Source organism: Mesorhizobium sp. WSM4847, from assembly GCF_055811335.1.
The window spans coordinates 1-57,671 of record NZ_JBVVPY010000033.1 but is presented as its reverse complement, the minus strand read 5'-3'; the positions used below and the strand labels follow the sequence as shown (position 1 = coordinate 57,671).

Annotated in this window: 35 protein-coding genes, 2 tRNA genes and 1 pseudogene (1 of these 38 running past the window's edge); 16 read left to right on the top strand and 22 right to left on the bottom strand. The window is 59.6% G+C overall.

Annotated elements, in window-relative coordinates; genetic code table 11:
* The 12 genes from AC0L28_RS31380 to AC0L28_RS31325 form a co-directional block, all read right to left on the bottom strand.
* On the bottom strand, positions 1–151 hold the 5' end (the start) of the coding sequence (locus tag AC0L28_RS31380) for a hypothetical protein (RefSeq protein WP_473482256.1). 215 nt of this gene lie to the left of the window's left edge; 151 of the gene's 366 nt are visible here — the first part of the coding sequence; it begins with the start codon at positions 149–151; its stop codon lies off the left edge, out of view.
* A gap of 713 nt (positions 152–864) precedes the next feature.
* Positions 865–2,508, bottom strand: a complete 1,644-nt coding sequence (locus tag AC0L28_RS31375) for an AAA family ATPase (protein ID WP_473482254.1) — start codon at positions 2,506–2,508, stop codon at positions 865–867.
* Entirely contained in the window at positions 2,505–12,437 is a 9,933-nt protein-coding gene (locus AC0L28_RS31370; protein WP_473482253.1) for an RNaseH domain-containing protein, read from the bottom strand. The genes AC0L28_RS31375 and AC0L28_RS31370 overlap by 4 nt, the downstream gene beginning before the upstream one ends.
* 8 nt (positions 12,438–12,445) lie before the next feature.
* A complete protein-coding gene (locus AC0L28_RS31365; RefSeq protein ID WP_473482251.1) occupies positions 12,446–15,859 on the bottom strand; it encodes a pPIWI_RE_Z domain-containing protein in 3,414 nt (1,137 codons plus the stop codon).
* The gene (locus AC0L28_RS31360) at positions 15,856–16,941 is read right to left on the bottom strand and encodes a restriction endonuclease-related protein (RefSeq protein ID WP_473482249.1); all 1,086 of its coding nucleotides are present in this window, start codon (positions 16,939–16,941) and stop codon (positions 15,856–15,858) included. The genes AC0L28_RS31365 and AC0L28_RS31360 overlap by 4 nt, the downstream gene beginning before the upstream one ends.
* 344 nt (positions 16,942–17,285) lie before the next feature.
* Positions 17,286–20,588, bottom strand: a complete 3,303-nt coding sequence (locus AC0L28_RS31355) for a UvrD-helicase domain-containing protein (RefSeq protein ID WP_473482247.1) — start codon at positions 20,586–20,588, stop codon at positions 17,286–17,288.
* On the bottom strand, positions 20,588–22,987 hold the full coding sequence (locus AC0L28_RS31350; RefSeq protein WP_473482245.1) for a PD-(D/E)XK nuclease family protein: 2,400 nt from the start codon (positions 22,985–22,987) through the stop codon (positions 20,588–20,590). Before AC0L28_RS31350 ends, AC0L28_RS31355 begins: the two co-directional genes overlap by 1 nt.
* Positions 22,988–23,893: 906 nt before the next feature.
* Complete coding sequence (locus tag AC0L28_RS31345) at positions 23,894–24,157, bottom strand: hypothetical protein (RefSeq protein WP_473482243.1); 264 nt, start codon at positions 24,155–24,157, stop codon at positions 23,894–23,896.
* Positions 24,154–24,597, bottom strand: coding sequence for a hypothetical protein (locus tag AC0L28_RS31340; RefSeq protein ID WP_473482241.1), 444 nt, complete (start codon positions 24,595–24,597; stop codon positions 24,154–24,156). The genes AC0L28_RS31345 and AC0L28_RS31340 overlap by 4 nt, the downstream gene beginning before the upstream one ends.
* 94 nt (positions 24,598–24,691) lie before the next feature.
* Positions 24,692–25,102 carry a hypothetical protein gene (locus AC0L28_RS31335; protein ID WP_473482239.1) on the bottom strand — a complete coding sequence of 137 codons (411 nt, stop codon included), beginning with the start codon at positions 25,100–25,102 and terminating at the stop codon, positions 24,692–24,694.
* Positions 25,103–25,269: 167 nt separating this feature from the next.
* On the bottom strand, positions 25,270–26,247 hold the full coding sequence (locus AC0L28_RS31330; RefSeq protein ID WP_473482237.1) for a trypsin-like peptidase domain-containing protein: 978 nt from the start codon (positions 26,245–26,247) through the stop codon (positions 25,270–25,272).
* The gene (locus tag AC0L28_RS31325) at positions 26,244–28,514 is read right to left on the bottom strand and encodes a DNA/RNA non-specific endonuclease (RefSeq protein ID WP_473482236.1); all 2,271 of its coding nucleotides are present in this window, start codon (positions 28,512–28,514) and stop codon (positions 26,244–26,246) included. The genes AC0L28_RS31330 and AC0L28_RS31325 overlap by 4 nt, the downstream gene beginning before the upstream one ends.
* A gap of 771 nt (positions 28,515–29,285) precedes the next feature.
* Between AC0L28_RS31325 and AC0L28_RS31320 the strand changes: the two genes are divergently transcribed.
* The 6 genes from AC0L28_RS31320 to AC0L28_RS31295 all read left to right on the top strand — a co-directional run bounded on the left by AC0L28_RS31320 (position 29,286) and on the right by AC0L28_RS31295 (position 37,215).
* Positions 29,286–29,450 carry a hypothetical protein gene (locus AC0L28_RS31320; RefSeq protein WP_473482234.1) on the top strand — a complete coding sequence of 55 codons (165 nt, stop codon included), beginning with the start codon at positions 29,286–29,288 and terminating at the stop codon, positions 29,448–29,450.
* 26 nt (positions 29,451–29,476) lie between these two features.
* Positions 29,477–30,937: a GDSL-type esterase/lipase family protein gene (locus tag AC0L28_RS31315; protein ID WP_473482232.1), complete on the top strand. Its 1,461-nt coding sequence runs from the start codon at positions 29,477–29,479 to the stop codon at positions 30,935–30,937.
* 61 nt (positions 30,938–30,998) lie between these two features.
* The gene (locus AC0L28_RS31310; protein ID WP_473482231.1) at positions 30,999–32,042 is read left to right on the top strand and encodes an effector-associated domain EAD1-containing protein; all 1,044 of its coding nucleotides are present in this window, start codon (positions 30,999–31,001) and stop codon (positions 32,040–32,042) included.
* Entirely contained in the window at positions 32,039–35,830 is a 3,792-nt protein-coding gene (locus tag AC0L28_RS31305; protein ID WP_473482229.1) for an AAA family ATPase, read from the top strand. The genes AC0L28_RS31310 and AC0L28_RS31305 overlap by 4 nt, the downstream gene beginning before the upstream one ends.
* A gap of 106 nt (positions 35,831–35,936) precedes the next feature.
* Entirely contained in the window at positions 35,937–36,527 is a 591-nt protein-coding gene (locus AC0L28_RS31300) for a D-Ala-D-Ala carboxypeptidase family metallohydrolase (protein ID WP_473482227.1), read from the top strand.
* Between the two features lie 49 nt (positions 36,528–36,576).
* The gene (locus tag AC0L28_RS31295; protein ID WP_473482225.1) at positions 36,577–37,215 is read left to right on the top strand and encodes a peptidoglycan recognition protein family protein; all 639 of its coding nucleotides are present in this window, start codon (positions 36,577–36,579) and stop codon (positions 37,213–37,215) included.
* A gap of 139 nt (positions 37,216–37,354) precedes the next feature.
* On the opposite strand, the gene AC0L28_RS31290 is transcribed toward AC0L28_RS31295, so the two are convergent.
* Both AC0L28_RS31290 and AC0L28_RS31285 read right to left on the bottom strand, forming a co-directional pair.
* Positions 37,355–37,642 (bottom strand): hypothetical protein, encoded by a 288-nt coding sequence (locus AC0L28_RS31290; protein WP_473482223.1) that lies wholly within the window; start codon positions 37,640–37,642, stop codon positions 37,355–37,357.
* A 1,109-nt stretch (positions 37,643–38,751) separates the two neighbouring features.
* Complete coding sequence (locus tag AC0L28_RS31285) at positions 38,752–38,931, bottom strand: hypothetical protein (RefSeq protein ID WP_473482221.1); 180 nt, start codon at positions 38,929–38,931, stop codon at positions 38,752–38,754.
* Positions 38,932–39,000: 69 nt separating this feature from the next.
* On the opposite strand from AC0L28_RS31285, the gene AC0L28_RS31280 reads away from it, so the two are divergent.
* From AC0L28_RS31280 to AC0L28_RS31270, 3 genes are all read left to right on the top strand, one after another.
* Positions 39,001–39,987, top strand: a complete 987-nt coding sequence (locus tag AC0L28_RS31280) for a HEPN domain-containing protein (protein WP_473482219.1) — start codon at positions 39,001–39,003, stop codon at positions 39,985–39,987.
* A gap of 151 nt (positions 39,988–40,138) precedes the next feature.
* Entirely contained in the window at positions 40,139–40,366 is a 228-nt protein-coding gene (locus AC0L28_RS31275) for a hypothetical protein (RefSeq protein WP_473482217.1), read from the top strand.
* A complete protein-coding gene (locus tag AC0L28_RS31270; RefSeq protein WP_473482215.1) occupies positions 40,359–40,718 on the top strand; it encodes a hypothetical protein in 360 nt (119 codons plus the stop codon). The genes AC0L28_RS31275 and AC0L28_RS31270 overlap by 8 nt, the downstream gene beginning before the upstream one ends.
* Before the next feature lie 320 nt (positions 40,719–41,038).
* Here the strand turns inward: AC0L28_RS31270 and AC0L28_RS31265 are convergent, their stop codons facing one another.
* The 5 genes from AC0L28_RS31265 to AC0L28_RS31245 all read right to left on the bottom strand — a co-directional run bounded on the left by AC0L28_RS31265 (position 41,039) and on the right by AC0L28_RS31245 (position 45,971).
* The gene (locus tag AC0L28_RS31265) at positions 41,039–41,425 is read right to left on the bottom strand and encodes a DUF3768 domain-containing protein (RefSeq protein WP_473482213.1); all 387 of its coding nucleotides are present in this window, start codon (positions 41,423–41,425) and stop codon (positions 41,039–41,041) included.
* 942 nt (positions 41,426–42,367) lie between these two features.
* Positions 42,368–42,973: a hypothetical protein gene (locus AC0L28_RS31260; RefSeq protein ID WP_473482211.1), complete on the bottom strand. Its 606-nt coding sequence runs from the start codon at positions 42,971–42,973 to the stop codon at positions 42,368–42,370.
* Between the two features lie 118 nt (positions 42,974–43,091).
* Positions 43,092–43,640: a hypothetical protein gene (locus AC0L28_RS31255; protein WP_473482209.1), complete on the bottom strand. Its 549-nt coding sequence runs from the start codon at positions 43,638–43,640 to the stop codon at positions 43,092–43,094.
* A gap of 67 nt (positions 43,641–43,707) precedes the next feature.
* A complete protein-coding gene (locus tag AC0L28_RS31250; protein WP_473482207.1) occupies positions 43,708–44,283 on the bottom strand; it encodes a tyrosine-type recombinase/integrase in 576 nt (191 codons plus the stop codon).
* Positions 44,284–45,122: 839 nt separating this feature from the next.
* Positions 45,123–45,971 carry a hypothetical protein gene (locus AC0L28_RS31245; RefSeq protein WP_473482205.1) on the bottom strand — a complete coding sequence of 283 codons (849 nt, stop codon included), beginning with the start codon at positions 45,969–45,971 and terminating at the stop codon, positions 45,123–45,125.
* 302 nt (positions 45,972–46,273) lie between these two features.
* Here AC0L28_RS31245 and AC0L28_RS31240 point away from each other — a divergent pair, with 302 nt between their 5' ends.
* The 5 genes from AC0L28_RS31240 (at position 46,274) to grrM (ending at position 54,643) form a co-directional block, all read left to right on the top strand.
* Positions 46,274–46,600 carry a recombinase family protein gene (locus tag AC0L28_RS31240; RefSeq protein ID WP_473482203.1) on the top strand — a complete coding sequence of 109 codons (327 nt, stop codon included), beginning with the start codon at positions 46,274–46,276 and terminating at the stop codon, positions 46,598–46,600.
* A gap of 1,326 nt (positions 46,601–47,926) precedes the next feature.
* Positions 47,927–49,705 carry a hypothetical protein gene (locus tag AC0L28_RS31235; protein ID WP_473482201.1) on the top strand — a complete coding sequence of 593 codons (1,779 nt, stop codon included), beginning with the start codon at positions 47,927–47,929 and terminating at the stop codon, positions 49,703–49,705.
* Positions 49,705–53,190 carry an nSTAND1 domain-containing NTPase gene (locus AC0L28_RS31230; RefSeq protein WP_473482199.1) on the top strand — a complete coding sequence of 1,162 codons (3,486 nt, stop codon included), beginning with the start codon at positions 49,705–49,707 and terminating at the stop codon, positions 53,188–53,190. Before AC0L28_RS31235 ends, AC0L28_RS31230 begins: the two co-directional genes overlap by 1 nt.
* Complete coding sequence (locus tag AC0L28_RS31225; RefSeq protein ID WP_473482197.1) at positions 53,187–53,465, top strand: hypothetical protein; 279 nt, start codon at positions 53,187–53,189, stop codon at positions 53,463–53,465. The genes AC0L28_RS31230 and AC0L28_RS31225 overlap by 4 nt, the downstream gene beginning before the upstream one ends.
* A 38-nt stretch (positions 53,466–53,503) precedes the next feature.
* Positions 53,504–54,643: a cyclophane-forming radical SAM/SPASM peptide maturase GrrM/OscB gene (gene grrM / locus AC0L28_RS31220; protein WP_473482195.1), complete on the top strand. Its 1,140-nt coding sequence runs from the start codon at positions 53,504–53,506 to the stop codon at positions 54,641–54,643.
* 21 nt (positions 54,644–54,664) lie between these two features.
* Here the strand turns inward: grrM and AC0L28_RS31215 are convergent, their stop codons facing one another.
* Positions 54,665–55,693 carry a trypsin-like peptidase domain-containing protein gene (locus AC0L28_RS31215; protein WP_473482193.1) on the bottom strand — a complete coding sequence of 343 codons (1,029 nt, stop codon included), beginning with the start codon at positions 55,691–55,693 and terminating at the stop codon, positions 54,665–54,667.
* A gap of 588 nt (positions 55,694–56,281) precedes the next feature.
* Here AC0L28_RS31215 and AC0L28_RS31210 point away from each other — a divergent pair.
* On the top strand, positions 56,282–56,554 hold the full coding sequence (locus AC0L28_RS31210) for a hypothetical protein (protein ID WP_473482261.1): 273 nt from the start codon (positions 56,282–56,284) through the stop codon (positions 56,552–56,554).
* Positions 56,555–56,666: 112 nt separating this feature from the next.
* On the opposite strand, the pseudogene AC0L28_RS31205 reads toward AC0L28_RS31210, so the two are convergent.
* Positions 56,667–56,783, bottom strand: a pseudogene (locus AC0L28_RS31205) (type VI toxin-antitoxin system SocA family antitoxin); the annotation flags it as partial.
* 281 nt (positions 56,784–57,064) lie between these two features.
* Positions 57,065–57,140: transfer RNA gene (locus tag AC0L28_RS31200), tRNA-Val, on the bottom strand.
* 215 nt (positions 57,141–57,355) lie between these two features.
* Between AC0L28_RS31200 and AC0L28_RS31195 the strand changes: the two genes are divergently transcribed.
* Positions 57,356–57,432, top strand: a tRNA-Asp gene (locus AC0L28_RS31195).
* The last annotated feature ends 239 nt before the right edge of the window (positions 57,433–57,671 follow it).

The window sequence follows — 57,671 nt, the reverse complement described above, 5'->3', positions numbered from 1 at the left end:
AGCCTCCTACCGTCGCCCGGCGCGGTGCCGACAAGGCGTCGAGGCGCTCCTGAAGGTGGCCGTTGAGAACGATCATTTCCTTGCGCGCCTTCACCGCATCACCCTTGGAGAGCAATGAACTTATCGGCGATTGCCTGAAGGGCGGCTTCATGGCGGGTGTCCAGCGTCACAATGTGGTTCATGGCGATTACTCCCAACGCTCCATGCTGACAGTGAACAAAAGAGGAACAACAATGTCAAGGCAAATTGTCTCCGCGCGGAATGAGTTCATATTTCTAGGCCGCCCCAGCCGGACCTTGCCAAGGTTGGGGTCGAGCGTTCGAATCGCTTCACCCGCTCCAAATCTTCTTTAGATTTGAAAAGCTTAAACGGCCCGGGTATCCGGGCCTTTTTGCTGTTGGAGCTGGGGAGCGGGCGGGGGAGCACACTGCACGGTTCTTGAACCGCATCTACCCATGCATCAGCCATAATTTCACTCTCGAGGCAAAGGCTTGTTTCGGGGAGGTCATTCATGACCCGAACTGGCCTTCAACGATCGATCAGCGCCTGTAAGCTGAAACATCGGCTGAGCGGGCATGCTTGCCCCAAATCGACTTCTGTAGGCCGATCTCTGGACGACCGCTTCGCGCCGCATATCAGACACTCAGACCAACTGCGCCCGTTCCTAGAAGCCGACATTAGACGATTAGAGACAGAACCCAATCAGAGCATTGAATGCGTGTAGTGGCGATTTGGTCCTGAGCGTTTCGACGGCCGCTACAGGTTATCCGGTAAGCCATCACGGCCAAAAGCTAGTTGTTTCTGGAACCTCTGCTTACGCCTGTCCCATTTCTGCAGCGGACGCGCATACGCGACCCGGAAATATCATGCGGAATCTACTTCGAAGTAATCGATTAACCGCTTATCAGTCACCAGAATGTTGGGGCGTTGATCTCCGGCAAGAATGTCATTGATTTCGGCAGCGAAGATGTCAGCATGGCCCTCCAAAAGACCATTCCTTCCGTTGCGCCAGCCTCCGTCCCGCCTCTTGTCGTCCATGTCCCGGTCGAGGACGACATATTCGACTTTCATGTCTTCCGGTATCAGGTCCACGATTTTCAGGCGGTCGCGCTTTTTGATATTGGTCGCATCCAGGACCGCGCTTTCTCCTCGTGACAGTTTGGCGACCAGTCGCTGCGTGACGACTTCGAATGTCTTCGCTTGAGGTCCGGCGACCACAGAGGTGCCGAAAAGCTCTTCCCTGACCGAGTCGGCCGATACGATCTCATCTGGTGGATAGTTCGTTTTCGCATAAGTGCTTTTGCCAGCACCGCTTGGCCCGACCATCATGATGAGTTTCTGGCCACATCTCGGCCAATCCCAGCCGACCGTCTCCTTCCTGCTGCTGATGGCGTAGGTTTTCCACGTCGCCGAGAGAGTGTTCAGCAACGTGCCTGCCGGGATTTCATTATGGGCGATGTCATTGCGCGCTTTTGCTGTTTGCCTGAGAAACGTGATTTCCCGGTATTCGAGGGTATCGCCGAGACAATCCCGCAAATATTTGTTTTCCATGTCATATCGATTGGTGATCATCTTCTCGCCGAACGGCAACGCGACGCGCCACGGCAGCTTGGCATCGATGGAGCTCGCATAGGTGTCGGCAAAGTGCCTGCACACGGTGGCGTTGAAGTCGAGCACGGGGCCGCTGACCGCGCGCCAGCGCCGGATGTCGAAGGCCTTCCTGTCGTCTGCCGCGATCAGGCTCGCAGTGTGAACGAAGACATCTCCGTCAATCGTATCGACCAGTCCGTTGCCCCAGCACGGCCTGACGTCGGCATTCCCACCATATGCCTTCTTCAGCGTTTCCCATGGATCGATTGCCGAGACGGGGTCGAGGGTGACCAGATATTCTGCTAGTCTCGGATCGTAGCCGGAAAGCCGTATAGCGACCTCGATCGCCACCTTATCCAGAAGCGGCAGGGCCGCGAATCTGCCCGTCCGTCTGGAGATGTAGGTTCTCATGTCAAAAGAAGAAACGCGGCCGTTCCATTGGACAAATGCGCCAGGGAAGAGTCGGTCAAGGTCGGCCTTCGGGACATCGGGAGGAACGAGCGCTGCCAGAACAGGCTTCAGGGCCTCATTGGAGCGCCTGCGCCATTCCGCGGAATATGACCTGAAGAAGATGCTCCAGCTGTCCCATTCGTCGTTATCGATATCTTCGATGAAGAATCCGGCACCTCTGAACTCGGGTTTGTCGATCAAAGACCCGGCGGTGCGCATCGACATGCGCATTTCACCCGCAGCAATGGCCAGCCGATGAATGATCGGCCCGCCAGCTTTGCTCGGGACCGTGAAGACGGGTACGTAGCCGTCGTTTTCCAGCCTCTCGATGACAGCTTCGGAGAGGCCCGGCGCACGGTAGAGAGGTGCCTGGATGGCGACGATACCATGTTTCGTGACGGCTTCGGCGATGTCTTCGATGAAACCGGAGGGGCCCGGAAGGGACCAGAATAAAGCCTTGTCGATCATTCTGCGGCCAGCAGCGTCATGCCGAGAAGTCCTGCCGTCAGGGGCGTCGGCAGGTAGGAGCTTTTCTGGCGTTCGACCCCGGGTTTGGCAGGCGCAACGGCCATCAAGCCCATCAGCGTGCCGTATTGAACGAGCGCCTCTCCGGTCATGCCAGGGGCCCTGAGATCGTCGTTGAGGTCGAGGAACGCCTCGACGTCGTTGATGCTGAAGGCGGTCGGCCCGATCAATTCGAGAACTTTTCCGAGCACCTTTCCGTAATCCCCCGTCAGCCCGGTCGCCGCTGCATCGACGGCGTCTGGCATCTGCTTCGGTTTGACCCTTTGCGCGTAGCCGACATATTGCGACATCGGCTCATTCCAGCCGCCATATTGGGCAAGCAGGTCCTCGTAATGCTGGATCGAGGGACCGGGGTGTTCCTTGTCGACCATCTCGGTGAAGAATGCCGTCGACCATGGTTCAAGGACCATGATCTCGATATGGGATGTCAGCCCGGCCAGTTGGCCATCGGCGGCAACTGAGGCAGCGTGTTGCGGGCCGCCGACGAATATCACCCTGACATCCCCCTTGGTCACGGGTTTCGCGTTAATCGCCGATTTGACCCATTCGGCGGTCCACGGTGCCGATGGCTTGATGACGGCGATGGCCTTTTTGCCCTGAACTACGCGCTGGTCGCGAAGGGTGTTCGCCATTTCGGCCACGGTGTTCACGGATAGGATTCTTACGTCGTAATTGTCGCCGTCCGAGAAGGAGTCAGGAACCGTCTTCAGCACGGCGGGGACGATGTCGTAATCCGCGAGCTTGTTGCCGAGAATGACGCTCGCCCTTGAGCTGGAAAGCAGGATGTCGCGTTCCTGGCTCAATGTGAGCGGCGACACGGACCGCTTCTGCAGGACGTGTTTTGCAGCTTTGATCTCCCTCCTGTGCGATTTCGGATCGAAACCGACAGGGGCTTCCATCTCCGTGAAATCGAGCAGAACAGTGTCGATCTCGTCGCGGGTGCCGAGGAGGCGGACGACTGCGGTCGAGCGGAGTGTCCATCTGTCGGTCCCGATCCGTCGGACAATGCCCAACCCTTCCATTTCGTCGAGCAGGTCGTCGAAGAGGGAGAACCGGTTCTTGTCCTTGAAGCCGGCTTCCCAGAAGCCGATCGAGTGTTCGCGAATTTCACGGGTCGTGAACCCGTCGTCCATCCGGCCTTCTGCCTCCGCCTCGAAGACGAGGCTCGCCACGACGTAGGCGATCAGCTTGTACCGCAGGTCGATGCCGAGCGTCATGTCGAAGATCGTCTTGATCTCCGATTTGGTCGTCTGGTCGTCCAGCACACTTGCGATCTGCTCCGACGGTATCTTGCGGATGGGCTTTTGTGTGGACTGTGTGATGTAGAGCACCTTCTTCAACAGATGCTTCGCATAGGTTTGGATCAGGACAGGATAGTAGTTGGAATGAGACAGTATCCTCCAGATGTCCTGCCTTTCCAGTTCGAGGCCAAGAGCTGCGAAGGGGCGAAGCACGAGGTCCTCGGCCGCCGTGCGTTCTTCGCCAGTGAGGCTGCCGATGCGTCTCGGGTCGGCAGAAATCTGCTTGAGTGGCGGATTGCCCGTCTGAACGAGACGGGTGACGTTCGACAGTCCTGCCAGCACGAATTTGAAGCGCCTGTTGGTGTCGGTCATCAATTGCTGGAGCGCCAGGAACTCGGCATAGCCGTTCGCAGCATCGCTGACGATGAACTGGTCGCACTCGTCCAGCAGCAGGTAAATCCGGCGGCGGTTGTCATCGGCCAGCCACCTCTTGATCACCTGGGTTACCCGTGTTGCGTCGATTGGAGTATTGAGCTGGAAAATCTCAGGCAGCGCCCTCGCGATCTCCTGCCAGATAACCTTGGTCGCCAGATGCCCCTTGCCGATCTGATGGGCATCGACGAAGCCGACAAGTCTGCCCATTTTCGGGTCGTTGTTCTCCAGCTCGATATGTTTCAGGAGAGCGGTCTTGCCCATGCGGCGGCCGCCATAGACGATGTTCGAGCCGCTATCGAGGAGGATCGCCCGAATGTCCTGCGAGCGTCCGACGAACATTTCACGGGGGACAGCACTCCTCCCCCAGTCGGCATAGGGTTCGGCGAAGCTGTAGGGCTGAGCCAGTTCGATCAGCGTCAGCGCCCTGATCTGCGGTTCGCTGACAGCGTAGGAAATTGTTGCTGAATCGATCAGCAATATGCGGCGGTTGGCTGCCAGGTTCCTCATCAGGAACTTCCGGCGCTCTTCGGGTGTGACGATGTCGCTGACCATCAGGATCAGGCCGTTGCCCGTCGTCAGTTTCTGCAACGTGCTTTCCGCAGGGAGGGTTTGGCTGACGGCCACACGGTAATTGCCCTCGGTTCGGGAGCCGAAATCAGGTAACAGCAGGCTTTCTGTGTCGGTCGGGATGTCGAGCTTGAAATCGCCGACATACATTTTTCCCTTGGCGATCGGAGGCACAGGGATGTTGGCTATGTCCTTAAACTCGGCCCTTATGCCGAATTTCTCGAGGAAACTTGCCGCGAAGGGGGCGAAGTCCTTGACATGGAACTTGCGGAACAGCTCCCGCCATTCCGTGACGATCTCGACAGATTCCTTCCGGCGGGTTTCCGAAAGCTGGTCGTAGGCTATCCCTTCAAATGCATCTCCGTTCATGATTGCGTGGGACACGTTGCTGGCGATGTCGCCGCGGTAGTGTTCCAGAGCGGGAAGCACTTCATCCCGGAAGGTCTCGAACCTCCAGTTGCGGCGGCGCGATTCCGGCAGGCGGCCTTCGTTCCTGACTTCCTGGATATGCTCTTCAGCTGTCAGGAGGTCGTCAGTTTCGCAAAGCGCCCGCAGCTTCTGGCAGATTTTGGGGTCGATGCCATTGGATGACAGTTCGTCAATGTCTTTCTGGAGGCGGATGCGCGGTTCCTCCAGAAGTGCTTGGGCCCCTTCTCGGATCGTTTCGATTTCGTCCTGAGCCACGCTGACATCGAATATGCCGTCAATTTCCTCTTCAATGCGAGCGCCCGGCTCAAGGGCAATGGGGACGTCTACGGCTTCGATCTTTTCGAGACGGTCGAGGAGGGAGGCGGCCTGTTCGGCATCGGTGCCTTGCCGCAACGAGCCGAACCGCATGACGCGTTCGACAACCTTCCGAGCTTGGCCGATGTCGTCTTTCATGGATGTCTTCGCGGTGAGGATGTTTGCTCCGACTTCCTTTTCGAGGCTTTCAGCGAGTTCCTGGTTGATTTCGAGAAAATCGTCGGCATCGAGAAGCATGCGTGCGCCGACGAACGAGCCGCGGTCCATGCGTTGGCGGACGATGTTGTCGAACGCCTCGTCCCGCTCCTGCCCCTTTTCAGGGAGCAACGGGAGCTTTGCATTGCAAAGAAGGCCGACCATCTCCGCGGCGGAATACGGACTTGGAAACCAGGAGCGTCCGTAATCAAGTTCGGGAAGGAGGGCGATCTCGGCGTGGCAGGCCTGAAGGTATTCGTTGCTGTTGGCGGAGGGAACTTGCTCCCCCGAAACGATGGCCGACAGTTTCTTCAGGCGCAGAGCGACGTGCCGTGCGGCTGTTCCGATCAGACCTTCGTCCTGAGAGGCTACTTCCACGGCCGCGGTCATATTGTTCAGGGACCGCGAAATCTTTTTCGCCAGGTCGCGGGCTTTCGGACGTTCCGCCGAGCTGGTTTCCCGCATTTCGGATTTGAGGTCGATATAGTTGTTGGCGGCATCCCGGAAATTCTCAAGGAAGGAAACCAGGCGGTTGCGCACGACACCGTCCAGCCCCTTCGAGCGGTCCTGATGCATTGCATGCGTTTCGTCGAGCAGTTCGATGATGGCCGAACGGTCCTTGAGGCTCTCGGCAAAGTTTTTCACGACGGCCAGGGTCGTGTCGTCATCCCTGCCTTTGGTGATCTGGGTCCGCAGTTTTCCGATGAGATTGTCGCTGCGGGACAGCTCGTTCTTGATCTTGTTTCCGGGCTGGTAGTTGAATCGCAGCGCCTGAAAGCCTTCGATTTTTTGGAATAGGTGCGCCCGGCTTTCGCTCAGGGCTTTCGTCAGATCCATTTCATCGGCGACATTGGCGAGCATGGCCCGGGACAGGACGATCGTCGTGTGCTTGAGGGAGTCGAGGTTCTTGAAAACCTCACTCACATTTTTCCCGAGGTCTCCAGGCAACGAGTTTAAGGAACGCAGGATTTCGGCGCTCCCGTAAGATGGCGAGAAGATAGCCAGTTCGATCGCAAGCGGCATCAATGAAAGAAGCCGCGCCGACGCGCGTTCCTCCTTGCTGTCCTGGCCGATTGCTTCGACCGAACTGAATGCCTCGCTGACCCATGACGAAACGAGAACGGGGTTGGACTGAAGGGCGGTGTGGTTGAGGTGGCCCGCGATTGCCGCAAGCTTCGCTTCCTTTGAAGTGATGACAAGCGGCCGTGACGGGTCTTCGGCCTCGGAGGCCCGTGCTAGATGGTAGGCAAGCGAATAGCTTCCCGAAGCCATGAACCTGTCGAGGGACTGGTCTATCCTAAGGGTTTCGAGGTCTTCCGCTGGCGGAGTTTCAACCTCGGCTTCAGGAACCGCCACGACGGAACCGCCATCTTGCGGCAAAGGTTCTGCCATTGGCACGACGTCGTGTTCGGCTGTTTCAGGGTCAAGAATGTCGTCTTCCGGGATGACTTCCGCGAAAACATCGTCCGCGTCATCCGGATTGTCTTCCGCTTCCGTCGCTCCAGCCGCAACAGGTTCGGCGGCTGGAACCGCTTCCCGGTCACTGCCTGCCGCCTCGGGTGTTTCTCTTTCCTGTTCCCGGACTTCGTCCGATTGAAGCGTTCCTTTCCCGGGGCAGTCTCCACCGTCAGGGGACGGCAAAGCGGCCGGTGCCAGATAAGACAGGGCGTTTGCCAGCGCTATGGCGATAGAGCCGATGCCGGACTCGGCTTTTCCGACCTCCTCGTTCATTGAGGGGGCGAGTAGGATTTTTTCAGCTGGCTTGGCCGCCGACATTTTCTCGTCGAGTTCTGTGTAAGCAGCTACGGCGAGCTTCGTGCCGTTAAGTGCCTCCTCCCCTTCACCAAGGCACATTTCAGCCAATTCAGCGGATGACGGCTCGATATTGCCCTCCTCCGGCAAGAGGAGCGCTGTATGTTCAGACCCGAGGAACTCGCAAATTTCAGCGGCTTCCTTGTCCAGAATCTGCACCCGGGCGAGCAATGCGGCATTCGACACCTGACGCGGCAAGGCGGCAACAGCCGCCTTTGCCTTGTCCAGAAGGACGGAAATGACCGACAGAGAGGCTGAAAGGCTATCCCAATCGGGTTTATTCAGCTTTTCAACCCCGTGTTCTGCTTCCACCACAATAGCGCGGAAGATGTCCTCGATGCCCATGTCAGCCCCCCTTGCCTGCCCGGCTCCGGCTTCTTGTCCGGCGTCCTGCGACGCTATGTTCCCGATCTCGATTTCCGCCTGTACTTCCGGCCCGCTCCGTACTTCCGGTGCGTTCCCGGTCGTGCCTGACTGGCCGTCTTCACCGGGGACGGCGACCTCTCCGTTTTCGAAACTATCGAGATAGGCTTCGTACAACGGATTGTCGGAACGGTCGTCATTGGCGAAGAACCAAAGCGACGCCTTGCGTCTCGCTTCGATAAATTCCGCAGCTTCCCTGAATTCCTCTCCGGCAGCTTTCACTGCCCGTTCGAGAGGAAGCGACGGGTTTTCGATCGCGCGGATTCTCGCGAACTCGTCGGCGAACTGCCTGTATCCGCCTTCAGACAAGCGTGCGAAGATTCCAGGTGAGGTGCCATCGTCCTCCCAGTTGGCGGGCGACAGCCGCTTTTCCTCGGGGCGGCTTTCGTCAATCGCCCGGACGGTCGTCTCGATCTTGCGGTAGAACGGCCTGAACAGGCTTTCCTTGTCCCGCCTCGATATCGCCGCCAGGATCGGCTCGGGAACCGAGAAGAGCTTCGCGACACAATCGGCAATCACTTCACTAGATGGCTTGTCTTCAGGCCATGCCTTCACATCGCCAAGCGCTTCCCTGATCTCAGTGCGGTGGTTGTGGAGATGGCTTCTGAAAGCACCGCTGAGCGACATCCTGTCCCGCAACCAGGCTGCGTTCACTTCAGGCGCGGAAGGGCGTACGGGTTCGGCTTCTTCGGCTATTGTCTGGTAGTCATCCATGCCCAGACGGCCGATACGAGGCGACGCCTTCTTCTGCTCCTGCTCCGCCAGGAGCGATTTCAGGTTCCGGTAGTCTATCAAGCGCTCTTGGAATGCCGCCATCCGGTAGCAAAAGGCCTCGGTGTCGGCATATTCGATGTCGAACTCCTGCCTCAACTTTCCGGCTGCCTCGGCATAAATGGCAGCCTTCTCCGGCCTGAACATGGATTCGACGGTCATGAACTGCCTGGCAAGCAACCCGTCTCCGCCCTCATGCAATTTCTTCAATGTGTGGATGGGGGAGTCATAAAGCGTATCTACGATCGAAATCCCCGTTTCTGACTTGGCCCCGTTCTTCCCTTTGCGGGCAATTTGCTCGTAGACCGGATTGAAAATCCATCTCCTCCTGTTCTTGTCGATGGTGCGAGGGATCGCCGTTTTGGCAAAAACTATTGAATCCCCCAATTGGAGCAGGGCCATCAGGAACCGAGCAAAAGACCGGTCGTCCTTGACGTCGGTCTCAGGCAGCACGACTTTCATCGGCACCTCTACCTTCATGGCCAGATCGTACAGTTTCTGCCTCGGCTTGACCGATGAATGGGCGGTGAGAAGCAACACCATCCAGTCTTCCGTGATGCAGGAGGGCAACGGCCCCAGCCACATCATTTCCAGAAGGGCTTCGATTTTCGGGTCACCGTTTGCGTTGGCGCGGGTTTCAGCAGGAAGCGTCGTCGTTCTCGATTTCGAGAAGGAATCTTTCGGAATGACGGTAGCACCGTGCGGTCCGTTTGTTCCGTTCATGAACGACAGGTCTCCCAAATATGCCTGCGGTTCCGGCCGCGTGTTGCCAGCATCATCCGTGCCGTCCCCGTCTTCGGGAGATGCAAGTCCATCAGACTCATCCGGCTCCTCCGGGTCTGCGGGTTCGACGGTTTCAGCCGAATCTTCGCGTTCGTCCTCTTCCGTCAGGATGTATGCAGGAATGTACTCGGCGACTTTCTTGGCGTGGAAAAGAGGTGCGGGCATTTTGACGGGCGAGCGTGTGTGGCCGAACCCGAAGCGCAGTCCATGACACAGAGCCGCTATCCTGTCCGGGTCATCGCCTTCGAGGCAATGGACAGCCAGAATGCCGATGGTGCCCGGCAGTTTGTATGGCTCTCCGGTGAGATCGCGCTCGCCTTCGATCTTGACATTCATGAAAGCCAGCGCAGGCGGAAGGTCCGCAGCCGCAGCTGCCTTCATCTGGGGGATCGGCCTGTAGACGGACAGCCCCTTGGGCAGTTTCTGGGTTCCGTCCAAATGCCCGGTGGAGATGTAGTTATCTGCAGGTCCGGCCAAGCGCACGAGGCGTCCAGGCTCGGTCAGGGTGTGTGTGTTCTGGGTCTTCGTTCCAGTCTCCGCGCCAGTTTCGGGGTCGAGAATGGCGAAGGTCTGCTCCTTGCGGGTGATGACGGTTGGCTCGATCTGGTCCTGGATGCGCACGATCCGCGCTCCCGGCCACTCGGACGGATTGAAATCTGTGCCGACAAGCTTGCACGGTTCGTCCCATCCCTTGTTGGAAAGGGCTGGCCAGAGTTTCCTGGCATGGTCTCCTTCGAACATGACAAGAGGCCTGTGGCCGCGGTCACATTCGTAACTCACGATCTCGGCGACGAACGTCTGGAAGTCCGATTTTTCCGTTTCACCGTTCCCGGTGTCGGCTTCATCCCAGCCAGCCACTGTCTTCAGCAGGTCGAAGAACGGAAGCGGATCGGTGATGTCTATGGTGCCGTTGACGGGCCGCCCTGCCCTGGCTGTCGTGCTCCCGCTCTCGATATCGATGGAGACCGACAGGAAGAAGGATGACGCCTGCCGGGTGCGGGTCCGGTTCAGCGAAACGATGGAAATCCCGGTGATCGTCTCCGGCCGGGTCGCAGGATCCGGGAATGCTTCGGCGACGTTGTCCCTGACCGGGGAAACAAGCGCGGAATGGCCGAACATAAGGTCGAGTACGGCAGCCTGTATGCGGAAGAACCAGTCATCCACTTTCGGGCCCTTGGTGTCGAGATACTGGACGTTGCAGTCGCCGTAGCGGGCCAGCGCCACGCGACCCGCGATCTTGTTCACGCCATCGTCGGCGAATTTGCGGGCGTGGACCAGGACGCGAGTCGGCCCGAACTCCTCGGCCAGCTTCTGTGCGAACGGCTTCCAGAGGGAAACCCGGTTTTCATACCTGTTCCGTGCTTTCCCGCCTGGAACCGCGAGAGACTTGCGGGGGCCGTGCACGCCTTCGGGCATCAGCCTGTATTCGATGCGCAGACGGCTGTTGAAGAGTGTCCGTACGGCCATCCCGATATGTTCGGCATCAGTTGCGCTTGCGGAAACGATGATCAGCACAGGCAGACTGCTGCCGAACACCTGACGGAGCCTCGCCGAATTGTCCTCCCGCAACGCATCGAAGCGTTCCCTTTGGCTTTCAAGATCGGCGGGGACTTTCACTGACGGAGGCAGATCGCCGTCGGTAAGCATTTTCCAGGTTTCCGCGATCGCCTTGTCGTCGATGTCGTTGTATCCGAGCGAGCGTGCGATCTCTTCGAGAACCATCACGGCTTTCATGGCCGGAATGTCTTCGTCGCGGCGCTTGACGCGCTTCGCCTTGTCGACAGGTTCGACAGAAAGCGGCTCGAGAACACCTTTCATGGCCTCGGCGATTCGGTCGAAGCAATCGACGCAGTCAAGCTCCGTCGCCCCCGTTGCCACGGAAGGCGTCGTTTCGTATGCCGTGGAATAGGCGATGCCGACGAATGCCCCGTCCCGCGGCCCCGACATCACGAGCTGTGCGAAGCCAAGGCCCGTATCGACGCCCGATTTGAGCGCGCCGAGCACATAGGCCGGGTCTTCAGGCTCGCTGACGGCCCCTTTCAGGATCGGAACATGGAAGGAAACCGCCCGCCTTTCATCCTCGCCGAAGACGGCCGCCGTCAGTTTCCTTTGTCGGGGCAGGAATTTGGCAGGAACATCCGGCGTCCAACGCTTGCGCGATACATCGAGCCTGACGAAAGGTTGCGGCCTGCCGGGAAGCGTTTCGACGGTAAGCCGGGCCTGCATGGACCACGATCCGGCGGCGGCCGCCCTGGGGAAGGTCACGAAACAGATAGAGTTTTCACGGGAAGAAGACCGAATCAACACACGGACAGGCCCCTTTCCCGGAAACAGCTCCGTCCCGGCAATGCGTCGGAATGCTTCTGCATGGATGATGTCCCGGACATCCGTGAAGTCCTTGCCCTTGCCATCCTCGGTCTCGAGCGTTTTCCGGAAAGCGATTGCGGCAGATCCCTCTATGGCGAGACGCGTGATGTCTTCGACGAAGTCGGCAGGAAGCCCTCGGGATTCCGCCCACGGAGCCAGCACTTTCGCCGCCCACATGCGGACTGCATTCGAAACGGCCTTGAGGCATTCTTCTTCAGACGCAACGCATTCGGCAAAGGACCGCGGACCCTTCTCGCTGTCGTGCCAGCCGATCCCGCCCAGTTCGGAGTCCACATAGATCGGATCCGGAAGCCCGGCGGAGAGCAAGGCTCTCAATGTAGCATAAGGAAGGCGGTTTCCTGCGGCGTCTCCTGTGTTCCTGGCTGCCGTGGCCACAGCGGCGAAGGCCTGGGCCATGTCGGAATGCCAGCTTACCTTCACGCAATCCTGGGTGGGCATTTTGCCGCCAAGGAAGGACAATCCCATGACGGAGATACTTTCGGTCTTCTGTTCGGGCTTCGACAGATAAAACATGCAGCTTCCTATTGTCCGTCATTTCCCTTGACCAGCAGGCCCTGACATTGGGAAAGCGGCTCGAGGTATGGCCTGTAGAGGGCTTCATATATTTCGGCGTGCACGGCATCCTTAGAGTTCACGAGGCGGTCGAGAATGCGCTGCATCGCAACGAGGTAGCTCGTGGCGGCTGTGTCTTCGGACGGGCCTTCAGGCCGGGTTGAGTTCGGTGCCCAGGCAGCATCCACGAACAAGACGCGTGTCTTGCATCCGTTGCGCATCGACCGCCCGATCGTCTGGATGACGTCAATCATGACATCGGCGACGAAAGCCTCATTGAGATTGCCCAGCGTGCCGAACCTGACTGAGTGGCGCAAAAGTCTGCGAACGTCGGTCATCGTTTGGCGACGGATGGTTCGCAGCCGTTCCGCCAGTTCCCGCGGATCTACGTCCCGGCCGAACCTTTCGTGGTCGAACTCCATGGAGCTTCGGCCGACCATCCCGGCGACAAAGTCGAAACTCTCCTGTGCCGGATGCGGCCTCGTCAGGAAAGCGACAGTGCCGATGGCCGCCTTGTCCGCCAGGTCCGTTCCGGCATAGAGCGGCCCGCCGAAAACGATGTTCACGCCGCGTGAGAGTGCCTTCATCGGAAAGACGACGGCATCCCAATCATCTCTTTCACCGAGCCGTTCGACCTGGGCGGCGGTGACATAATCGCCCATGTTGCCTTCGGGGACCGCATTGACGACGGCAATCAGCCTGCGTCCGTTGCGTTCGGAAACGGACATCGCGTGATCTTTGACCAGCCGCACCTGTTCGTAGCCGTTGACGACGAATGCAACTTTGCGGCCCTTGGCGAACGAATCCGCGAGCAGGCTTTGCAACAGGCCGCCTTCCCTGACGAAGTGATTGGTCATCGCACGCATGATGCGTTCCCGGTCTTCGTAGGGCGCTCCGGAAAATCGGAGGGCCTTCTTTGGATTCTGCGGGTCTGGAACAGTTTTCAGGAGGTATCGGTTCTCTTTCCATGCGGTGTCGCTGTCCGCCCGACGCAGGATATAATCCGGGCCGACTGGCACGTGGAATGCGGGGCTGTCTGCAAGGAAGGATGTCGCACTAGTGAGCAGGACATTCGGCCCCCGCTTTATGCCGTCATGCCGCAGCAATTCGTGCAAGCGGTAGAGGAGCATTCTTGGTGCTCCCTCGAATGTTACATAATGGAGCTGGAGGCTGTTGCGTCCCCTGCGCTGCTGGAAGAGGAAGCGAACCCCGGCAAGCCGTCCGATAATCGAATCCGGGACGAGGCGACCGAAATCCATGCTGATGCCGTCAACAAATATCGGGGAGCGGTGGACCCCTTCCGCCGCCATCACATGCTGTGCCGGCAGCAGGGAAAGGAATTGCATGACCACGCTGGAGATGTTGACCAGAAACGTGAACAGGGCCGCGGATTTGGCCATGCCGAGTTCGGGATTGGGAGAAACGAATGCCATCATGGCTTCCCGCGCCTGCTCGATGGCATCGGCTTTTTGGACGCTGGAGGGATAAGACAGCCAATCCTGCAGGAAATCGGCGATCTTGCGGAAGGCCTCTTGTACCTCCTCATCCGATTTCGATAGGGTGATTCCCGTGCGCCGGATGTCGAAATCCCTTTCTTCGCCGTCGGCGGTATCGAGCGTCCTGAACAGCACCTGCCTTATGCAGGCATCCCAGAATGCCATGATTGCCCCGACGCGTTCATCCTCGGCTGAACGTTCCGCATCGGTACCGTGGCTTTTGGCGGGGTCTCCGAAAAGATCGGCGACTACCCTGTTGCCTGTGACGAAGGCATCGTCGTAGCTGGCGAAGAATCGGTTGCCTGATGCCGCGCGATCGTTCTGCAGCAACCGGACCAGAAACCTGTTCAGGTCGATGAAACGGGTCGCCTTGGACGCGTAATCGGCGACATTCGTTCCTGTTCTGTCATTCTCTCCAAGAGCGATCGGCTTCAGGAGATCGTCGAGTAGCCTGTTTTCATATGAGGACTTCGCCCCGGATATCGTGATCTCGCCGACGGCCCGGCCGTCGAGGACGGATTGGATACCGTCCACCTCGTCTGCAATAACAACATCCGAAGCCCGGGCAACGGCTTCTATATGGCGGATGTGCTCTTCAGCGAAATGCGGCGGCATCCTTGTGTCGAGCGACATTACATGGCCGAGCCAAACATGGCGCTCGGCAAGTTGCCGTGCCGCCTTCATACGTCCGCACCATGAGGAGACCGGGCAAAATGAGGTCGACTCCTTATCTCGCGGCGCTCCGTCGGCCTTCAGTTTTGCCTGGGAAATGCGCGTGCAAGGTGGATCGAGATGCGGAAATGGCTGCTCGTCGTCGTGCCTGTCGTCGAATCCGGCCAGCGCGCAATTCACGGACATGAGGTCTGCGAACGGAACAGTGCGGCCGAAACCTCTGGCATTGTCCAGGGAACCGATGCGTTCGGCCAGCTTGCGGGCATGGTTGAGACGGGTGTCGGGAGATTGGCCCATCAGCAGGCCGACATCGACACCATAGCCGGATAAATCCGCCATGAGATTGAAGCTGACTTCAATTGACGGAAGCAGAACGACGGTGCGGAGTTTCCGTTCGTAGAGCCAGGCGATGATAAGAGTAACAAGTGTCGTCTTGCCTGTACCGGGCAGGCCGATCATGTGTTTGAGTCCGTCAAGGGTGATTGTATCGGCTGGCTCCAGTCGTGACCTGTTGGCCGCAGGGGTCAGAACCTCCACCTTTGCCGCCCCGTTGGCATCCAGAAGACGCCTCGACCATGCTTTGGATGTCCTGTTGGCATCGGCGGCATCAATGGCGTCGAAACGTTCTGCGATGGCCTGCAGATCGGCTAGCGGTATCAAAACGGGGCTGCGTTCGCGCGCGGAAATGTTGTGGTACGGGCGTTCCGGCAGGTGTTCCGCAGCTTCGGCGAGATCGACGGTAATGCGCCGCGCTCCTGCCTCGCGTGGGTCGACGCCCATCGGCCTCCCCTCGCTTGCGGGCGACATGCCATGAAATCGGATGGGAACGCCTCTCTCAAGGGCTTGTGCCCATTGTTCGATCCTGGGATCGTTTCCGGCCCTGCGCACGAAGGTGATGCGTCTCGAGCGGGGGTCGATGTTGTATGGCTGGTCGACATAGTTATCATCTTCCTCCCGCCTCATTTCCTCCCAGGTAAGGAAGTCGTAGACAGCCTGGCGGAGCTCGTTCTCGGAGGTGTAGCTCACACCGAGCTGGCGCAGCGAGAAAGCGGCCCTTACGAAAGACGACAGCGAGGGATGGTCTGTTATCGAAGAAAAGCCGGAGAGAAATCCGGGCGTATCCGCCAGATCGTTGGTTCCTATGAACTGTTCGACCGCGGCACAGAGCCACTGGACCGCAATGACGTTTGAGTAGCCTTCGGGACGCTCTCTCACGAAAACGCCTCCGCCACCTGGGAAACGGACTTGAACTCTATGCCGTCCTTATTCTTGGACACGGCCGAAGCCGTACGCAGGTAATCGCGGTCGGACTGTAACCAGAAATCCGGCACGGCCACGATCCGGCGTCGGAAGGAAAGTAAGCCGCCTATGCCCGCAGAGAAGCGTTTCCCGAGAACGGCAGCGCTCGAATAGGACTTTACATCGATCCCGATTTTCGTTCCGTCGATCCCGATGTCGGCGAGATCGCACATTGGATAAAGAACGACATCGGACCTCTTTTTCCGGAGTGCGTCATAAAGGGCGATCTCCGGCAGGCCTGGACCGACCCAGAAAGTCATGATGGCAGGGTTCGCCATGCGCCAGTCGTCGTGGACAGGAACGTCGTGCTCGTCGCCCACGGCAGTGTCAGGCCACGACATGCGGCATTCCCTGACGGCACACCGCCCCAGTGGAAAAGTTGAGCGGTCGGCAGTGGCGAAAAGGGGAGCGTTGCAACGGGCGCACAGTCTCAATGTCTTGCCATGGAGTGCCGAAGCCGGCAGCGGAGAAAAGAACGACGGGATTTCCGAAGCAAGCTCGGGATTCTCGCTTGCGAAGGCCAGGACTTCCCTTCTTGTCCGGCAAGGTCGCCGGATTATGTTCTCGCGCACCGCTCGGTAAAGGCTGTCCGCATTCTTTCCGACTCTCGACAGGGCAGTTCTCAGCTTATCGTGAAAAACGTCCTCTACGATCGACCCCTCGTCTCGTATCTCTGCCAGATCGATACAGTCGGCGGTGGGTGTGCCGTATCCCTCGTCCACAAGGATGGCATTACGTTCTTCGCATCGCGCGAATGAAACCGGACCCCATTCCCGGATGGGTCGCGTCGCGAGTGTCGTGAAATCATTCACTTGGCTAGCGATGTCCGAAGGAAAACAGTCCCGCAGCGCCATTGCCGAGACAAGAGCCATTCCGCGCCGCAGAGCGGAAGACATTCCCGGACCTTGAGATAAGACCTCACGGCTGGTCAGGGACGCACGGTGCGTTTCGACCAGTCCTCTCGCCGCCATGCGAACCGCGATGCTCGCTTGGTCCATATCCCCATTCGCCGAATCGATGACGCCACCTCCCTTTGTAGACTGGCGGTTAAACCCACCAAGTCAACACATCATCTGTGCGGACGAGCATGATCAACTGAAACGGCCCTACAGAACCCGAAAGTAGACTTAAAAATGCACTGTATTCGAACGTTCACCCAAGCGCGTGCAGGTCTCTACCGGTTGGTAGCCCCAGATTTCGGCTCTGCTCCGCACGAGCCTAGCGAACGGCAGCTATCAGCATCGCCACTCTTGAAAACTTCCGGTCCGCAATCGGCGCCATGGCTCATGCCGTTCGACGCCTGCTTTCGGCTAACGAAGGTTGTGGTGCGGGCCGGTGAGCTTCAATTCGCGGGTAGGACAGGCACGATTTCGCCGGTGGTCATATATACGATCGCGCCGCGTGGCGCCGACGTTGCCTCAAGATAGCGCTGCAACTGCTGGACATACGCAGCGCGGTTCAGGCTTGTGTCGCGATCACTCTTCCAGTCCAGAACTTCCAGGACTTTGCCGTCCTCGATTGCGATCGCATCAACACGTCCGGCGAGAAGATTGCCGACTCCTATCTCGCCCCAGATAGACAGTTCAGGTGCAAGGACAGGCAAGAGACGTTGCACATACGGCAGCCGATAGGTCTGCAGCGCGGTCGTCGCGATTGCGCCTGGAGCAGGGAGCGCTCCCTCCGCAGCGTCGATGGCAAGAAGCTCGTTGAGAAGACGTTCAGCGCGGGCGGCAACGTCATCTTGCGGTGAAAGTTCACCCGTCAGAAGTTCCTCCATAAGCTTATGAAGAACCAGCCCGCGAGTCCTGCCGGCCCCAATGGGCTCGATATATTCGAACGCGCCGCTCGGGTCGGCCGCCATAGTCGGTGCGAGGATTTCGGCACGATCCGCATCGTGGGCACTGGGATTGACCCAGCGCAGTGGTGGTGAGGCTGCCTGAACGATTGCGGCTTGCCGTGCGAAAGTATCTGCGTCCTGAGGTGACGCGGCCGCGTCGAAATTGGCGGTTGTGCGTGGCTCGAGTTGGTTGAACTTTAATTCCTCAAGCAGGTCGAATCTCAGGTTGAGCAGTTTCGACCACGCGCCTGGCTTGGCCGACGAAAGATTGGGAACGACCAACAGGTCGCGGGCGCGCGTGGAGGCAACATACCACATGCGTTGATTTTCCAGCGCCTGACGCCGCGCTTGCTCCTCCCGAGCACGCTTGAGTGCAGAGGAACAGACGCCGCCGATGATCCAGTGCAGCGTGTTGTCGGATTGACGATGAACGAAACGCTCGGAGGGTCTTGCACGAGTGCCCATGTTGATGGGGATCACCACCGGCCACTCAAGGCCTTTGGCGCTGTGAATGGTCACGATCTCGACCGCGTCCTTCGACGCGTCGATCCGGCCCTCCTGCCGCGAGGCGCGACGGTCCCAATCGAGCTGGAGATGACGGACGAAAGACCGGAGCCCCCGGACATCAAATGGCCGCGCCAGTTCAACGATCCGATCAAGATTGGCAAGTGAGCGCCCGGCCCGGTTATTGCCGCTGCGCGCAGACAGTGCGACGCGCAGTTGAAGCTGCTCGATGGCCTCGGCCAACAAAATGCGCGGCGTGGTGACGTTCACCCGCGCGCGGAGTTTTTGCAGGATCTCGAGGATGAAGCTGGCGATGGGATGGGACACCAGAGCCGGCGGTGTCGTGATGTCAAAGAGGCCAGTCGGCGAGGCGTCTGGTCCGGCCTGATGGATTTCTTCGGCGACGTCGAGCAACTCTTCATCGGTGAGACCGACCATGGGTCCGCGCATGAAGGCACCGAAGGCAAGCCGGTCGCGCGAATCCGCCAGCGTACGCAGCAGCGCCAGTACGTCCTGAGTCTCCTGCTGGAGCAACAGCGTCTTGCCGGCCTGCGACGCGACGGCAAGCCCGAGCGTCTCGAGTGCTCGTTCGTAGCGCCAAAGGTCAGTGCCGGTTGGAGCAAGCAGGGCAATGTCGCCCGCTTCAAGGAGGCGGCGCCTGCCATCGTGCTCGCCTTCGATCTCGATTGCGCCAACGAGTTTGGAACATATCCGCGCAATGTCGGCCGCCTCGACGTCGCGCTGCTCGGGCATGCTCGCCGTTCGACCGTCGCCAATGGTCACGTGGGACGCGGAAGGCAGGCCATGGAAGGCGCCTTCGCGTGTGGCGGTGAGTGCGCCATAGCTTGGCTGACCGTCGGCATCAAGAACCGGTTGGAAGGCGGCGTTCACGTAGTCAATGATGCCTGGCTGGCAGCGAAAGTTGGCCCCTATGTGGACGACGCGGTCGTCCCCCAAGCGTGCAATCGTCCGCTTCGCCTGATTGTAGCTGTCGATGTCGGCACCACGAAAGGCGTAGATAGATTGTTTGGGATCGCCGACCACAAACAGCGCCCCATCACGAAGGTCCGCATCTTGCCAGCGATCGGGCATGGCGCGCGCCGCGATCGAAAACAGGATGCTGGCCTGGGCGGGATCGGTGTCCTGAAATTCATCGACCAAGATATGCGTAAAACGTCGACCCACAGCCTCGCGCACGACATCGTTCTTGGTCACAAGGGCATGTGCGCGCAGCAGAAGGTCGTCGAAATCGAGGACAGCCGCGTCGCCCTTGCGCTCAACATAGAGGTCGGTGACGGGGTCGAGGGCACGTGACATCTGATCGACCATGGCATTGCCGATCTGGCCGAGGAGCTCTGCGAATTGCGTTTCACAGTTATGAGAATGCGTCTCGGCCTGCTGATCGAGTTCCGGCCCTTTGTCCTTGCCATAGGCTGATTTCCAATACCCGAGATTGCGCTGCTTCTTAAAAGCGAACTCGTTCCATTTCATCGAAGCAGTACGCGGCGGGTCGGCAAGTTCCCATAGCCGAGCAAAGGTTGGCTGCGTCTCGAAGCAGTTCTCATAAAATGCGGCGAGGGTTTCGAACTCTCCAACCAGGGTCCCGGTGCGGCGTTCCTTGGGATAGTCCGCTTGCCAGCGTCGGAAAGCACGGACGCTCTCGACAAATTCGATATCCTTTCGCAGCGAGAAGTCGACCGAAACCGTGCCGGCCCCCGGATGCTCAAGCTTGAGCTTGGCAAGGTCGAAGCTATCCTTGACGACCTTCAAGGGCTCGAATCTGGAGAGGACCGCGACCGGATCCTCGCCCTCCCTTGTATGTAGGGAGAGACGCTCGAACAGCCATTTGGAGATGACGCTCTCGAACATCGCGTCTGCCGCAGGCCCGTCCATCATTCTCGACCCGGGGTCGAGTCCCGTTTCGACGGCATAGGCCATGATAATCTGCTGGCAGAACGCGTGAATCGTGCACGCGGTTATCTCGTCGAAGGCATCGATTGCCGACCTGAGGACAGCCTTCCGTTCGTTGAGCAACTCAAGGGTCACAGCCCCGCGCAAGACCTTTGGGACTTCTCCTGCCAGCAGCTGGGCTGCGTATTCGCGAATGCGCAGCGACAGCTCGCTGGCGGCCAGTTCGGTAAATGTAATCGCGGCTATGCTGCGGGGCGGCGTACCGTGCAACATCAGCATGACGACGCGGCCGGCAATCAGCGACGTCTTGCCCGTGCCCGCGGCCGCTTCGACCAGCAATGTCCTGTCGAGTTCCGTGAGAACGCGACTGCGCTCGAGGGCATCGCTCAGCATCACCGCTCCCTCCAAAGGGGCGCGAGCTTGTGCTGCGCGGCGTTGAAACCTTCATCTTTGCGCAGCTGGTAGCGGTCGAGCGCCGCAGGCAGCGCGATCCTGAGTTGGTTGTAGCCTGCGAACGCATCTGGTCCGGGATAGGCGATCCCAGCTCTGAGCCCTTCGACCGCGATATCGATGAAGCGCAGCAGTGTCTCTTCCGCTTGCTCGAGCATGTCGCCTTCAAGACGCGCCGGAGGTTCCATGGTGTCGAGGTAGACGAGGCGGGAGATGATTGTGCTTGCCTCGGGGATGAGCTGTTTTATCGTGACGGCGTAGAGTGCGCGCTGAACTTCCGATCCGCCGCCGACGATGACGTCGCGCAGATCGCGCGGGGTCTTGCCGGTCTTGTAGTCGGACATCCGGACGCCACGGCGGTCGGACTTCACGTCGACACGGTCAATTCGGCCCTTCAAGAGGATGCCGAAACGGCCGATCAGGACCTCTTGGTCTTCGCGCCAGGGATCGGAACACTTTGCCTGCGATTCAGGCGTGCCGAACGGCACCTCGCTGAAGCTGTGGGTACCAGGACCGAAGCGGTCATCTACCGTGAGTCCGCGGCGGGCCCGTCGCCGTGCCTCTTCGATCGTGTCCAGCCAGAGCAACCTCGGCGGCACTGCCCGGGTCAGCGGCCAGTGCTCCGCGATGCTGTTGGCTGCTGCTTCAAGCGCGCTATCAATTTCTGCTGGCGTTGCGCTGACAAGGCCGGGCATGCGCTCGACCGCGAGGCGCAGCAATTCATGCACGAGCTCACCGAAGGTCACCGCATCGAGTTGCAGCGGCTGAACGGCCAGCTCAGGCGCGGTCATCCCCAACACTCTTAGCCAAACATAGCCCAAGGGATCCCGCAGCAGCCGCCGGAGCGAGGTAGCGGATTGCGGCAAGCTCAGCGCGCGCAGAACAGCCGGATGGTCTTTCCTGAACCCACCGTCATGTGGCGTTGTCTCCAGCGTGCGCGTCCAGTTCGTCCAGCAGGAAACGACGCTCTTCATGCGCGGCAAAGCGATCGCATCCTCGGCACGAGCCAGCAGACGATCACCCTCGCTGAACGCATGCTCCGGCGCTCTCGTCCGGGAAAGAGGACGCTCGGCAACTTGGCGCTGCAGCAACCCGCTCTTGGCGAGGAACGCGCCTTCGGCCGATCGCCTGCTGCGCGACAGCGTAACCTTCGAAGCAGGATGACCGGTCAGGATCTCGAAGGCCAACCTATCCCGCTCGAGCCGGGGCAGGTCCACCAACTCGCGTTCGTTGAGCACATGGTCGGGCAGGAGCGGGTCTGCGTTGTCGCCACGCGGCCAACTTCTGCTCGAAAGCCCAAGCAGACGCATGTGCTTGCGTGGCGCACCAACCAGGTCCGCCGCCCGCGCCCAGACCACATTGTTGGCAGGGTCGCTTTCATCCGCAATGCGCAACGACGTTAGGGTCATCTCCATTGCTGCGGCCGGCGCCAAACGAAGGGCCTCCTGCCAGAGCCCAAGGCTGCTGCCGCGCAGGAGCAACTTTCCGAGTTTGACCGCAGCTTTTGCGCCGTCCACAAGGCCATAAAGCACCGGCATAACGACCGTTGCGATCGGGGAACCATCGGTCCGGGAGAGCGTCTCCAGACTTCGCGCCCAATGCTCCGGCTCAAAGAGACCCGCCTCGGTGGGAATTCCTTTCATCCAGTCAGGCGGAAGCGCCTCCGACAGGTAAGGAGAGAGCAGGGAGAGACGGCGAATGCGATCCTGCGACAGGCCGTTGATCATCGCATCGGCGAGCGCCGCGCAGGTCTGGCCGGCGCGCGTGCTCAGGGCTGAAACGCCGCTGGCGAAATGCATCGGGAGATCCGCGTCCGCCGCGAGGACCAGCATGTGATCATCCCAAGTGCTCAAGTCAGCGCTAGCGATCGCGATGTCGGATGCTTGCGTCACGCCGTCGCTCAACAATTCGCGCGCCCAGCGAAGCGCTTCAACCACCTCCGCGCGGGGATCGGCGCAAACCTCACAGGTCAGATGTTCACGAGGTTGCAAGTTCGTCGCCAGGATCGTGCCAGGAAACCAGCTTTTGTCTTGCGTGCCTGGCGCTTCCCAGGTGATTTCGATGACCGAGGCAAGGGCTTTGACGAGCGGCCGCCAGAGCGGGTCGACGGAAATAGGACGGTGGAGATGAAGAGGGCCGACGACAGCGCGCGCATGAGCGACGCGCGCAAGCGCGCGATCGCGCAGATCCACAGGCAACAGCGCGCCGATTGGAAGATGCTCGCGTAGATAGGCTTCGATGCGACCAAGGTCGTTCAGCCGAGCGCTCGGATAGAGTGGATCGTCAAAGCCAATGTCGGCCGCCCACACACGCTCCAGACTCGAGAGGACCGCCCGTGCCATGCCAGGCCTTGTCTTGACCTTTTCGAGCTCTTCAAAAGTAATCTCTGCGAGTGCTCGAGCAACGATCGGCACAAGGGTTGGGTGATCGGCTAGTCGGCTGAAACCACCTGCGAGACGCGCAGCGAGCAGCGGGACTGTGGCGACGTCGAGACCGTGGTCACCCGCTTGCGCGGCTGCGACACGCTGCATGCGAAAGGCTAAGGTGCCCTCGACGACGACGGTGTGACGTTCCATGGTGAAAAGGACATTTGTTGCGGCGCTGCAAGCCGGTAATCCGACGGTAGATTCGGGCGTATCCTAGATCAGGGACCCCGAACTACAAGGCTGCCCTTACAAAAGCAGTGAGAACCTTTTCAGATAGCGAGCGGTCGCAGGACCGTTTCTTGGCAGCGATGCGGGAGTCTCCTCTAGCGTGGTCAGCGATATCAACCTTCGACATCAGGGATGCGAGCAGAGGTGGCTTTATTTTGGAGTGGCAGCTTAGTGGTAGTTCTGCTCGAATAGCGGACTGACAGCTTCCGGCCCGCTCCAGTCGTTCACCTGTCAAGCCGAACTCGCAAAGACCGCATCTGATGCGTGTGCGCTCCGGCCAGGCCATCGTCTTTCCCCAGCGGACAATCGTTCCTCGGGCATACTCCATCACAGGTTAGGGTGATCGGCTGCAAAGCCTATTGATGCTGGCGTCTTGCTTGCACTGGACCGGCCGCGGGGAGCGTAGGGGGAGTGGGAGCCTTTGAACCGGCGCTGTGACCCCCTCCCCGGTTAAAAAAACCCGGGGGAGGTTCAGCCTGAACGCCCAGGCGCTGCAATCGCGGCGAGACAGAGGCCAGTCCGCGAATGCCCTGCTTCCGTCCATAGGACGAGTTGGACCGGCAGACGTTGCCGGGCTGAAATGTAGGCTTATCGTTAGAGATCTGATCGGAAGCCGGCAGGGGATTTTGCCCTATCACCAATCGCGGTTTCGCCTTCAATCTCAGCAAACCAATGGCCGGGGCCAAACTCGAGCCAGTCGAACCGATACGAGTTCTCCAGCTTAATCGAAACAGGCTCGCGGCCGACTTGAACTGTAAGGTGCAGCCCTGGTGTTGTGACGTGACCGTTGGAGGTGTTGTAGGCCCAGCTTTTGGAATCAGTGCGGGCAGGAAAGACAAAGGACCGATAGTCAGTCATAACCAGCAGGACTCCTTTGTGAACCTTGCCGGAAGCCAGATATCTCTCCAGAACTGCGAGATCATCGTAAACGTTAAGCCTGAAGAGGTCCTGCGCTCCTCGCAGCTTTCCCGATGATGCAAATTTTCGGTAGAGCTCATCTCAATGGCCATCGCGGTCGTGGTCTTACCCTTCGTTCCCGTGACGAGGACATCGATTTCGTTGGTTCCTGTTTCGCCCGCAAACGTACTCTCCAGCTCGATGTCGACCTTTTCATCGTCGGCGTGAAGTGCCATCGGAAGCAGTTGCTGGAGAACGTAGGCGTACTGCAGTTGCATGGACGCTTCCTTGTTCACCGGGATCAGGCCTCCCGCCACCTTGCGGGCAAAAACACCCCAAGCAACCGAAACGGTGTGTCGCAGGCGTTCGCTAAAATCCGGTGAAGTCACGAAATGGGGCAATGGCTTATCTCTTTGTATGGCAGCGCACGACGGGTAGCGCTTTTCTAGCCATGCCGGTCGATCGTCGGTGGCGCTGCGCCTGCCATCCCCTAATTCAGCGATTCAAAGTGCCCAGATGGGCGATCCAGAACCGCTCGCGAGTATTGAGGTCGGCGAACTCGCAGTTCTCGAGCACCCGAAAAGTCACGATCGAACCATCAGCTCGTGCGGTCGCCAACTGCTTGTGAACGTTTCGGAATCCGTCGACCTTATTTTTCCGATAGGGCTCGCCGGTGGCGAGCTTCCGGACATTGTTCGGATATTCTCTCAAGCGCGAACGCAGCCGCCTGGATTGTCCAACATAAGAGCCGACACCTTCGATATGCCACTCGTATATGCCTGGTCCGTCGAGGTTGACTGTCGGGGCGATCTCACAATTGAACCAAGACGTCCAATCAAGCTTGTCGGCCGACTCAGCTTTGCCGAGTGGCGATACGCTCGGGCTGTTTTTAGCCAGTTCGGACAAAAATTCCGAGGGAGCTGGCACGCTATGTTATCGGTCACCCTTGCTGTATTAAGTTCCGCCCTCTCCCTCGCGAAAAGCTTAGCGGGGACCGAGCTCTGCAACCCGAGCAACTCAGGTGAGGACTGGCAATCACCCTGACCAACCGCAATGCCCCACCATGAGGCAAATCAGCCCGCCATCCCATCGATGATGCGGTCGATGAGGATACCCTCATTGCGATAGTACGTCCGCTTCGAGGCGGCCTTTGGCTCAGACAGCCAGCCGCCGCTGTGATGCAGCGCGACGAGATTCCAGTTGGCATCGAATACCGGCGAACCGGACGATCCGGGAAGGGTGTCGGTGAGATACTGGACCCGCCCTTCACCGACGAACACAACGACGTTGGCGAGGAACGAAATCTGCTTGGGCCCGCCTCCGGCATGCTGAATGATGTTGACGTGGTCGCCCGCCGCGAGTGCCGCTGGCCGCAGGTCGAGCTCGCCCCACTTGCCGACGGGCGCCCCGCTTACGCGGACTGCGGTCCAATCGTCCTCCTTGGAGGTCCTGAAGTACTCAGCGGGCAGCAGCACGAACTCTTCGATGGGTGCATCGGCGCCATCGACCATGGTCTGGTAGTTGAACTGCGCGACGGCGGTAGCGGCCTGCTCGGCGGTCGCCAGCACGTGGTTGTTGGTAATGAGTATGTTGCCGGCAACGAGGAAGCCGGTGCCCGATGCCCCATCGCCGCGCCTGATCCTCGCAACCGACCTCGAGCGCAACGTCCCCATCTCGAGATAGGCGATGGGGACCAGCGTGCTCTTTGGACCCATGAGCTTTTCAAGCGCCCCGGGGTCCTCGGTTCCCTTCCAGGTCGTCGCAGGTCCTTCAACCGGCGGTGGCGGGGGCACGTGCTGCTTGGCGAGCTGCAGCCCCTGATGGCCGGGGTTGTCGGCTAGCGCGACATCGAGGATGCTGTCCACCTTGTCTAGGGCGTTCGCGAACCGCAGGATACGAAGCCACATGTTTATGGGGGCGCCGGAAAGGTCGATCCGCAAGTTATCGAGCCCTGCGTCCCCGGCAATGCGCTCCCCGTCGTCGCGCGACGGATAGAGGTTGGCGAGGATGGTTCTGAGGTTGGCGATCTGGCTGGGGCTCCAGGCACTCATTTGCTTTCCTCCCGGTCTGCGCCTGCGCGATAGGCGATCTCGAGGCCGCGCCAGGTTTGATACTGATCGGCCGCCCGGATCGGCGGCGCGAAGATGATCTGTGCAAGTGGTTCGATCTGGGCCAGCGGCCGCATCTTGACGAGGAACGCCTCCGGCACGGCGAATTCCAGCGGCACGGCGGCGAGGTCATGCTCGAGCAGGAAGCCATATGCAGCGATCCCCTCGCTGACCCGCGCCACGACCACCTTCCAGAAGGCCTTGGGGATGCGCGCGTGGATGTTTTTGTCCCCACTCCCGCGACCGACGAAGACAGGATCGTCCTCGCGCATTACCGGACCGGCGAAAACGCAGAGGCGTTCGCTCGCCGCTTCCGAGAGGATGTGGTTCTCGAGATCGCCCCAGTTGTCCTCGCCGCTGTCGGAGCGGTTGTAGCCGGCGACCTGCGGCGAGCAGTTGGTGACATGGAAAGAATCAACGTTTCCCTTCAGCAGCAACTCGAAGGTCTCGCCCCAGGCCACGTCGTCGCGCCGCACGATGTGGCCCTTGTCGAACGCGCCCGCATCCTGGGAATAAAAGACGTCGGGCAACTGGTACTTCTCGTCGAGGCGCCGGTCGGGAAACCAGCGTTCACTGAACAGGCCCTTGCGCGAATAGGAGCGGCCAGGCTCCGGCTGGCGAAGCTTGGGTTCCTTGGTGACGTTCGATGCGGTGATCAGCCCCAACCGGCGTAAGGCATGCATCATGATCGAAAAGTTCTGGTAGTCGAGCCGCGTGCCGCCGGCCTTGAGCGGCGCCAGGCAAGCCGGATCGGCCGCCTCGGGCATCGCCACCGTCACCGATGTCCGTTCGGTTGTTCCGGCGAGGAAATCGGCATTGTAGCCGCAGCGCCCCGCGTAGTCAGCCTCGGTCCGCGGCACCACCTTGCCGCCGGGTGCCTCGGACGGCGCTTCGGTCAGCGCTGCCTGGGTGACAACGCCCATCGGCTGCTGGCCGGAGCCGAGTGACACGGTAATTCGCAGCGGCACATCGAAGGTCACCTCACCGGCCTGGGTCGCGAGCGATGCCCGGGGGGTCGGCGGCACGATGGCCGAAGCAGCGGGGGCGCCTCCGCCGCCGTTTCCGCTGCCACCTTGTCCGGCCGCTTCCGGCAGGCTTGTTGCATCGGCGCGGATCCACCAGCCGCCCCAGTCGTTTGGCCCGCCCGGGGGCGAGCCCGCGAACTCGGCGCCGGCATCGACGACGCGGGAATCGCGGGCCAGCGCCGCCGACGGCACCGCAAAATTGCGTTCGAGGTAGCGGCCGCCGAAGTGCAGGCCCAGGATTCTCCCGCTCACTAGGTCGAGAATCGGCGAGCCCGAATTCCCGCCCAGGGTGGAGCAGTCGTGGGTCGCTGCCGGCACGATCTTGCCGAAGCTCTCGGTGCCGAATGTCCCCTGCAGGACGCCGGGCTGCATGCGCTTGACCTTGAACCGGCCGCCAGCGAGGTCGCCCTGCACGTCGGCGGCATTGCGCGGATCGAACGCTGGATAGCCGATCACCGCGATCTCGCGGCCGACCAGGTCCCTGGCGTCGTCGACTGCGAGCTGCAGTGTGGCGATCTCAGCTGGGATTCCCTCGACCTCGAGGATAGCCATGTCCCAGTAAGGGTGGATCATGCGGACGGCACGGACGACGAACACGGCGCCCGGATTCGGGTCGTGCCGGAAGTCGACCACGGCGCGACGCCCGGGAATGAACTGAAGCCGGCGGTCACCCAGCCCTTGCGCGAAGATCGCCGCCACGTGGCGGTTGGTCATCAGCAGGTTGCGGCCGACGACAAATCCGGTGCCGCCATACGGGATGTCGGTGCGGCCTGGCAGCTCGACCCGTCCGATCGCCGGCAGGCTCGCCTCGATACGCTGCTTGAGCGTCGCGTCGTCGGCCAGCTTGGCCCACATCGCGCTACCCGGCGTCGGGTTTATGCCGCTCGGGCGCGACGTGAACGAGTTGTCGACGATGTCGTAGATCGGCCGGTACTGCGGGATGATGATCGCCTCGATGTCGTCGAGCTGAGCCGGTGCGACGTCCCGGCCCAGCGCCAGTGTGTCGACGGCCTCCAGTGCCGCATGGACGGACGCCTCGACACCCGCCTCGGGGATCGGCCCGGCCATGGTCTCCAGCACACTTTCAGCGGAGGATCTGGCGCCTTCGAGCACCGCTTCGATGCCGTGACCTCCGCTGATCAGCTCGAGGTAGCTGCGAATTTGTTCCTGCTTGCTGCCAATCATGACGCCCCCCCTGCTGCACCCCTGCGACGCTCAATCCTGAGCGAGGAGGCCATCCAACTGCTGGCGCGCCCACGCACCCGAGCGTTAGTCAGACTGGCAAAGCTTCACACAAGAGACCGCCGCGTTCAATGACAGTCGGCGCGTTTGAAGGAGAAATTGTCGCAAAGTGCCGATTCCACCACTCTCATTGCAATCGTTGTCGGGGGGTTGACGGAGGCAACAGGGAGGAATCAAGTAGTAGCCAAGGAGGCGGCCCGTCATCAGCGCATACGACAACTGATGCTTGGATGTCCCCGGCTAAGGACGACTCATGTTTGAGTTCATCGCAAGCGTGGCGGAGGCTGGTCGTGCGGAAAAGGCGGGCTTTCGCGCGGCTGACATAGAGGATCTGACCTTTCTGGCGGTTCGCAGGTGAGCGGGTCGACGCCCCGCAACGTCGGATGGCCCGACGTCATCCCGCGCAAGGTGGCCCGCTGGGACCGTGGGACGCGCCTACTACGGGCAGGTGATCAAAGGCGCCTTGTGTGGCCTGAATACGCCTCCGGGATAGCACCTCGACAGCAGGATCATTCAGGGCGGTGGGCCGAGTTTTGCGTCGCGCTCGGATTGGGCAGGGTCCATGCGGAGTCCGACAACGGCAAGCAATTCAGCGTGATGGTCCTGACGGGTCTCGATGCTGCGCTTGCGTCGCGCCTTCGCGACAGGGCGAGATCGCCAACGGCTGCAAAGCCCGGGCGGCATTGCCGCGGCTCCGCTTCGGATCGCAGGGCGATGCCGTCGCTGCCCTACAGCAAAAGCTTGGCCCGCGATGCGAGCAAGCTGATCGGGCCGGTGACCCGCGACGCGCTGATCGCAAAACAGCAGGAAAAGCTCGGCTGGGCCGATGGCATCCTGTCGCCGGAAATGGACGATCACCTGGGACTGAACGTGCTCTGACATTTGCCCGGTAGGGGAGGCCCAGAATGGAGAAGATCGACCGCGCTACGTTCGAAGCCATGCTCGCCGATCCCAACGTGCCCGAAAGCGAGCTGCGCCCCTATGTAACAATCGAGCGGGTTGAGAGCCAGGCGTTCAGGCCCAGTGTCGTTGCCAACCCCTCGCTCATCGATTACGGCGACGAGGAAGCGGCGGTCGCGATGGCCTCCCTCAACGGCGTTTCCCGCTGGCGCCGCCAGACGCTCTACCGCTGGAAGATCGGCAGCTGGACCGGCCTGCGGGTGGTCGCCGAAGGCGACTCCTGGTTCCAGTACCCCTTCCTCATTGACGACGTCATCGACCACCTCTTCGATCCGTGGGCGATCTATTGCGTGAGCGGCGCAGGCGATCTGCTCAGCGACATGTCCCGCCAGGACGAAGTCACCGCGGCCCTGGTCGCGGAGCGACCCGACGTCCTGATCGTCAGCGGCGGCGGCAACGACCTGCTCGGCGACGGCCGCCTCGCCCGCTATCTCAAGGCGCATCAGAGCGGCATGACCGCAGCGGAGTATGTCACCCCTGCCTTCGACGAGCTGCTTGTTAAGATCATCGCCGCTTATGGCGAACTGGTCAGTAAGGCATTGAACGCCGGCGCCAAGCGAGTGGTCTGCCACAGCTACGACTATTGCGTCCCGAACGGTGGCCCGTGGCTCGGCCGACCGATGCTCAAACTCGGGATCGCCGACCGGGCAATGCAGCGGGCGATCATCCGCATTCTGATCGACCGGTTCCATGCCGCGCTGACCAACCTCGCCGCCGGCCTCGGCGGCAGGCTGGCGGTGGCCGATTGCCGGGGCATAGTTGCCGACGACCAGTGGTTCGACGAACTGCATCCCACCAGCGCGGGGTTCCGCAAGGTTGCGCGCATCGTCCGGGCCGCCGGTGAGGGCGTGCCCGTCGAAGAGTTGGCGGAGACCGAGCTCGAGGCGATGGAGACACCGCAGAGCGCGCGGCCGCTTCCAGTCGCCGACGCGGATACGGTCGAGGCGCTGCTGGCGGCGGACAGCGATACGCTGCTTGCCGAAATCGGGCGGCGCTCGGCGATCATCGAGGTCTCGCCTGACGCAGCAGGGAGCTACGCACTTGAACTCGCAACGTCGTCCACGTCCGAGAGCTTCGTCTCCGATTTCAAGGACCTCGGGTCGCGGGTCTTCGATCGCCTGCATCGTGAGCTCTACAAACTGCTCTGCGGCGACGACGGCGCTGCCGCGGCGGAGCGCGACAAGCTGCGCAAGGCGCTCCGACTCGAGCAGGCGGCCCTGATCGGCGCGATCTCGGCCACGCTCGTTGCCATTGCTGTTCCGCCGCTCCTCGCCCCGCTGGTCGCTGCCGTCATCGTCAAGAGCGGCATCGACCCGGCATGGGAAGTGACGTGCAAGTGGTGGGCCGAGAAACTGGGCGAACACAGCCCTCCACCCCCTACCGCTCAAAGGGACAAAAAGCCATGACGCTCCTCAGTCGACAGGCTTGGCGGCACTGGACCTCGGCGCTTTTGCGCGGATGCCGCCTATGAGCACATGGGGCCACACCGAATTGCAGACCCTGCGAGGCATTCTCGCCGGCCTCTATCCTTTGCCGGACGACGGGCGACGCGTTGTCGGAGATGCCGGGATCGAACTGGGCCTTATCGACTTCAGCGGCGCTCCGGTGCAAATGTGGTTGGGGATTCTTGCCTACACCAATTTGCGCGACCAGGTCGACGCCATCGTCAGTAAGGCGCTGGCGGAAAATCCCGGTCATGGGGCCCTGCTACTGGTTCGACAGCAAGCAGGCGTCACCCCGACCAGCCCCGACGCATTCAACGAAGTCCTGCTTCCGGGTCGCCGCCCGTTCATCAACCGCAGCAACTTGCGTGGCGAACTGCTCGACCTCATCAGCCCGGCCGGCGCTTCGGTCCTGCTGATCGACGGCGAGCGCCAGACAGGGAAATCGTACTCCTACTTTCTCATCAACCACGTCGCGCCGACCAAAGGGTATCAGGTCAACAAGTTCAGCCTTGCCGAGCATCTGCAGCCGGACCAGATCGCCGGCGATGTCCTCGAACGGCTCGGGGTACGGGTCGAGCTTCCCCGCATCGGCAAAGAGTCGGCGCAGCGCTGGGCGGAAAAGCTTGCCGCCGAGGTCTACCTGGCGATGAAGGACAGGCCGACACGGCACGTCTTCGTCTTCGACGATCCTCCAACAACCAAACTGCCGGACGGGACCGTGCTCGACGTCCCGCTGCCCGAGGGTACAACAAGCTTCCTCGTCCGGCTGACGACCTATGCCGATCAGGAGTTGCGGGGCGTGCTACGCATCGTCCTAACCCGCTTCAAGGCGCCGCTGCCGCCGGACATCGACGATGTCGCCGGGCGCGACACGACGGAGCCGCTGACGCCCGCGCACATGGTAGCGGCGATCGTGCAGGTGGCCACGGCGCGCGCGTGGTCGGTCTCGCAGGCGGCGGTCCAGAGCAAGGTCGACGAGTACCACAAGGTGCCCAACCGGACGCTCAAGGACAGCTTCAAGTTCATCCGCGGACTGCTTAAGAAACTCGAGGACGGCGCTCCGTGATCACGCTCTCCGAACAGTATCTGTGGGACGCGGCGGCGGCGCTGTCGGAGTCGTTTACCGGGGAGTCACTTGAGAAGCTGCTGCTTGCCACAAACACGTCCTTTCGCGAGATCGCAAGTCCCACGCTGCCGTATGCGGGCCAGGTCCGGCAGGTCGTCGACGTCCTGAACCGCGAAGGCCGGATCGCAGACTTCCTGCGGCTCGCCCGCGAGGCTAACCCCCACAGCCAGTCGTTGCGCACGCTGAGCGAGTCGGCCGGCCTGGTTCCGGCCACTGAGACCGAGAGCCTAGTCAAGACGATCCGGCCGGCCCTAGCGGCCCGTAGCTTGGACGAGTGGCGGCGTGGCCTTGAGGAGGTCCGCCGCCAAGTTTGCCTGATTGAGGCCTCAGGCACAAATACTGCGATGTGCACCGGCTTTCTTGTAGGCCCCGACCAAGTGATGACCCACAAGGCCATACTCGTCCCCAATACCAACGGCGCGCTCACCGCGAATTTCGACGTAACCCCGAACTCGCGACGCAGCTATCGCATTCTTCCCGAGGTAGTTTTCGAGTCGGCGATGGGGGCAATCGTCCTGCGCCTCGACGCCGCCGCGGGCCGCGACACGAGCACAAGCTCGGATGCGGTGAGCCAGTCGCGCAGCCGCGGCTGGATCTCCCTTGCCCATTCACCGTCGTCCGACCGAGCGATTGTCGTCCTGCAATACTCCGGGGCCGGCGAATTGCGGATCGGCGCCGACCCGGATGGGCTGATCGGTGAACACGACGGCAAAATCCGCTATCGGACATCGACGCTCGAAGCCGCGATGGGCGGCCCGTGCTTCGACGCGGCTTGGCAGATCATTGGGCTTCACCTCGGGGCCCACACCTCGGTAGGCGGAGCCCCGGAATACAATGAGGGCATCGCCGTTGCCGCCATCATGTCCGACCTGCAGGCCCAGCAGTGTGTCTGGGACCCCACCTCAGGCATCGTCCGCACATCAGGCGCGGCCGCAGCGAGCCAGGAGCGGGGTGACCTCGACGATCTCTTGGGAGAGTATAAGATCGACGCGGCGCCTTCGCCGGACGACGTCTGGAGCGAGGACCTCGAGGACGACCCCTCGGACCCGGTGCGCTGGGCCTTGGCCGAAGCCGCCGCGGTCACCGCAACGTACCGCCCGCAGGACCTCGTGATCGAGGGCGCACCGTCCACCGAGGCGCTCTCGCGCGTGCTCATGGAGAGCGCTCCGGTTCAAACAGCGGACGGCGCCGCGTGTTGGGCCCTGCCCGATCGGATACGCGGGCGGGCCCTCCAGCGGCTGGCGGAACGCGGCACGCTGCAGGCGGTACGCTCGCGCAATCCGGGCGACCCTGGCGATCAGGTCAACGCGGCTTTGGGCGCCCTAATCGCCGGCGCGGCGCCGACCCGTGCCGAGCGGCAGGATCCCACCTCTCTAAGGGCACTGCTGAGAGCCGCAGGGTGGCTGTCGCAGACCGGTCTTGCCTTGCCGTCGGCGCTCGAACTTCGCTCAGATCTCGAGCGGGCCCGGCTGATCGCACCGTTCAAACACCTGACCAGAGGTTTTTTTGCCGGGCGCGACAAGGAGCTGGCGATGCTCGCCGCCTATGTCGAAGCGCCCGACACGGATGCGAACGGCGCGGCACCGCCACCGATCATGCTCCACGCGCCGGGCGGCATGGGCAAATCGGCACTGCTCGCCTACTTTATCCTGGCCCATTCCGAGCGCGACGCGACGCGCCCCGACGCCTGGCGTCCGTTCGTCTATCTCGACTTCGACCGGCCCGAACTCGACGCCCGCGACCTGCGCGGGGTGCTGCTGGCGATCGTCCAGCAGATCGGCATCCAGGTTCCCGGCATCGAGAGCGCCGCGGCCCAACTGCTCGAATCCTGGACCGCGCGCCGCCGCGCCGATCGTCAGCAAGCGGCAAGCCCGCGCCGCAGGAGACAGATCAGCAAGACAGTCAATCTCGCGCCGCGCAGCGATTTCGATGACCTGCTGAAGCAGGTCGCCAACCTCCTGAACGAAGCCTACCACCAAAGCACCGGCCCAATCGTACTCATCCTCGACACCCTCGAGGAGGTCCAGTACGCAACCCCCGACGCAGTGCTGCCGCTCGCCAACTTGGTGGTGCGGCTGCGGGCGCTGGTGCCATCGCTGCGGCCATTGCTGGCCGGCCGGGTAGCGCTCGGACCGGAGGCGGAGCTCCTGGAAGTGCCGCTCGGACCGCTGCCGCAATTTGCCGCCGAAGCCCTGCTCACCAACCATCTGCCACCTGTCCTCGCGGCCAAGACTGACCTCGTTGCCCGGATGATTGAAGTGGTCGGCGGCAATCCCCTGTCGCTTCGGCTCGCTGCCGATATGCTGCGGCACGAGACCGATGCAAGTTCCGCCGACCTGGGGGAAACCGAGCTCTGGCAGCGGGTCGGAGACGCTATCGTCCAGGGCCAGCTTTACGAGCGCATCGCCGGCCACCTGCACGACGGGCCGGTAAAGCAGCTGGCGATCCCCGGACTGGCGCTGCGATACATCACACCCGAACTGATCGAGAAGGTTCTGGCCGATCCGTGCGAGCTCGAGGTCAAGGACGCCGACGCGGCCCGCGCGCTGTTCGACGAATTTGCGCGGGAGGTCGCGGTTGTCCGGCAGGGCGATTCGCCGGACATGCTCACACTTCGGCCGGACCTGAGGCGAACCGTCCTCGACGGCTTGAGGCAGGATACCGCCAGCGCAACCAAGCGGCAGCTAATCCATGAGGCGGCGGTTGCGTATTTCGCATCCCGCCCTGGCCCCGAGAACCGGGCGGAGGAAATCTACCACCGTCTCTGGCTCGACCAGGACCCGAAGGCGATCGATGCCCGCTGGCTAACCGGGATCGAGCTGCGTTTGCGGAGCGCCGTCGAGGAGCTCGGGGGGCGGGCCCGCGTCTACTTGGCCAACCGGGTTGGGGGTGCCGACGACGCGGCCGCAATGACCGCCTCGCAGGAGGAGTGGGAGCGCTACGCCGAAAACCGCACCGCCGATCTCCTGCAGCTCGGCTTGCCGGAGAAGGCCCTTGGCGTCCTCGCGCAGCGATCCGAGCGGCTGTCGGCCAGTCGCCTCCACATCTACGAAAGCAGCGCCCGCACTGTCCTGGGCCAACATGCGTTGGCCGAGGCGGCAGCGGTGCAGGCGGTCAGCGCGGCGCGCGTCAGCGCCGATCCCGAGGAAATCGCCACTGCTCTTGAGCAGCTCATCAAAGTCCGCCGGCTCCTCGGCGACACCGAGGGCGTGCTGCGGGCGCTCGCTGACCTCAGCGATCTCGGCACGCTCCTCGGCGACGACCTTATCCTCGTGGAGGCAGCCACCTTCGGGCTGGAGTCGATCGTTATGCCGAACTCCGACCAACCCAGTTTCAGCGATACAGCGGTTCGCGTCTTCAGCAGGCTGCCCGACGAACTGATCGTCCGCGCCCCCGAACTCGCGCGCCGGGTCGTGGCGCAGGTCGGCGGCGACTATCCTGAGGTCCTGCAGCGGGTGGTCCGGCTCGTGGGGATCGGACCGCTCGATCCGGCAGCCGCCGTCAGCCTCAACACCGTCCTGGCCGACTGGGCACGCCGGCTGCCTGAAATCCAGCCGACGGTTCCTGCAACAGGAGCGAGTATCGCCGAGGTCGGGAGTGCGACTCAGTCGCTCCTCTCGGATCGTACGCCGGATAACCTCACCGCCACGAAGCTGGCGACCTGGATGCGGTCGAACGTAACGCCTCGGGCGGTGGAGCTAGGATCCAGCTCATTCGTCGACTCCTAAGCAATAGCCAAACCCTCATGGCGCGAGGGCTTGTTGATGTCCTTGAACGATACTGTCGTCAGCATACTCCGCCGACCCGGCGGTCACACACGAGGAGAGAGCAGCCATGTCCGACCAAGATTCCCAAACGGAGCAAAGTGCTGAAGCGGCTGCCGATGAGGCCGAGAACGCCGCGTTCGACGCCGGCTTCGAGGCAATGCAAGAAGAGCAGGCCGAGGGCACCGAAACGCTCACGTCCTATGAGGACGAGTTCCGTACCTTCATCGCGGGCCTTGGCCTGAGGCATTTCGGCTTCCGCGAATTCCTTTTTCTGGGCGGCTCGCACTATGCGGCCGGCAGCGCCTGCCGCGGACTGAACGCGCTGCCGCCCAAGACGTTGTGGGACAACCTCGCGCCGACTGCCAATGTCCTGAACGAATTGCGCGCAAGGCTCGGGGCGCCGATCCGGCTGAACAGCATCTATCGTAACACCGACTACAACGGCTGCCTATCGGGTGCGGCCTCGGAAAGCCAGCACAAGCAGATGCGGGCAACGGACTTCACCGCCGCCGACGGGCGGACGCCAACGCACTGGCGCAGCGTGCTGCTGACGATGCGCGACACTGAGGGGCTCTTCAAAGGCGGCATCGGTATTTACAACACGTTTGTTCATGTCGATACCCGAGGCAGCAACGTCAACTGGGACAACCGAACTTAATCCGCACCCTGCGCTAGCAGGAAACGGGTTCGCAACGAAGGAGATGGCTATGATCGTTAAGGAATTCATCGACGTTGGAAATCGGAATCGCCCAGGAATAGCAATTTCGCCGAAATTCGTCACGATCCACAACACGTCGAACACGTCGAGAGGTGCAGACGCCAAGGCGCATTCCAGGTTCGTGCGCAACACCGGCTTCTACATGCTCGGCACGAAGAAGAACTGGGTCTCTTGGCATTTCACCGTGGACGACAACATTACCATCCAGCACCTGCCGATCTCCGAGAAGGGCTTCCATGCCGGTGTCGGCAACTCGAAGAGCATCGGCGTGGAAATCTGTATGAATAGTGGGATCGACCAGCTGAAAGCTTTAGACAATGCGGTCTTCTTGGTCGGCTCGCTGTTGCGGGACCTGGGTCTAGCGACGGCGACGGCCATGCGAACTCACAAATCCTGGACTGGTAAAGGTTGTCCCGTACTGCTTCTCGGAAATGCCGCCTGGACCGATTTCCTCGCAAAGGTTGAGGCCCAGCGCGCGGTACCGTCAGACGAAACGGTGGTCGATCGAGGTGAACTCGACGCGGCTGAGGAAGCCCCAGAAGCCGAAGAGGCACCGGAAGGGGAGGAATTCGACATCGATCACGACCTTCTTCTCGAATCTCCGGACTATCGGGGAGCCACGTCTTGACGGCACGGCTGCGCCCGGGTGCCGCGCCGTTGACGCAGGTCGCGCCCGCTGACGAATTGCAACTTCGTCCAGATGGGTGGCTTTGCCGGGAGTTAGGGCCTCTGTACACTTTCCTGCGTGGGACCGGGACGCTCCGGCATCAACTGCGCGGCACGTTCTCCGCAGCTTGCTTGATCGCTTCCATCGTCAGGTCGATCGAAAACTCCCACAAGAAGACCTGCAGCAGGTTTGTCGGTGTTCCCAGGAAGTCGCCGGCATAGATCACGAAACCGACGGCAAAGGCCAAACTGCCAGAAATGAGACTCTGCAACGCTTCACCCCTGGCAAGCCGTCTTTGGGTGCGCAGAATCTCCGTTCGGATGTTGACGCCGACCAGATCGGACGCCTGGCGCACGCGGGCGGCCGGTGTTGGGGTGCGGGCCGACACGCCATCGTCCTCGAGGTGATGAGCGGCGCCTCGAACCCATCGAATGGACGGCCGGTCCAGCCCTCTTCGGTCCTTCGGCCTGGACTGCCGAGGCGACCTGCCTAGTCTAGACTAGCCGCCTGTTCGTGCTCGCCCTTTTCGATCTTCGTCCTGATTGCGTTCTTGTCGCCGGGTACTTGGGCAAGGATCGCTGTCATCCAGACCTCGCGTAACCCCGTGATCTTCTCACGCAACCGTTCGAAAGCCCCCTCCGGTTCGCTCCGCGCAGGTCTGCATAATGCCGTTGCATCGCTCCAGCGCTAGGCTCAACTGGACAAGTGCGGTTGATCGAGAACGTTTCCGCTTTCCAGAGTGCTTAGCGTGACATTGCCGGTCACGGTGATCTCCCGGATAATCGTCGCCAGGGCCTCGCCTGCCGCTAGGCGAGCCTGCTCGACGCCGGACAGCAATATGTCGATTTCGGCGTGTTGCTGAACTGCAAGTAAGGGGGTAGGCGGTGGGCGCTTCAAAAGCGCTTCAGAAGTGTCTGAACTGCCCGAGTTCAGAGTTTCTCTACAACCCGGCGTGAAAACGGGACGCTTGCAACGCCTTTTTATCGGAGAACGTTGGATCCCAGTTCCCTTCCCTCTCCCAACCGCATTTAAGGAGGTCGGCTTACCAGACAGCGGCCGTGGCGGCGCCATCTCCTGATCAGGTTTTTGCACAGCCTGTCCCGCAACGCCCCTATAGAGACGGAAGGTGTAGGTGGTTTTCCGTGACGGACGGGGCAGTGTTCGAACGCGTGCGCCGAAATATTCGGCTGAACTTCGGCGGCATAACTATGTCTGCTTTGGAAGGCGGTCGACGCAGCTCGAACGGCGCCATTTGGGCCGTTAGCGGAACGGCAGGTACTTGGAGCGCCGTCGGCCAAAGCGGACAATGTTCTAGATGCCCTGCACGAGGTTTTGCAACGTTCAAGCTATCGCAGCGGCAAGCATTAGGTCTCGCTGTCTTCTCCAAAGCCAATTCCAGGTGATCATAGGTCAGTAGCATTACGGCGCGGCCTACGGGGACACGTCGAAAAGACGGCCTGCGGTGAAGTAGCCGCCGCCTCTCTTGCCTGCCAGCTTCTACGCGGCCTCTTGTCGAAGGTCTGCACGATAGCCGCCCCGGTTGGCATCAGCGAGTTCGTAGATGTCGGGGGTGTTGGCTTTGTCTTCGGCTTGAGGGCCGACGGCTTGGTTATTCAATTCCGAGGCTTTAGCTGCAGCAGCGGCGGTATTACTGGCACGCACATTGTTCTCTTTCATTGCGCCTGAGATTCTGAGATTAAAGTATTGAACTGCCAAGAAGAGTGAACAGACGGATTCTGCCTCTAAATGGATATACGGGCAATCCTAAACCGAAAGCTGGGTGAGCTGCCGGATGGCGCGCACACGACCGGCCTGCGCGCGGTGAAGTCTCACATCGACGCTGCAGTTCGTCACCTCGAGCGGGGGCAGCGCGAGCTAGACGAGACGCTGTTTACTGATGTCGTTTTTAGGTGCAATCAGGCATTCGAAGGCAGTATCAAGGAAGCATACAGGGTCCTTGCTGGGCGTAACCCGGAAGGAAAAACCATCCACGAAGTCGAGCAATTCTTGAGCCAAGGGAACCACCTCCGGCGAAAGGTGCTCGACCAGTTCACAAGGTACCGCCAAGAGTGGCGCAATCCCTCTACGCACGATTACACTCTTGATTTCGACGAGGACGAGGCACTCCTCGCAATTGTCTCGGTAACAGCGTTCGCTATCGTGCTATGCGACCAGATCGCCGGAGAGCTTGCTTTTGCCTCCGCAGCCGCCGCGCAGCCGGAGCAGACCTCGCCCGAAGAGCGTCAAGGGCCCCTTTTGGAGCTTGTGACGAACCGTGCTCTATCGTTTGTCCAGAGTCATGAGGAGCCACTGTTTGGCATGAGCAGCGACGACACCCGTTCGCGCATACAGCGAGCCTATGAATTCGAAGGCGAGCTTGGCGGATTTCTCGCGGCCGAATTGTCTGCTGGCGGCGAGATTGTCGTCGAAACCGGAAGTACGTTCGCCACCGGCACGGCGATGACGCGAACTGAAGCTGACATTGTTGTCACGAGAGGCACTGAGCGCATTGTCCTCGAACTCAAGCGCTCACAAAGCAGAACCGTTCGGAATGCTACCGATTCTGCCCTAGGTCACGTCTTGCGCTTGCTGCACATCCCAAATGTTACAGGCGCGGTCATCGTCATCTATAACGGAAGCGGGATCGAGTACTCAGCGAACTCAGCCGTAAGCCCCCTAGACGACCGGATTCGGATCATCGCTCCAAGGCGCGACCCGCCCACATCAGGCTAGCAAGCGTCCGCCGACGCTGCGGATTTCGCAACGTGCCTTCCCCACCCCGATTACCACGCTGTACAGCTTTGGTGTATGTCTCGGATCGCCCAGTCATTGCCACGCTGGAATCATGAGTCAGGTGCTATGCTGGCAAGCATCGGAGGGTCGCATGGACAAAGCCGGATACAAGCGGGAGCGCGCTCATGTTCTCGACAAGTATGGCAAGAAGGTCGAAACATGCCATGTCGCTGACGTGAAGGCTGCGTTGGGACTGACCCGGGGGACGGCACCTAACCGCATCGGCACCGCCTCCAAGGTTAAGCCGTGCCCACCCGAGTTGTGGCCCATAGTCGAGGAAGCCGTGCGGCACGTGCATTCGGACAAGCTGAATGGCTAACCGCAGGCTCACCGCCGATGAGCTTTTGAAGGCCAACGAAGTTCTGGCCGGTGTCCGCGCCAAGCTCAGGGAGCTTGCAGGCGACGACCGGGACCTGCTATTCGCCTACCGTCGGAAGGTGTTTAAGGAACTGATCTACGATGAACGCGGCAAACCGATGCAGCGTCGGGCCTTGAAGCAGAAGAAATGGGCGCAGCAGAACGGGCGATGCGCTCACTGCAACGAGGAAATGCCAATCGCCTACTCCGAATTGGACCGCTTTAACGCCGCAGATGGCTACACGGTGGAGAACACGGAACTGGTTCACGACCGATGCCACCGCGAACGGCAGGCAGCCGAGCGCTACAGGTGATCATTTGGTTGCTGCCCGGAGAGCGAGGAAGTCCTCATACGAGTTGATGTCGAACCGCCGAGGTTCTGCACCAGCTTGTAGGTTACGTCAAAAACAGCCTGCACCGTATGCAATCTTTTGTCCGCTTTCGGATGAGAAGAAATTTCGGATGAACGTCCGACGTTAGGCGCAAAGCTGACACTCCTTACGCGCGCAAACTGTCGGATTTGGGTTCCCTCACCCGTCGGTGATGATACTGCACCATTCGTCTTGTGTGGTTCGTCGAGCGACGTTTCGGTAAAGGCTGATCGTCTGAGCAGTGTCGTGGCAGCGAGGGCGAGTCACCACTCGTCGGCTCTCATAATCGTCATCACCCGAGAGGTGACGTTTCTGTCGGTCGGGTCGGGAGAATGGTAACGGCGGCTTAGGTCGTAGTAGTCGATCTTCCAGATGATCTTGATCCCGCTGACCGTCATGACCGCGCAATCGTGCTCGCCATAGGGATCGTTCTCGGGAGTGAAACCATCGAACGCGGTGATGGCCAAAATGATGACCCTGATCGCCGAGAGACCGAGGGCAGCTATCCCGGCGGTGATGACGATAGTCCCACCGAGGCGCCGGATTCTGAGGTCGTCGTTCAGTAGTCTCGTCTTGATGACGGTCTCGTCGAGCGCCCGGCTGATGTCATTGGCTCCCCCGAAGGGCATGTTTGGATTCTGGTTCGTCATGGTCTTTCCCCTTTTGTTCGACACGAGTGGTCCCTTCTGGCCGGCCCGATTGCCGGTCAGTTCCGCATTCAAATTCTTGTTTGGAGCGGTTAGCTCTCGTCGGACGCAGTCATTCAGCCGAGGGCTCTTCGGCCGGGAATGCTCTGGGACGTAAGAGCGCCTGACATTCTAGGTGTTTCCCCAACAGGATCAGGATACAGGAAATTATTCCTATTTTCAAGCCAGTAAGAGACCGAAACAGACGAAAATCGACACTCGCTAGATGAGGGATTAAGGGTCGACTATCCACCTATTCGGGGGATGGTGGCTTATCTCGCTCGCCGAGGTCCCTGGATGTTGTGGCGGGTGGAGGGCTTCGATTAGATGAATAATGTCGGGGTCGAACTCACCGACGGGTTCGTTCGTTCAGCCAAGGACGCCCTCATCGCAGCCGCCACAATTGACGCCATGATTACACAGACAAGCCAGATTGCGAATCTACGGCGGGTGTTTTCTCCGTCAGCAAGCGCGAATACACGAAACGTAGAAGAGTCTGCGAGAATTGCTAAACAGCTTAATGCGATAGCGCCGAAGAAGCCCCCTACAGAAACCGTCAAAAGTAGAATAACATCCATTTTCCCAAGCCCCTATGCAACCCGCTCCCACCGGCCCTGGTGCCGGGCGGTTGATCGCATGGACAGCGAGGCTGAGACATGCCCTGCCTATTCCCCGTCCACGCGAGCTTTTGCTCCCACAGACCTCGGGTGTTGCATTTGGCAGGCCACCGGACATGGTGGCCTCACTGTCACCGCGCCCAAGCGGTTTCGGACTTCTACCATATCCCCTGAGACGTTTAAGGCTAAGGCCGCATGAGATTTTCATAAAGCTTTGTTATCTCATCGTTTTCTGGTATGCTCGACATCATTTTAGCCAAGTGGTCCACGACGCTCCCGGTCATCTCTTCTAAATTTCGGAAGAATCTGTTTCTGAACCAAGTGGCGTTTGACCTTGCATCCCCCACCACCCCTGTTGACAGGCTTTCCAGATCACATAGTCGACTGTCGAGACACTGTCTCCGGACCGGTTGGACAACCTAAGGCACAATTCCTGGACGGACTCTCCAGACTTCGCGGCAACCCTTTCCAACCAGACGTCTGGTTTCGCAACGTCGAGACCCAGGTTCTTGGCCAGGTGATATTTCGTGATCCCACCGATGTGAGGAAGGGTCTCGCAAAGCACGATCACCGCGTCCGGTCCATTTTGCCACGCCGACCGAAAACCCTCGAAATATGCCGATCGGTTCGACATCACCTGGTTGATGGACTTTTTCTTTCCGGGATGGCCAAAGGTATCACCCACCTCCCCCGTTTCGATCAGAGAGAGCTTCATCCGGGTCCAAATGTCTTTGGCAACCGTCCATCTCATTCCACTGTTGAGGATGACGTATGAAACCCTCAACGCAAAATCGGTCGCATCGGTCGGCGGGGTTTTCGTCGCTACCTTCTCCATCATATCTGGATCGAGTTCGGTGACCATCATCCGGTAGTAGAAATATTCCTCCAGGGTCACCGAAAAAAATCCGTTCTACTAGAATTGTGTCCGTCTCTCGGTGATCTGGTCTCAGTGTAAAAGTGACATTTCACACTGAGGGAGTGGTCATCCCACTTTCTACTAGAATTCCCTTCCATCAGACCCCTCCCCTTCGAACGAAAATGATTTCTTCCGGATCGATTTGATAAGGGACTCTTGGATTGCGGAGTGAACACCGTGCTCGCTGCAACACCTTCATCGAGTCGGAGTCGAACAGTCGAATGGTCCTCTTTGTCATTCGATAGGCAACAGTCCAATGATCGTGACGACCGGAGAGACCGATGATCGCAACCTGAGTGTCATCCAGTCCCTTTTCCAACGTCGTCCACAAATCGTCGAACCGACGGATTTTCGAAGTCAATGTCGCAGCGATGATTGACGTCTCGAGTACCTCCCGGAGGTAGTTGCAGGCAGCCTCGACGAGGGCATGGACAGTCGGAATTTCGATACCCAGTCCGACAGTTTCATGGGCCGTCACCCGGTTTGTCGTCAGACTCTCTGACAGGACTTGGAAAAGGCCAATCGACCTCTGACGTCCCAACTCCGGGTAGAGAAATCGGACGGCGTTCATGACGCAATAGATCCCACAAAGGCTATCCAAATCTCCTTGATTGAAAGGCGCCGGGATCTTCTCGGCGACCGGCATCCTCAAAATCCGCGCGCGCGAAATCGGTCTACGGACATCGTCGTCTCGGTCAGACATCGTCGATATCTCAGATCATGGAAACAATACGGCGTTGGGCATCGGTGTCGCCGTCGATGTAAGTCTGTGTCATCGACAGCGATCGATGACCGGCGAGAAGCTGGACGTCGCGAAGGCAACCTCCCGCGCGGTGCGCGGATCGCGCTGCCCTTGTTATGAATGTCCGGCGTCCCGAATGGGACGAACACCCCTCGAAGTCTAGCTCTCGGTAGAGCTCGACAAACCAATTGACGATGCTGTTGGCGTTCATTGCCCCACCGCGGTTGGAACGGACCACGGGGCCATCGCCGCCCTCGTCTTCTCTCAACATAGACAATGCGCCTTTGAGACTGGGATGCAGAGGAATTCGTCGTCCGGACTGACGCTTCGCTATACGATCCTCGATCACGACCAGGTTCCCAATCCTCCCCTTTGGATCGAGGAGCATGGACCACTCCAACCCGGCAATTTCGCAGGCCCTCAAGCCAGCCTTGCAGGAGAGCAAAATGATCACTTGGTCTCGGACTGGGGTTGAGGATTTGCGCGAATGCGTGAGCATTTTGCGCAACATTGAATCGGTGACGACCTTGGCTTGACGACCAGACATGGGGTTGGATTCCCGGGATTGTTACAATCCCATTGTATAGGGATTTATTCCTATCGTCAACCATAATTGCGGGAATAATCCTGCCCGTTTTTTGAATGTTTGATTTAGATTAGGATTTCATCTCAAATTGATCGTCGGGTTTGACGAGTTCGACCTCGCTGACCCCGAGCGCCCCGCGCAATCGCGAAAAATTCCGACCGACAGGCTCCCGCATATCCGCACGGCTAGCGATCGCGGAAATACCGGCTTGAGTTTGTTTCCGGCTACTGGCACCACTGCGACTCACCTTAAGAAACGACGGCGCGCGGGAAAAAGCCACCTATATGGCCAATCACCCGTCGACCAGAAGACCTATTCTATGATCCCACGCAGCGGCGGAATGAGCATAGACGAGGTTGAGCGGATACTGATTTGAGGCCGGTTTGCGTCAGTCGGCCGGACCGGGACTGGCCAGCAAAAGGGCACCCCTTTTCGGAACGCGTGACGTTTGGGCGGAGCTGGTTCGGTTTACATACCCCAGCGAGCGCAGATTGACCGGGCAAGTTGGTGCGTTGATCAGGTTCATATTTCAGGTCATTCGCACGAACGCAAAACTCTCAGTTATCTGTGTCGGCAGCCGTTATTTCGTTGCGCATTGCAAGTTAACAAGGCGGCCGCGATGCAGCCAATGATAGCCAATGTATTGAAGTAGCAGTTGCTGGGAGATGGATCGATCCGCACAAAATACAATTGATGCATGTCCTGTGCGACTCCAAAGCCGCTTTTATAACTGTTCAAGAAGACTTGCGGTTGCCGAGACAGTTTAGTTGGTGGCGCGGCATTGAGGCGGCCGGCTCTGTTCATGCTTGACTGGGCTGCTCGCGGACCCCCTCGTGAAGGGAGGTTGATGGCTTCTTGCGACTTCCGATGTCATCGGTCAGCGTTGTCCGGAATCGGCTTGCCAGCGTCTGGATGAGAACATAGTCCTTCAACCGCTCGGCCTCGCTAGCAGCATTGGCAAGAGGTCCGAACTTCCAGTCCTCAAGGTCGGTCGACTTGACCGGCTTGTTAGCTTCGAGCTTCTCGAACGGTGGATAGTTCTTCTTCGCCAAAATTCCTCGGTAGCCATTCACCAGAGTCAGTGAGATGACCCTCGTGTGCTCGCCGACAGTCTGGACCGCGAGTTCCTCCGTCGCGGAGGCGGCCCGGCGAAGCGCTTCCATCAGGGTAAAGTAAGCGTCCCGCGAGTCCTCGGTCATCAACAGGCCACCATGGCCGAAATACCAGGATGAAAGCCGCCGGCCCATGCGCTCGCAGTCGCCCTTGGTGAGCTGCGGGCGCTCATCATCCGGCCGAACGCAGGGTGGTGCGGGGAAGAAGAGCGCGGTCGGTCTGAGCTCGGCGCAGGCGAGTGCATAGGCCTGGGCGCGATCTTCGACCAGCCCGGAGAAACGTTCGGCTTCCCTGTCTTGGAGCGCCCGCCGATTTTCCTCCGCGGATCTCTGCGCTTCCAGGCGCGCGTCCTCGCCTGATTTCAGGGCCGTCAGGCGCTTGCCGAAAAGATAGGACGCAAAGCCCCCGACTATCACGACCATCAGCTGGGCGGACAATCCTGCCCATCGCCACCTGTTCGCTGACTCGACCTCATCCTCAAGCTTCTGAATCTCGAGCTTCAACTTCTTGGACTCTAGGTCCAATTTGTCGCTCAAGGAGGCCGCCCCGCCCGTAGGTGGCAAAGCCTGCGCAAGGGCGTCGACCACGGACATAGCGATGGCGGGCAGGAGCCAGGTAACAATCAGGCGCCTGCTCAGGAATGGCCCGGAAAGCCCCGCGCACTTGCTTGACCATCCCCGTCGCGAGCATGTGCTTCCGCAGCTACACGCGACGGACACAAGCACCGTAGCTCGGCCGCCTCTCGCGCGGATGCCAGTCTCTGACATAAGAACAAGGATGCTCCAGACGGTAAGCGTTGGCAATAGCGCTGAGCCGTGACCGGAGCAAGTTGGAGGCAGTGGTCCTGCAGGAGTTCACAGAGGTCGAAACCGGAGAGGGGACGGATGCGCTCAACCGACGGCCGCAGCTCACAGCCGCCCTCGCCCTCGCCTGCCAAGCCAAATGCCCGGTCGTCGTGGCCAAGCTGGATCGCCTCTTCCGAGACGTGGCCTTCATCTCGGGTCTAATCGCTCAGCGTGTTCGGTTCATTGTCGCCGAACTTGGTGCCGATGCCGATCCGTTTATCTCTATGCCGCCTTGGCCAAGAAACAGCAACCTCCGAACGTACCAAAGCCGACCTCGCCTGCCGCAAGACCACCGGCATAAAACTCGGCAACCCGACTAACACTGCCGAGGTAGCAACAAAGGGCCGAAAGATATCGATCGACGATGCCGACCGGTTTGCCCAGTCCGTGCTGCCAATCGTGCAACTGCTGCGTCGACAACACTGCCGACCGTGGAGGAAAAGAAGGGCTTGTCACGGCGGGCCTGTCACCACCGACGCGGGCATGAGGAGGGGCAGCCATGGCAAACAGACACGGCGGCGAGCCCGCAACAGTCACGGACAGCGAGTGTTGGCTACCGCCAGACGACCGCGAACCGCGGGACGACTACAACCATAATCACCAACGACAGCAAAATGCCGTTAATGCCGTCAGCTGTTTTCCACGTGCCAACCTCCCCATTAGGAAACGAGCTACTCAGAGGGGCACTTGTGATCGAAGCAGAGGGTGTGCGTTTGACGCGCGCCGCGGTTTCGCGGATGGCGGTGATGGCTTGACGCGTCGAGACAGTGTCGCTGGGTTGATACTTCGCCAGCACGGCGAAGACCCCTTGATAGCCGGCCGTTCGGGCAGCGCTATGGCACAGGCTCCCAGAAGCTGGACTTACGGCAAAACCAGGAGGTTAATAGGATATGTACGAATTGGGACTAAACCGTCGCCCTAGAACTTGCGGGGTGTCACCGCTGCGGCAAGGGCAATCAAAGCAGAGCCGGTCAGCCGTAGCGCCGTTGTGTCTCGCCTATCGCCGCTCTCAATTCGTCGGCGGTTCGACCGATCCCTTCACGCTCCATCTCTGCGCGGCGCTGGCCGAGAATGAGCGGCGGCAGATTTCCGAGCGCACTCGGAGCGCCCTCGCGAGCTACAGGGCACAAAGCTGGGCAATCCAAGAAGCGCAGAGGAAGCAGCGGCAGCAGGGCGCAACGTTCAGACCAGAGCAGCCGATCGGCTTGCCGAAACATGATGCTAATCATCGCGTCATTGCAGCGATCAGGCATCACCAGTCTGAGGAGCATTAGGATGGCTTTTAGCGGCCGAGATATTCGGATAGCTCCGGGCGGCGGCGGCAAGTGTCAAATGTGCGTAACTTCTTGCCAGAGACGACCTCATTCGAGTCGAGGTGTCTTCATAAGCGGGAAGTCCCTGGCTTATGGACCGACGGCTTCATCGGGGTATGTGACATTCACAGTAGGTTCTTGCTACTTACGAACGGCGATCATATTTGCGCTCCTTTGGTGCGCACGCAAGCACAGCGGGTGGTTGTACTGCTAGGCGCCCTCGATCAAATGATTTGGCATACCATGCAACTTCGCTCAGTTTCAGGCGATTGATTTCTTGCTCAGCAATCACTAAGGTTCTCTTACCCAATTATTATCTGGGTAGGTGCCGCGATGAGCGAGCTATCGGACACGGAGATAGGCAGGCTGGCTAAAGTCATCGCTCCGGACGAGGGCGGAGGCTATGAACCATTCGACAGTGCATCTGTTTTTGATCAGTTTTTGCAAGTAAGCGGGCTGGATAGGCTTTCGATTGTTGATGACGCAGGCAGCTTCAACGAAGTAGTCAATCGCTATCTGAAGGAGCTACAAAGCAGAAACAAACTTGATGACCTTTTTCGACCGCTCGCCAAACGGCTACAACGCGGGGCGCCGGGTGCGTTGGCTGACGTGCAAGGTTTGATGGACCCGAGTCTAGCTGAATTGTCAACCAAGTTGAGGTGGTTGTGTCTCACCGGCCCCAACAGCGCGGACATATATAATGATTGCGACAGGTTCGGGCTTTTCGGTTACTTTAAGGATTTTCATCCTTTTAAGAGAGAAACATTCGAGGAGCCGAGCGAGAGAGCTCGCGAACAGATTTTTTCGAGCACTCACTATTTTCTAATTTTGACCGAACAGGACATCGCCGCATACCATGATGGGCGCGAGAGCATGTTGTCGACAGCTTTCGGGGCGTGGGCCCGATCTCAGCGGGAGCCGGTGCAGGATCGCAAGCGGCTGATTGTCGTCGTGACTAGTTCGCCGGCGAACGATTGGTGGGGGCAATGGAAGAACGCCGAAGGGCGCGCCAGCCGTGCAGGTGATCGCGCGGGTTGGATTTTCGAGCATGCTTTCACTCAGCCGCAGTACGACTGGGGTGAAGCGCACCGGGCGCTAGAAGCCTTTATGCGCGCAAGCCCTCGAACTGACGGCGGCAGCATCATCGTGCTCGGAGAGCCGGATGGCAACGCAGCAGCAAAGGACAAGATGCGCCTCTCCGTCGAGAACAAGCTCGTTGAGAATTTGCGCAAGCGAGCGCCGACCAGCATCGAGCATTGGAAGGACGGCTGGGCCCGCGAAAAGCCTTACGACAACGAAACCCAAGAGAAGTTTCTGCAGCGGCGCCCAATCCTCGTGCGGGTGACGCACGACCCGAACGTCACAGCGGGAACCTTACGCGGACAATTGGCGGTGCCTTTGGTTGCCCGCCTGGGTTATCATGCGTCTGAATTCTCCGTCGCTTGGAAAGCGCCGGTGTCGGGTCTCAAGAAGGTGTACTGGCGAACCGACGGGGATTGGCTCGACAAAGATGAGCTGGACGAGAAAAAAGATCTGGCCCTCATAGGTGACGTCGATTTTGTCAGCGCGAAACTGGCCGAAATGGCCGACCTGCCGAAAGCGAGCGGCGACCGGGCTGTCGCGGCCAGATTCGAGAACCTTCCGGATCCGACACGAAGAAAGCTCTCGCGGAAACTTCAGGAGATAAGAAAGGCGGCAGCCGGCGGTGTCGGTCGAAGTCAGGCAATCGCGGTCTGTAGAGAAGATATTGAGGAGAATATAAAAGCTTTCGACACAGAGTCCGTCAATATCATAGCGGCTCATGATCTGCGTACGAGAGCTCGCGATCCGCAGGCCACAATAAATCACTTCCTGGAGTGGGATACGCTAATAGAAAGCTGCGTTTCCAAATTTTTCGCACGGACAAGGCCAAAGATTCTTCTGATAGCTACCCTACTGAAGAATTTTGATCAATTCGACGAGGAATTGAGATTTTCAGCCTCGTCGCCGGTGCGGCGATGGAATCTGCTTAAACTTAAGAAGATCTCCGGAAAATACCAATTCAATCCTGTAAATGTGGAATATCTGAAGATCGAGTGTGCTCGTCTCTCGGCAAATCAAGGCGGGGGATAGTGTTGACATTAGAGCTTGATCTGAGCCGAACAGCAGAACTGCCGGCAGATATCTTTGTGCGCCGCTGGAAGGCCGGCTATAGGACATGCCAGCCCGAAGGAGCCGGCGTTCTCATTACCAATCCCTACCCCGGGCTCCGAAGTTTCCGTCCCGACCTGAACCTGTTCTTCTGTGCCCGCGACGAGCAAAAAGTGGCGCTAAAGAGTTTCTTCGCTGATCGCCAAGGCAAAGCTACAAGCGAGACACATCGGCTGACGGTCGTCGTCGGGGGATCTGGCAGCGGGAAGTCGTCACTTACACGCGGCGGCCTGATTGCCGAACTGGGCACTGTTCCCCTAAAGGATCAATGGGGTGCCTGGTATGTCGCCGAAATGCGACCGGCCACTGATCCGATCGCACAGTTGCACGAGGCGCTCTGGGGCATCCTGCAGCACATCCTCGAGTTCCAGTTCCCCGAATCCAAGGCAGGATCCAACGAGCCGCCGCCCATCCCGGACTCGGCAGAGAAAGTGGTGGGGGCGTTCCGCAAATTGGGTGTCCGCTGGCCCCCCGATGAACAATTCGAAATTGTGGCCGGCTCGGTGCGGAATTGGCTCAGGGCCCAGATATCGCCACGACCCGGCACGATCTCGACGCGTGGCCTGTTCCGTTTCGTCGACCATGCACTTTCTGCGATCGACGCCGCTGCCAGCGCCACCCAGCGCGGCGGACTTCCGATGTTGCTGCTGCATATCGATCAGTTCGAAGAGGTTTTTCGCGACGAATGCGATGCCGACGGCCGCAACGAATTGATTGGTCTGCTGCGCGACGTCCACAACTACCGCCCGAAGCGGCTGTTCGTCGTCGCGACGATGCGCAGCGAGGAGTTGCACCGATTTTCCGAGCATGCCGGTATGGCGACCGTCATCAACTCGTCGATGTATCTGGTGGATTTGGTCGGCGACGACGACATCGAGACGGCGATCGTCGAGCCGGCCCGACGGCTAGCCGCGTTTTGGGAGCTGCCGCTGGCGACGGGACCGCGAGAGCACACGGCGCCCTATTCGCTCGCGAGCGTTGCTGCACTAAAGCACGCATATCGAGAGGCCGGGCAATTGCTAAGACAGAAGGCAGACAAACTGCCGTTGCTGCAACATCTTCTGCCCCACGTCTGGGAGCGTGCCGTAGACGATTGGATAAAGCGGCGAAAAGACGATGCAGCGGCGCGTTTAGAGATCGATGAGCGGCACCTCAACGAGGTCCCCGGATGGACGTTGGCCCGTCCAGGTGAGACGCGGCTTGGACGGTGCCTCAACGAGGCAGCCGAGCGGATCTTCGGAGCGGCACACGAGGTCTTTGTCGCGGCCATTCCGCCGCTTGCCACTGGCGGCGTAGGCTCCATCCGCAAGGACGCCGGTGAGCGCGAAGCAGCTTCTTCGGCAGCTACGTCGTCGCCAGCCATGAATGCCTCGTCCGAGCTGGCCGCCGAAGCCGACGGCATCCTGATCGTAGCGCTGAACAGCCTTGCGCAAATGGATGATCGGCAGAACCCAGTCCGCCGCTTTCCGACCCTAGCGGAGATGCTGAGTAATTCGGCTGGTGCCGCGCGCCTGCAAAAGTCTGGCATCCCTCGCACTGAACTGACGGCGAGTCTTGTCCGCGAGCTGGAACTTTTCGAGCACGCCGGGTTGATCGAAATCGTCGAGCAGGACAGGTCGAAGCCGGACCTGTACAACGTTGCCCATGAATCGCTCATCCGGAACTGGCGGGAGTATGGTCGCCGCCTGAAGCAAAAGCGAACGCTAGAAAGGCGGCTTTACGAGTTTACGCGGACGGAATTTGTCATACGCGACTCCGAATCTTACTCGAGCATTAGCAGATTTCTAGGCAGGGAGTGGGCAGACGCCAACACCTTGATTCGGAAACAGTCTCGAGACGTTCTGGATCTCATATTTGACGACAACTCGCTCTATAACTGGGACTGGGCGAGAGACGCGGTCGCTGCAGCCGAGAATCCCAAGCACAAAACCGAACCGGAACAGATCGACACCCGCCTGGTCCAGCTCAAGTCGGCTTGGGAAAAAGGAAAGAAGTGGGAGCAAGGCGGCGAGAAGTTCTTCAATAGGCTAGAGAAAGGTATTCTTTTCGGCGTTGTGGCCCTTTTTGGGCTGACGGCGGGAACTGCATTCCTCGCTTGGAACTATTTTGGACTTGCCTCGCAACTGAAGCTTGCACAGGCGGTCAATGAGGTCACGACCAAAGTGGCCGAGGGCCGCAACGCCATGGACGACAAGGTCCTTGCGTGGCTGATTGATAGGATTGGTCAAACCTATCGCAGCAGCGGTTCGAAAGACACGCTGCTGCTTCGCAAGACAATTGACAATATCGACAGCGGAGCGCGCCGACTGTTAGGAACAGAATCGAGCGTCAGCTTTCAAGATGAGGAACCAAGCCGAAATTCACTTAAACTGCCGGTCACTTGTACGCAACTAGGCAGCAACCTTGGGAAACAAGGGGAGACGGGGGTAGCGGGGGCCATAGGCTTACCTGAGGCTGGATTTAGCTGTGTATCGGAGGAAGGATGGAGCCTATTCTTTGTCTCATCAGACTCCAAACCTGGGATTAATATCAGATACCGCAATGATTCGATTCGCTATATTAAATCAGCGGAAAATCAAATTAATTTTAAATCGTTCGAGAGCGAAGGAAACGACCTAAAGAGTAGTTTGGAGAAACTTGAGCTATCCGAGATACAACTCGCAAAAGATAACGGCAGACTGCTGTTCTATATTCCCGGCAAAACATTTGGTGTAAAGAAAAAATTTGTCGTGATCTGGACGGTTACAGGTTTGGTGAACCCAGACATTGTCCATCGCAAAGATGTAGACAAAGATGCAGACATAGTCAATCGCACAGATGACGTTTACGTCCAAAATGCGCCACCGTTGCCATATCCCCTCGACTGTTCAGAGGGAAAATATTTTGAGATCAAGGTACGGCAAGCCATTGGGGGCACAACAGACCAGCAATGCCAGCTCATAAAGATTGGCTTCGAAGAAGATGACAAAGTGATGATCATACATCGTCAAAAGAATGAAGCAGGAAGCTGTGATGGTGATAATGTTGAATGTGTAAATACGATCGAAATTAAGTATTCGGATGGCAAGGTAGACCCCATTGAGGAGGAAGATCCCGCGTTCCGTGCGCGCATAACCGATAGGGGTCCCAAGATCGTCGAGGCCGCCTTCCAGGACGACTGGTTGTGGCTGAAGGATGTAACCGGGAGCGAACGACGCTATATCGTGGGCACCAAGGCTCTTACAGGTATCCTCGAAGCGCGCTGGCGCGAGGCGGAACTGCTTGCCGGTCGGATCCAGTACGACGTGCCGTATGCATGTAAGCAGATCGCCGAATGTCGCGACGACGCCGAGGCGGCGAAACAGCGGTGGATCGGCAAAGCCGGGGTCGTACAAAGCTTGGCCAACGAACAGGGCATGAAACCGTGAAAGAGGCAGGTAAACTCCTTTCCCTCGGACTTGGCACTCTTGCGGCTACTGTGGCGTTGAATTCCAGCGCAGCGGGTCGGAGCGAACCGGTCGAGGGAAAGGCAATCCACCGTCTGCATGACATTCGGGCGAGTTACCTCACTGCGATCGGGAAGCCGTTGTCGGATGGCGCTGGCGAAGCGCAAGTCGCGCAATGGAACAATTTTCCTAACTTCCCGAATTTCCCGAATTTCAACAATTTCAACAACTGGTTCAACGGATGGCAGAACTACTAGACGCGGCATCGCTGAGGGGTGTGACCCGGTTGCTGATTATGCAGCCGACGCCGTTTTGCAACATCGATTGCCAGTACTGCTACCTTCCGCGTCGCAATGACCGAACGGTGATGTCGATCGAGACGGTGAGCGCGGCTGCCGACTTCGTATTTCGCGAAAACCTCTGTGCTGCGGACTTTACAATCGTATGGCACGCGGGTGAGCCATTAGTCGTGAAACCCGGCTGGTACCGCGAAGCCGTCGCCGCGGTACAGGCGGTCGCACCGGACGGTGTCGCCGTGCCGCATGCAATTCAAACCAATGGCATGCTGATCGACGATCGGTGGTGCGATCTGTTCCTGGAGACAGGAATGCGAGTCGGCGTCAGCCTTGACGGTCCGGCCCGGCTGCATGATCCACGCCGCAAGACGCGGTCGGGGCTGGGCACGCACCTCCAGGTCATGCGCGGCATCGATCACCTGCGCCGTCGAAATGTCCCCTTTCACATCATCTGCGTAGTCGGCCATGAAACGCTATGTGCAGCCGACGAACTCATGGACTTTTTTGAACGCGAGGACATCCGCAGGATCGGCTTCAACGTCGAGGAGATCGAAGGTCCGGTTCTCCACTCGAGCCTGGAAGCGGAAGGCTCCGTGGAATCGTACCGACGGTTTCTGTCCCGCGTTCTGGACCGCGCCCGCTCGGCCAGGCCGCCAATCTCGGTGCGAGAGCGCGACGAGGTCCGTGCCTGTCTAGAGAGTCCCGCTTTTGGCAGGATCAACCACAATGCACAGAATGCGCCGCTCGGCATCGTGACAGTGTCCGTCAGTGGTGCGCTATTCACCTTCTCGCCGGAGCTGGCCGGCCTTAGGGACGAGCGCTTCGACGATTTTCGCGTCGGGGTCTTGCCGCAGGCAACCATTGCCTCCGTCCTGGCATCCGCCGGCTTCAAGGCAATGTGGGGGGAGATTGAGAGAGGGGTGAACATGTGCAGATTGAGCTGTCCATATTTCGACCTCTGCCTGGGCGGCGCACCCGGCAACAAGCTCGCCGAGAACAAATCTTTCGCCAGTACCGAAACGATGTTCTGTAAGCATGCGCACCAGGCAGCGGCCGATGCAGTGCTGTTGGACATCGAGGAGTTTCTGTCGCGCTCTGACCAACCCGACGCGGCCACGCTCGCCGTCGCCCACACCTGAGGCCGACTCGGTTCGGTGAGCCTACTGCCAGAATTTCTCGACCTTGCCGCGCAGCGAATCGACAATGAGCGTGATGGGAATGCCTTCGTTGGAACCAGACTTGGTGACCGACCCCTGATGACCTGCACAGTGCAGCGCCGCGAGTTCCAGCTTTTGTGTATAAACTCCCGACCCTGATGATCCGGGCAACGTGTCCGCATCGTAGCGCAGGCGAGTGGCGTTCTCGAAGTACCCCAGCGACTTCCCGATTGCGAGCGCCTGTGGATCGCCTCCCGGATGCTGGACGATGAGAACCGGAAGATCGGGCTTTACTTCGATGGCGGACAGTACGGTCACCGGCTGCCTATCGTCGACCGCCTTGGCAAGCCTGATCAGAGCGTAGTCGAGGAGCGGCCACGATCCGCTGCCACCGGTGCCCTTGGCGTGTGCGCTCATGGCGGCAATCCGCTCTTTTCCGGCCACGACGGAGATACTCGACCCGTTGCTCAATCCTTTCGTGTCGCGAGCAAAGTCGAACCGACAGGCCAACTGAGAGTTGTGTACGCCTGCGACGACATGGTGGTTCGTCAGAACGAGCCGAGGGGCGACCAGAAAACCGGTGCCGAGGGGTTCTGCGCTCAGCGGCTTGCCGTCGTCGATTTCGATGCGGCAGGTCGCCTCGCTCACCCGCGCAAGCGACTGCGCCCAAAGCCGCAGGTCGGTAAAGCCTCCACCTTGCACAATCGCCTCAAGCTCGGGCAAAGCCAGGCGCTCGGGGGGGGTCGCACCGTTGAGGCGAACCGCATTTGGCAGGTTCCTGACGAGAGGATTTTTCGGCTTGACCGTCTGAATTGCGCCGACGAGATTGTCAACTTCCCCGTCGCCACGCGCATTGAGGATAAATGCGACGAGTTGGGTTTCGTACCGATCTTGGCCAACCTCGTTTACAAGCGTATTTTTGCCGAGTTTCGTAATCAGGAAATTGTCGAACTGACCGCGGTTCGGGAATGCGTGCATGATTACCTTGCACAGCACTTCGATTTGAAATCCAGAGATTTGATTCCAATCCATTTATTCCCTCCGGCCGCTCAAGCGGAAGCTGGATAAATCAGTTTCAGGCAACAATCTCTCGCAGATAAAAGATCGCACTTGACCCTAACACCTGTTCGCAACAATAACGATTAGAAATTATCGGCACCGACCACGTGACTTGGATGACTTAAGAGCACAATGATCTGCTGACAAACAAGCGCCAACAGAGTAGGTCGAGGCACGCCGTACTGTCTGTTCCCGGACCTCAGATCCTTCAATGTGCATCTCGGTGTCTGACCTCTGCAGCTTCGACTCCTGCGAGAGGCATGAGCATTATGTCGAAGCAAGCAGAGCGATCGATGTGCACGGCGAGCAGAGCTACGCGATGGACAATGCACAATCCCGGAAATCGTGAGGCCGAAACGAGAAGCTGGATACATATATAGCCGCGACGCCAGCGGGTGCTTGGCGATACGGCTTCCCCACCAAACGCTACACCGCTACCAATCGACCTCACCAATACGCGCTATACACGCGCGACGCTCGAAAATGTGCGCAGGCTCTGTCGCTGGATCGAAAGAACTGGCATTCCCAAAGACATGGCCAAACGGTCCGCCGAAGCCAGCAGTGGATGGCCGAGATCCAAGCGGTCACAACCGCAACGCGGCCAATTGGGATACGAAGGGCGGTCGCTGTGGCCACAGCAACGTTCCGGAAAATACCAAGTGGGACCCCGGCTATACAAAAACAGAAGTCGACTTCCTGATGCTCGACAGCACCGAGGCTTTGGAAAGAACCGAATTCAACGCAATTATCCTCGAAGATCCGGGTCTGAAGAACGACCGTTCGCGCATACCGGACCACGCAGAAGCCGCCCTCTACCGGCTCGCTCAAGTATGATGCGCCCGACTTCACCTGCATGGCGATCAATTTGCCGGTCGCATACCCATCGACGCACACCTCGATTTGAGCGTCGATGCCGACATCACACTTTGACAGTTCCCGGAAGGGCCCAGCCGCCGACAAGCATCTTGATCTCGTTTAAGAAGATGCCGTGAGCAAAAAAGACAAGTTTACGAAGAGCAAGGTTCGTCACGCTGATCTCAACTCGGGCCGCCTCACCGGGCATGAGGTTCGCGACGTTTCTCGGGTCGTACGGCTCGCTTCATAATCCCACTGGGACTTCCCCGGATCGGCTCTTCGTCAAGCCCAAGCGATCAGGGCGCCACAAACGGGCCTTGCCATTTGCAATTCTCCAATGTGTTCCTGCGACGTTGCCTCCTCATACGATCCTAGGCCATGGCAGGTACAGTGGTTCTCGGCTGTTGCTAGTTTGTAGCTAACTGGTAAGGGCCCAACCGAATCCGGCCAATCTAAAGTCCGAAGCTTTAACACTTTCAACCAGTTAAATGGTGGGCGATGACGGGCTCGAACCGCCGACATCTTCGGTGTAAACGAAGCGCTCTACCAACTGAGCTAATCGCCCGCTCCGGGGCGGACCTTTAAGCAGTTAGGATGGGGTTCGCAAGGCCAAATGAGCGCGCAACGCCCTCGCCGCTGGTCGTTTTCGGCGGCAAAATCCGGCTTGTCAAAAAACCTTCTCCTGTTTGCTGTTATGCTGTCGCGCTCCGCTTGACACCCGCTGGCTTACGCCTTATCCACCGCCCCAACGACGAACACGGCTGACCGTGCTCGTCTTGCGCGGGTGTAGCTCAGTTGGTTAGAGTGCCGGCCTGTCACGCCGGAGGTCGCGGGTTCGAGCCCCGTCACTCGCGCCATTTTCAATCACTTAGCTGATTGGAAATGTAAAAAACTCTGAATGCCGGACCGGCAATTCAGATATTCGGGTCGACCTTGGCGCCCGATAAATTTCAGCGCTTGGCCTGATTTTCAGAAACCTGTTCGATCTGGGTCATCACCGCTTGCGGATCGACGTTCTGAGCTAAGGTCAGGACCTATTAATCCGGTTGAATTGATGGTGAGCGGCTGATTCATTGTTGGCGGAGGTGCCACGATG

Bases quoted from the DNA above. Each gene is read 5' to 3' on its own strand.
- AC0L28_RS31215 (WP_473482193.1), bottom strand. From the start codon at position 55,693: ATGGATTGGAATCAAATCTCTGGATTTCAAATCGAAGTGCTGTGCAAG.
- AC0L28_RS31350 (WP_473482245.1), bottom strand. From the start codon at position 22,987: ATGGCACGGGCGGTCCTCTCGAGTCTGGAGCGTGTGTGGGCGGCCGAC.
- AC0L28_RS31320 (WP_473482234.1), top strand. From the start codon at position 29,286: ATGCCGTCGCTGCCCTACAGCAAAAGCTTGGCCCGCGATGCGAGCAAG.
- AC0L28_RS31310 (WP_473482231.1), top strand. From the start codon at position 30,999: ATGAGCACATGGGGCCACACCGAATTGCAGACCCTGCGAGGCATTCTC.
- AC0L28_RS31295 (WP_473482225.1), top strand. From the start codon at position 36,577: ATGATCGTTAAGGAATTCATCGACGTTGGAAATCGGAATCGCCCAGGA.
- AC0L28_RS31285 (WP_473482221.1), bottom strand. From the start codon at position 38,931: ATGAAAGAGAACAATGTGCGTGCCAGTAATACCGCCGCTGCTGCAGCT.
- AC0L28_RS31280 (WP_473482219.1), top strand. From the start codon at position 39,001: ATGGATATACGGGCAATCCTAAACCGAAAGCTGGGTGAGCTGCCGGAT.
- AC0L28_RS31355 (WP_473482247.1), bottom strand. From the start codon at position 20,588: ATGCTGAGCGATGCCCTCGAGCGCAGTCGCGTTCTCACGGAACTCGAC.
- AC0L28_RS31270 (WP_473482215.1), top strand. From the start codon at position 40,359: ATGGCTAACCGCAGGCTCACCGCCGATGAGCTTTTGAAGGCCAACGAA.
- AC0L28_RS31315 (WP_473482232.1), top strand. From the start codon at position 29,477: ATGGAGAAGATCGACCGCGCTACGTTCGAAGCCATGCTCGCCGATCCC.
- AC0L28_RS31300 (WP_473482227.1), top strand. From the start codon at position 35,937: ATGTCCGACCAAGATTCCCAAACGGAGCAAAGTGCTGAAGCGGCTGCC.
- AC0L28_RS31250 (WP_473482207.1), bottom strand. From the start codon at position 44,283: ATGTCTGGTCGTCAAGCCAAGGTCGTCACCGATTCAATGTTGCGCAAA.
- AC0L28_RS31330 (WP_473482237.1), bottom strand. From the start codon at position 26,247: ATGAGTGCCTGGAGCCCCAGCCAGATCGCCAACCTCAGAACCATCCTC.
- AC0L28_RS31235 (WP_473482201.1), top strand. From the start codon at position 47,927: ATGAGCGAGCTATCGGACACGGAGATAGGCAGGCTGGCTAAAGTCATC.
- AC0L28_RS31370 (WP_473482253.1), bottom strand. From the start codon at position 12,437: ATGTTTTATCTGTCGAAGCCCGAACAGAAGACCGAAAGTATCTCCGTC.
- AC0L28_RS31255 (WP_473482209.1), bottom strand. From the start codon at position 43,640: ATGCCGGTCGCCGAGAAGATCCCGGCGCCTTTCAATCAAGGAGATTTG.
- grrM (WP_473482195.1), top strand. From the start codon at position 53,504: ATGCAGCCGACGCCGTTTTGCAACATCGATTGCCAGTACTGCTACCTT.
- AC0L28_RS31275 (WP_473482217.1), top strand. From the start codon at position 40,139: ATGGACAAAGCCGGATACAAGCGGGAGCGCGCTCATGTTCTCGACAAG.
- AC0L28_RS31265 (WP_473482213.1), bottom strand. From the start codon at position 41,425: ATGACGAACCAGAATCCAAACATGCCCTTCGGGGGAGCCAATGACATC.
- AC0L28_RS31325 (WP_473482236.1), bottom strand. From the start codon at position 28,514: ATGATTGGCAGCAAGCAGGAACAAATTCGCAGCTACCTCGAGCTGATC.
- AC0L28_RS31375 (WP_473482254.1), bottom strand. From the start codon at position 2,508: ATGATCGACAAGGCTTTATTCTGGTCCCTTCCGGGCCCCTCCGGTTTC.
- AC0L28_RS31360 (WP_473482249.1), bottom strand. From the start codon at position 16,941: ATGGACCAAGCGAGCATCGCGGTTCGCATGGCGGCGAGAGGACTGGTC.
- AC0L28_RS31345 (WP_473482243.1), bottom strand. From the start codon at position 24,157: ATGACTGACTATCGGTCCTTTGTCTTTCCTGCCCGCACTGATTCCAAA.